Here is a 56,798-nt window from a genome sequence, read left to right on the forward strand (position 1 = left end):
AAACTCTCATTCAACGAACCCCTGTGCCGGTTCATTGCCCGAAAGCTGCGTCTGAAGTGGTCCCCACAACAGATTGCGGGATGGTTGATGCGCAGGCACCCCGACGAAGAGCGAGAGCGTGTGTCACACGAAACGATCTACCGCAGCCTTTATTTGCAGACCCGTGGTGTTTTGAAGAAGGAATTGCAGGAATGTCTACGCAGTCCCCGTGCCAATCGGCGGTCTCGCCATGCCACCCAAAAGGGTCTCAAGCTGCGCAAGATCAAGGATGCAATTCCGATCAGCGAGCGCCCTCCTGAGGTCGAGGATCGGGCTATCCCAGGCCACTGGGAAGGCGACTTGATCGTAGGGTCAAACAACAGTTACATCGCCACGCTCGTCGAGCGCCATTCCCGCTTTGTGATGCTGGCAAAAGTGGAGAACAAGGACACCCAAAGCGTCATTACAGCCCTCATCAAGCAAGCGCGCAAGCTACCGAAGGATCTGTATCGGTCGCTGACCTGGGACCGTGGATCTGAGATGGCGGGCACCGCAAGTTCACAATGGCCACAAAGATCGACGTCTACTTCTGCGATCCTCAATCCCCTTGGCAAAGAGGGAGTAACGAAAATACCAACCGGCTTCTTCGTCAATACTCCCCCAAAGGCCTTGATATATCGGGCTTTAGCCAAGCAGAGCTGAGCGCAGTCGCTCGCCAGCTCAACGAGAGACCTCAAAAGACCATGCAATACCAAACCCCAGCAGAGAAATTCGAGACCTGTGTTGAAGCGACCAGTTGAAACCGCACCGCGTAGCAGTCCTTCAAGTATCGCACAGCGAACGTCGGCTAAGCAACCTGTCACACCGCCCAGAGCCCACACAGACGCAGCGGAAATCAAGCGGGGGCAGCGAACGACAGTAATGTCCGCAAACCCGACGCCCCATACTCACACAAACTGTTCCCGGATCAGCCGTTCTTCCAGACCATGGCCGGGGTCGAACAGGATGTGGTGTTGCACGGCCATCTCGGACCGGATTTCGACGGCGCGCACGTCACGTACGGCACGGCTGTCGGCTTCGGCCATCACCGGGCGTTTTTCCGGGTTGATGATTTCGAACCTTACCGTTGCGGCCTTGGGCACCAAGGCACCACGCCAGCGACGCGGGCGAAAGGGCGCAATAGCGGTCAGTGCCAGCACGTCAGACCCGATGGGCAGGATCGGCCCGTGGGCGGAATAGTTATAGGCAGTGGACCCGGCGGGGGTGGCAATCAGCGCGCCATCGCAGACCAGCTCTTCCATGCGCAGCCGCCCGTCGATGGTGATCCGCAGCTTGGCCGCTTGCGGGCCCGCCCGTAGCACCGAGACCTCGTTAATGGCCAGCGCCTCATGCACAGAACCATCCATGCAGGTCGCCTGCATCGAAAGCGGGTTGATCACTTCTTCCTCAGCCGCCTCGAGCCGCTCTGGCAGATCGCTTTCCGAGTATTCGTTCATCAAGAAACCAACTGTGCCGCGGTTCATTCCATAGACCGGGGCGGCAAGGTTCTGGGTTCCGTGTAGCGTTTGCAACATGAACCCGTCCCCGCCCAAGGCGACGATCACATCGGCTGCCTCGGGAGCGGTGTCCCCGTAGCGCGCGATCAGGGCGGCACGAGCGGTCTGCGCCACCGGTGCGTCACTGGCCAGAAAGGCGATTCTCTTGGACATGTTCGGCCCTGATTCCTGTTTCCGATACCCGTCGAACTTCGTCAGATGGAAACACATCTGACCTCAAGGTGCCAGAGGGGACGTTCTTGCCGGACTTAGAGTCGCAATCAGGCCTTTTCCCGACCCCTCGTTTCCTTTACGAAAGCCGCCAACTGACCTCTGATCTGGAGCTGATCCCATGACCGAAGCGCGCGACGCCGGCTTTTTCACCGAGACCCTTGCCACCCGTGACCCTGAGTTGTTTGGCTCGATCACAGCTGAGCTGGGCCGTCAGCGCGACGAGATTGAGCTGATTGCCTCTGAGAACATCGTCTCGGCCGCCGTGATGGAGGCGCAAGGCTCGGTCATGACCAACAAATACGCTGAAGGCTATCCCGGGCGGCGGTATTATGGCGGCTGCCAGTATGTCGACGTGGCCGAGACCCTCGCCATCGACCGCGCCAAAGAGCTGTTTGGTTGTGAGTTTGCCAATGTGCAGCCCAATTCGGGTTCGCAAGCCAACCAGGGCGCGTTCCAGGCGCTGATCCAGCCGGGCGATACGATCCTTGGCATGAACCTCGCCTCGGGTGGTCACCTGACCCATGGTGCCGCCCCGAACCAGTCGGGCAAGTGGTTCAACGCCATCCAGTACGGCGTGCGCAAGGACGACAACCGCATCGATTACGACGAAGTTGCTGCGCTGGCCAAAGAACACCAGCCCAAGCTGATCATCGCCGGTGGTTCGGCCATCCCGCGTCAGATCGATTTTGCCAAGTTCCGCGAGATCGCGGACTCGGTGGGGGCCTATCTCATGGTCGACATGGCACACTTTGCCGGACTGGTAGCCGCAGGCGAGCATCCCTCGCCCTTCCCCTACGCCGATGTGGCCACCACCACGACGCACAAGACCCTGCGCGGTCCGCGTGGGGGCATGATCCTCACAAATGATGAATCCATCGCTAAGAAAGTGAATTCGGCGATCTTCCCCGGCATTCAGGGCGGGCCCCTGATGCATGTGATCGCGGCCAAGGCCGTGGCCTTTGGCGAAGCGCTGCGGCCTGAGTTCAAGGCCTATCAGCAGCAGGTGCGTGCCAATGCCGTGGCACTGGCGGATCAGTTGATGAAGGGCGGCCTCGACATCGTCACCGGCGGCACCGATACGCACGTCATGCTGGTCGATCTGCGCCCCAAGGGCGTTAAGGGCAACGCGACTGAAAAGGCTCTGGGCCGCGCCCACATCACCTGCAACAAGAACGGCATCCCGTTTGACCCGGAAAAGCCGATGGTGACCTCGGGCATTCGCCTCGGTACCCCCGCCGGCACCACGCGCGGCTTTGGTGATGCCGAATTCCGCCAGATCGCCGACTGGATCATCGAAGTGGTCGAAGGCCTGGCCGCCAACGGCGAAGACGGCAACGGCGCCGTCGAAGCCAAGGTCAAAACCGAAGTCGCAACCCTCTGCGCCAAGTTCCCCATGTATCCCAACCTCTGACCCTTCTGGATTTAGGTTACAGACGCCCGGCCAAATGGTCGGGCGTTTTTTTTTGTTTCTGTTCACCGACGTGCGAGCTTGGGGAATTCAATCTCCTCAAACCGATCTACGTGCGACCGGCGTGCAAACCTTTCGCGCGATCGCTGGCGCCAATGGTTCGGGAGAAGCTCTTCTGAACTACGTGGGAAATCACCGGACCCCCCAGCGATTTTCCCGTGCGGCAACACGGAATGCATTTGAAAGTATTCCAATCATTTTTCATACTCCATTTCTGTTTCTGCATAACAATTTATGGACTTTTCTGAATTCTTCCATTCAATATGATTTCCAAACTGTAAGTTGAGATTACATTATGGATTGGTCTGCACTACCGTCACTCTCGGCATTACGTGCTTTTGAAGCCGCCGCCCGGCACGGCAGCTTTAGCGCCGCAGCCCGGGAATTGAACGTCACACACGCAGCCATCGCGCAGCATGTGCGGCAGCTTGAAAAGGTGTTGGCAGAACCGCTGCTGCACAGGTCAGGGCGCGGTGTCGCCACGACCGATGCAGGACGCGCGCTGGCTCAGGACCTGAGTGAGGGGTTCGCCATCATTGCCGAAGGGGTCGCGACGCTGCAACGGCAGAAGGAAATCCACCCTCTGAACGTCAGTGTGACGCCTTCGTTTGCAACCAACTGGCTGATGCCCCGGATCGGCAGTTTCTGGCAAGCGCACCCGGACATCAGAATAAACATAAACCCAAGCACGGCTTTGGTTGATCTGCGACGCGATGGCTTTGACATGGCGGTCCGTTTTGGAGACGGGCGCTGGAAGGGGCTGGATAACCAATTGCTGAACCGTGGAGAGTTCTGGATCGTGGCAGCACCTGGGTTGTTGCAAGAACGAAACCTGTCGGGTCTTCCTGAAGCTGGCGCGCTGCCGTGGATCATGGAGCCTCATACGCTGGAATTGCGACGTGTCGTTGAGGATGCCGGCCTGGACCTTGGCCAAGTCGACATGACCGTTCTGGAAACCAACGAGCTTGTGCTGTCGGCCACTTTGGCTGGGTTGGGGGTGTCCGTACATCACAAATCACTTGTGGAGCGAGAAGTTGCCAACGGCACATTGATACGAATTTGCCGTCTGCCAGTGAAAGACCTTGGCTACTATCTGATATCCCTACCCGGCGCACAGAGCGCGCGGCAAAAGGCGTTTTCAAAATGGATCCTGTCTGCCGCCCGGTCGTGAAACGCAAAACACCCGGGCCGAAACCCAGTTGCCAAAGCGGTATTTGACCGCGTTGATCAGGCTCAGGGTCAGCAAGCCAAAAGCCAGTAACGCACCTAAGCCTTTCGGCGTCTGCCCCGAAGTTTTTTGCCAAAATGAAGGGGCGGACATGGATTGCAGGCGCGATGGGTGCTCGCTAACACTTGGGCATGACAAGAGCTCCCTCCCGCACACGACAGATTGAACGAAGCCTGGGCGATTGGATGCGCGCCCGATTGCCATTTGCAGTGGCCGAGTTTGTCATGTTCCTGTTGAAACAGGGCTGGGCCAGCCTGTTTGGCGGGTTGTTGTTGATCGCCATGATCGTGACCGCACGGATCTGGCAGGAGGATTGGATCATCGCCCGCTACGACGCATTGTTGTTGTGGGCTTTGGGTCTGCAGGGCGTGTTCCTGATGTTCAGGCTTGAGTCGTTGCGCGAAGCGCGGGTCATTTTGCTGTTCCATCTGACGGGCACTACGATGGAGATCTTCAAGGTGCATGCCGGCAGTTGGTCTTACCCCGGCGACGGGATCATGAAGCTTTGGGGCGTGCCGCTCTATTCGGGGTTCATGTATGCCTCGGTTGGTTCGTACATGGCGCGGGTGATCCGGTTGTTTGACATGCGCTTTGCACCCTACCCGCCGTTTTGGATCACCGTTTGTCAGGCAATCGGCATCTACGTGAATTTCTTTGCGCATCACTTTTTGCCGGACATCCGGTTGGGGCTATTTGCGGCCACTCTGTTGATCTTTGCCCGCACGCGAATCTGGTACCGGATCGGCCAGCACGACTATTGGATGCCGCTGCCTTTGGCGGCCTTTCTGTCGAGCATCTTTTTGTGGCTTGCGGAAAATGTCGGAACGGCCACCAAGACATGGCTCTACACCGGGCAATCCACATCGGATTGGGTGAGCCTGGCCAAGATGGGCAGTTGGTATCTCTTGCTGTACGTGAGCTTTGTGACCGTCACGCTTGTGTTCCGGGACATGCTCTTTGCCAAGCCGTGGTCACAAGAGACCGCGCCACAAAAGCACCGCCATCACGATGACAAAGACGACAATCAGATTGAAAGACACCATGCCCAGCGTTGACAGAACCATGCCCTTGCGACGGTCCGCCGGGTCGATCTGTTTTAGCGCGGCCTCTAGCGTGCCGAAGGCGCGGTCTATGGCCTGAGCATCCAGCATACGCGACAGTTTCGGATGACCTGCACGGTCTTCGGCCTCGATCAGGATGGCCGCCTGTTTATGCGCGCGCGGGGGCAAGCGGCGACCGATCTTTTTCATGGCTCGCGCAAGGCTTTTGGCCTTGAACCCGAACTTTTCCCCGGCCAGCTGGGTTAGATCGTCTATGCGACGGTGCAGTTCGTTCGGATCAATCACAAGCGGTCTCCTTGGCGCCTATTTACCGCTGATGCAAAGCCATCTCAACAGGGCTGGTGCGATCTGGCAAGGCGCGGTATCAGAATGCCATGCTGAATATGCTTGAATATGGCTCATCGACCGAGCAACCGGACCTTTTGATCGTTCACGGGCTATTTGGGTCGGGCCGCAATTGGGGCGCCGTCGCAAAACGTCTGGCACCAGAGCGGCGCGTTGTGTCCGTTGACCAGCGTAACCACGGCCAAAGCCCGTGGCATGACAGCCATGACTACATAGATATGGCGCGAGATCTCGCTGAGGTGATCGAAACCCAAGGCGCGCCGATGGACGTGCTGGGCCATTCCATGGGCGGCAAGGCGGCAATGGTTCTGGCCTTGCAGCGCCCTGACCTGGTCAACCGCCTGATCGTGGCGGACATCGCGCCAATCCCCTACAAGCACGATCAGAACCAGAACATCGACTCCATGCGCTCGGTTGACCTCAACGGCGTAGCAAAACGCGCTGACGCCGTGGATCAGCTGGCCGCCACCATCGAAGACCCGACCCTGCGCAGTTTCTTCACGCAGTCTTTGGACGTCAAAGAACGGCGCTGGCGGTTGAATCTGGATGTGCTTGAGGCAGAGATGCCTAAGATTCTGGGCTTTCCAGAGATCACAGGCCGCTATGACGGGCCAACGTTGTTCCTGTCCGGCGCCAATTCAGACTATGTCTTGCCCGAGCATCGCCCCATCATTCGCGAGCTGTTCCCCAAGGCGCGCTATGTGAAGATCGCAGGCGCCGGACACTGGCTGCATGCGGAAAAACCGCGCGAGTTCATTCAGACCGTGCAGGCTTGGCTGAGCAAAGCGGTTTAACCGTTGTCGTAGAGCTTGCGGGCAATGATGTGGGACACCGGAAAGGCGATCACATAACCAGCCAAGGCTGCGTCAAGTATCGCCCAGAGTGACGCCACACCTGCGATCAGCGCTGCAACCACGGCCACGCCGGACAAGGTGGCTCCGATAAAGAGATGCAGGATTAGGGACAGTCTTAGCATGTGGTTACATCCGTTCAGCCAAGGCAGGTACCAGCATGGCAAGGTGGCTGAGCGCCATGTCGCGTGCTTGATCCGGGCTGAGCGCACCTTGTTGCAGGTGCATTTGCAGCCATAGACCATCGGTAAACCCGTCGATTGCAGTCGCCAACATGTCCGGATCAGGGATTGCGATCTGTTGTGCCAGATCACGACAGGCTTGACGCATCGCTGCTGCGCGACGTTCTTCTTCTGCCCGGCAGATGTCGTCATACAAAGGCTGCGCGGCGCTCTCGCCCCAAAAAGCAAACCACAGCGCCAATTGTGCCGGCGCACAGATGCTGTCGTGAAAGTCCGCCCCAACCAGTCCGATCACACGTTGCGCCGGATCGGCCTCAGCCAGAATCGGCTGCCAGAGTGCGACGTAGTCTTCTGTCAGATGACGACAGGTGGCGTTTAACAACCCCGCCTTGGATTTGAAATGAAACACCAGCACGCCCTGGCTGACGCCTGCGGTGTCAGCGACCCGTGCAAGCGTCGTTGCGCTCAGTCCATGGTCTGCGACCACGTCCACGACAGCCCTTAGGATACGGGCTTTCATGCGAGCACTGGTGGGAGAATCTTCGTCTGTCACTGTCTTTGTTGGCATGCTGCTTTTTAGCACCAGAGTGGCGACCTATTCAACTTTTTTTGAGTAGTTGCTCAGAAAAATTGACTGATCGCTCAAAAAGCTGCTAAGACGCAATCTGAACCAGTGACCAGAGGATGACTCATGACCGCAAACCCTGCCCGTTCGCGCCGTTCCGGAGGCCGCGCTGCCCGTGTTGCAATGCGTGAATCTGTCCGCGACGACACCCGCCAAGCCGTACGTGCCGGACTTGAAGGTGGCACCTATAATCCGCTGAGTGATCATGACCTGCGGGCAATCCACGACGCGGCGCTGGATATTTTGGCAGACGTCGGCATTGGCGACGCCACCGACGAGGTGATCGAGATTGCCACCGCTCAGGGCTGTCACCTGAATGCGCACGGGCGCCTCAGCTTTCCACGGTCGCTGGTCGAAGACCTGCTGACCAAAGCGGCACGGGAATATGTTGTCTACAGCCGCGACCCGGCCCATGCGGACGTGCATGTGGGCGGCAACAAAGTGAATTACTGCACCAGTGGCGAGGCGGTTTCGATCCTCGACTACAAAAGCCGCAGTTATCGCCCCTCTACCTTGGTTGATCTCTATGACACCGCCCGCGTGGTGGATGCATTGCCCAATATCCACCAGTTCGGTCAGACCGTGGTGCCGACCGAAATCGCCGACCTCTACGAGCATGATATCAACGTGGTCTACGCGGTACTCGCGGGCACGACGAAGCCAGTGGAGCACACGTTCAACACAGTCGAGTCGATTCCAGCCGCGATGGAAATGTACGCGATGGTCGCCGGGTCTGAGCAAAAGTTTCGCGAGCGGCCTTTCGTGAGTTTTGGCGGTTGCCCCATCGTCTCCCCCCTGCGGTTTGCGCAAGAGAACCTTGATGTACTGGTTGCCACCAGCCGCCTTGGGTTGGTCAACGACATCGCCATCGCGCCGCAATCCGGGGCCACGGCGCCCTCGTTTCTGGCAGGTGCTTTGGTGCAGGTTGTGGCCGAAGCCCTGTCCTGTCTCTGCGTGGTGAACATGGTGCGTCCGGGCTGTCCGATGTCTTTTGCCGCGTGGCCTTTTGCAGTGGACCTGCGCACCGGAGCCTTTGCAGGCGGCTCGGCTGAGGTCGCCGTGTCAATGGCGGCGATTGCCCAGATTGGGCGGTTTTATGACCTGCCGACCACGGTTGCGGCCTCAATGTCCGACGCCAAGATGCCCGACGCACAGATGGGTTATGAAAAGGGCATCACCTCGGTCGTGGCAGGACTGGCTGGCGCCAACCGCGTGCTGGAATCGGCGGGCATGATGGCCAGCCTGATGGGCTGCTCGTTCGAGGCTCTGGTGATCGACAATGACATGCTGGGCATGGCGCAGCGCGTGGTGCGCGGCATTGAGGTCAGCGAAGAAACCCTGAGCGTTGATGTGATCAAGGCCACCGTTCTGGGCGAAGGCCATTACCTTGGCGCAGGCGACACGCTGAAGTCGATGGAGACCGAATATGTCTATCCAGAGACTGCCGACCGCACGTCGCAACAGGTCTGGATCGCGGAAGGTGCCAAGACAATCGACGAACGCGCCCATGAAGTGGCCGGAAAGCTCTTGGCAGATCACGCCGTAAACGCGATCCCGGCCGATATCGACAAGGCCATCCGCGAAAGGTTCCCGATTAAGCTGGAGCGCTCGCGAATGCGGGTGGGATAACACCTCTCTGCAATCTTGTGCCTACCCTTGCCTTTGACGTGAGACTGCTGTTCCTTTTGGGTCAAACCCTGAAGATCGCAAGAAGGGCGCGACATGACAAAACCATCCGAGACCTCGGCCTATACCAGCACCAACCGTACGGCCTGGGAAGAAGTTGCGCCCATTCATGCCAAGCACAATCAGGCGCGCCTCATCGAGGCGTTCAAGGATCCCGAGTTTTCCTTTCTTGACGCAACCGCCACCAAGGCCCTGACAAGCTTGGACGTGGCGGGCAAAGACGTCGCGCAGGTGTGTTGCAACAACGGGATCGAGTTGCTGTCGGTCCAGCGGATGGGCGCGGCGCGATGTGTCGGGTTTGATGGCGCAGAAGGGTTCGTCGAACAGGGGCGCGAATTGGCTGAGGCCGCAGGCAGCGACGCCGAGTTTGTCTGCTGTGACGCCTATGACATCCCCGCAGAGTTTCACGGTGGCTTTGATCTGGCGGTCATCACAATCGGAGTTCTGGGATGGATGCCCGACATTGATGGGTTCTTTGCATCCATCGAAAAACTGCTGAGACCCGGAGGCGCGGTGTTCATCTATGAACACCATCCCATTCTCGTGATGGTGAAACCGGGGCAAGTGGGCGACCCGTTTGAATGGGAGTTGTCCTATTTTAAAACCGACCCCTATGTGGATGCGTCAGGATTGGACTACTATGGCGGCGAGGCCTATGACGCGACACCGAACGTGTCTTTCAGCCATAAACTCTCGGACATTTTCATGGCCGCCATCAAAGGCGGGTTGGCCGTAGAACACTTTGAGGAATTGCCAAACCACATTTCCAACACGTGGTGGAATGTCGAACACTCGGATATTGGATTGCCGATGAGCTACACGCTTGTGCTGAGAAAGGCCGGCTGACGCCTTCCCCTTCCGCTATTAAGAAGAGCCGGCCATCCTGATTACTTCTAGGCCATCAGCGTTCCATGTGCTTCTGGCACAAAGGTCTGGTCGCTCATCGGTGGGCGCACATAGCCACGTTGTGGCGGGCGTTCGTCCAGCACCACAGGCTCGCGCGGGACATCTTCGTAGGGTATCAGTGACAAGAGATGGTTGATGCAGTTCAGCCGGGCATGTTTCTTGACGTCTGAATTCACCACGTACCAAGGTGCCTGTTTGATGTCGGTATGCGAGAACATATCATCCTTGGCCTTGGAATAATCGACCCAGCGCTTGCGGCTTTCCAGATCCATCGGGCTGAGCTTCCATTGCTTGGTCGGATCGGTCAGGCGTTTCTGGAAGCGGCGTTCCTGTTCTTCGTCACTGACCGAGAACCAGTATTTGACCAGCTGAATGCCCGACCGCACCAGCATGCGTTCAAACTCGGGGCAACTGCGCATGAACTCTTTGTACTCTTCGTCCGTGCAGAACCCCATGACACGTTCCACGCCTGCCCGGTTGTACCAAGACCGGTCAAAAATGATGATCTCACCGGCAGCTGGCAAATGCTCTACATAGCGTTGAAGGTACCACTGCGTTTGCTGGCGTTCCGTTGGCGCAGGCAGCGCCACCACCTGACACACACGCGGGTTCATGGCTTCGGTTATGCGCTTGATCGTCCCACCCTTGCCCGCCGCGTCGCGGCCTTCAAAGACGATGGCAACCCGGTGGCCGGTGTGTTTGACCCACTCCTGCAGCTTCACCAGTTCGATCTGTAGCCGCGTGAGTTCGGCCTCATAGGCCTTATTCGAAATCTTTCGGGTCACAACACACTCTCCTAACCAGACAATGCATGCAGGCTAACAAAGCTGAGGCATTCCGAGAATGCGGCAAAACGCTAGGTTTGATCAGACCCTATCTGAACCGCGACAGCACGTCCTTTGCCACCTGCATCACCTCATCCGCTGGTGCGGGAGGTGGTGGGGCAGCGCGGCGTTCGGCGAGATCCAGTTCGATGCGCTCAAACAGGTCCAGATCCGGCAAACCTCCATTGCTGAGGGGGGTGTTGGGTCCAAGATACCGCGAGTTCCACACCTGTGTGCGGCAATTATCGACGGTGTGCTGTTCGGCAAGGAATTGTCCTTTGGGGCCAAGGCTATCAATCAGGTCAGTGCCGATCTGATCGTCCGAAACAGTGATCCCTTCCCACATCTTGCGCAGCATCCCGGCCTGATCGTCACTGAACAACAGCGACACCTCAGAGAATGTCAGACCCTGATCGAGCGAGCCAAGGTAATCGACGGTGGCCGGGCGGTGGTAAAAGACGTTCATGGTACTGGCCGAAATTTCCCAGACCGCATCCTGATTGAAGCGCCGCGCGACCGTGCATCCCCCCGAGGCGGTGAGCGATGGAAAGCCGAGGCTCCGGCGGGCCTGAGCGGCGGCCATATCCCCCATGGTCATCTGGGAAAAGCTGCCGATGGCGCCGGTTGCAGGCTCCATAAAGAAGACGTCTGAGCCCCCCATGCAAAAACTGCCCTCTTGGACCAATTGACCCAGAACGATGGCCGCAAAATCGGTCATCAGGCAATGCACCAGACAGCCCGCAAGCGTTATCGGGGAAGACGCGCCGCCGATTGAGAGCGTGCCAACACCCACCGGGACGCCAGCGCGGACGGCTGAAATGATCTGGTCAATGTGGATGCTCGCAAAGCTGACCGGCAGCGGCGTCACAAGGTGAAAGAAATAGGGTTTGGCACGCAGGCCCTCGGCCCCACCCCGCACCGCACTGGCGATCTCGATCACGGCCTCCAGAGACTCGGGGTATTCACACAGATACTCGAGCGGTTTGGTGGTGTTCTCCATCATGCAGACGAATTCATCGATTTCGCCATGCATCGTGGAATCGGCGATATTCTTAACCGAGACACAGATCGCATCGATGTTGGGCAGACCGTCCGAAAGACGGGTGATCGCCGCCAGATCCTCGCGGGTCGAGGGGCGCGGTTCGCCTGTTTCTTCGTCAAAGACGCCGATATTCGTCATGCCGGGCATAAAGATGGTGTGATGCGGGCTGATCGTGACGGGATTGTCGCCATTGCGATCAAAAAGCACGGTTTCCCGCGCCACGGTTTGCAGCGCCTTGCGTGTGACAGCCTCGGGGATTTTCACGATGCCGTCTTCGCCCAGCTCACATCCGACAGCGGCCAATAGATCGTCCGCCTCTGTACCCGGCTCAAACACAATGCCCGAGGTTGCCATCAAAGAAACCGCCGTATCGATGACCTTGGTCACCTCGGCATTCGACATGGGCCCATAGGCAGGTGTCGGTCCAAAGTGACTGGTATTTGGGCGTTGAATTTCTGTTGGCTCAGCGACTTTACGGGCACGTCCACGGCGCATGGCGGCATCCTTTTAGACCATTTTTTAAGAATTTGTGTTCGTGACAGACTAGCCGGAAGTCCGCATTCTGGGCAATATTTTTTTGAGCGCTCAAATAAATTTGTTGCCGGATCGAGATTCTCCTGTATTAAAAATGAACAAAATCTTGCCCGGATGCGTCAAACGTGGCCCGATGCAAAGATCAAAAACAGCAAGAGGATCCCCCGACGATGGGCGTGACACTCGATAAAGAAGCCCGGCAGGGCCTGACCCTGCTCAGCCCGACAGCGCTCTATGCCCTGTTGATGCTGGCCGCACCGCTGGCGATGGTGGTGACGTTCAGCTTCTGGACACAGAACTATCTGGACATCGACACCACGCTGACGTTGGACAATTACCGCGAAGCCTGGAGCAAGCCGATCTATCAGGTTCTGATGATGCGCTCGCTGCGAATCTCGTTGATGGTGACGGTTGTCACAGTGCTCTTGGCCTTTCCGATCGCCTATTACCTGTCGTTCCATGTCAAGAAACGCAAAGCGCTCTGGCTGTTCCTGATCACCGTGCCATTCTGGACGAGCTACCTGCTGCGGGTGTTCCTATGGAAGGTTATTCTGGGGTTCAACGGCGTGTTGAACACTGCCCTGATGCAAGTCGGGCTGATTGATGAGCCGCTGACGTTTATCCTTTATAACTCTAATGCGGTGGTGCTGACGCTGGCCCATGCCTGGGCGCCCTTTGCGATCCTGCCGATCTTTGTTGCGCTGGAAAAAATCGACCGTTCGCTTCTGGAGGCTGCCGAAGATCTGGGCGATGGCCCGGTGCGCCGGTTCTTTCGGATCACCCTGCCACTGGCAATGCCGGGTGTCATCGCCTCCACGCTGATCGTGCTGATCCCGACCGTGGGTGATTTCATCACGCCCCGTCTGGTGGGTGGCACCGATGGTCTGATGATCGCCAACATGATCCAGATCCAATTCGGCAAAGCCAACAACGCCCCCCTTGGCGCGGCTTTGGCGATCTCGTCGATGGTGATCGTCGCGGCAATCAGTCTTGTGATTTACCTTGTAGGCAAGAAAATGGGGGGGCGCACGGAATGACCCGGCTTGGCAAATACCTCTCTGCCCGGTGGCTCGCGGTTTATGCCGTGGTCTACATGCTGTTTCTTTACGCACCCGTGGTCCTGTTGCCACTGTTTGCGTTCAACGATGCGACCATCATCTCGTTTCCTCTTACAGGCTTCACGACGCAGTGGTTCACAGTTCTCTGGGAGACCGAGGCGCTGCATGCCGCCGTTCGCAACAGCGCGATTGTGGCGATCTCCACCGCAGTTCTGAGTACGACGCTGGGCGCCTGCGCCGCACGCGCGGCCGCGCGCTACAAGTTTCCGGGCAAGCGCCCTGTGATGGGGTTCATCATGCTGCCGCTGGTGCTGCCCGAGATCATCGTTGCGGTCTCACTTCTGGTGTTGCTGATGCAGCTTGGGATGTCGCTGTCGCTTTGGACGGTGATTTTGGGCCACATCCTGATCTGCACGCCCTTTTCTATCGCCATCCTGTCCAGCGCGTTTCAAGGTTTGGACAACAGCCTCGAAGAGGCCTCGTTCGATCTGGGTGAAACCCGCTGGGGCACCTTCCGCCGGGTGATCTTGCCGCTGGTGATGCCCGGCGTGGTCTCAAGCCTGTTGATCTGTTTCACCATCTCGCTGGATGAATTCATCATCGCGTTTTTCCTGACCGGCACAGATGTCACCCTGCCTGTCTATATCTGGAGCCAATTGCGCTTCCCTACGAAATTGCCCTCGGTCATGGCCTTGGGAACAATCCTGCTCGCCTTGTCCGTCATTCTGCTGATCATGGCGGAATGGTTCCGCCGTCGATCGGCCAAGAAGCAAGGCATCGAAGCATCTGCCGGAGGATTCATGTAAATGACCGCGACCGACACCAACGACATCATCGTTCTGAGCGATGTGACCAAAACCTTCGGCACATTTCAGGCGCTGAAGGGCATCAATGCGACAATCCGCGAAGGCGAGTTCTTTTCGCTTTTGGGGCCTTCGGGCTGCGGCAAGACCACGCTGTTGCGCATGATCGCGGGCTTTGATGAGCCAACGACCGGAGCGATTGAGATCGACGACAAACCAATGGCAGGAATTTCTGCCAACAAGCGCCCGACGAACATGGTGTTTCAGTCCTACGCGATTTTCCCGCATCTCAGCGTTGCTGAAAACGTGGGCTACGGTCTGAAAACCCGCAAGATGCCAAAGACTGAGATCGCGGCAGAGGTGGACAAAGCGCTGGAGATGGTTGACCTGCGAGGTCTTGGGAACCGCAGCGCGCATGAACTGTCAGGTGGCCAACGCCAGCGTGTGGCCCTAGCCCGTGCTTTGGTCATGAAGCCCAAGGTGATCCTGCTGGATGAACCACTGTCTGCGCTCGACAAGAAACTGCGCGACCAGATGCAGGTTGAACTGCGCTCGTTGCAGCAATCCCTTGGCATCACGTTTATCCTCGTCACCCACGACCAGGAAGAAGCGCTGATCATGTCGGACCGCATCGCGGTGATGTTTGAGGGTGAGATTGCCCAGTTGGACTCGCCTGAAGGTCTCTACCGTCGTCCACGCACCAAGCGCGTGGCCTCGTTCATTGGGGTAATGAACTTTCTGTCGGCCAAGCTGACCCGCGAAGACGCAGAGACACTCACGATCCAAATTGATGCGCTGGGAGAGATCACAGTACCGCGCGACATCGCGCCCGAAGGGTTGACCCCTTCCGAGGTGGACGCCATTGGCATCCGACCCGAAATGCTGACGGTTCTGATGGACGACACCGACACCGCCGAGCGAACCGTTGAAGGGTCAATCACCGGCACCTCCTATTACGGCGATATGACTTACTACGAGGTGAAACTGCCCGGTGACGGTGATCCCGTGACCATTTCCATGCGCAATACTGCAGGGCGTTCTGTCCTGCCAGCCGGCAGCAAAGTTTCTGTAGGTTGGGGTGCCGAGTCTATCGTACTGTTCGAATAAGTGAACGCGGGAGAGCCTTAGATGAGTGACGAGATCCTTTATGACGACCAGCACATCAAGTTTCTCGAAGACATGTGGGGTGAAGGCTTCCTGTCCCCCGGTGGCGCTGATGAAGCTGCTTTGGTGGTCGAAGGGCTGGACCTGACGGGCAAAACGGTACTGGACATCGGCTGTGGGTCAGGCGCGATTGCGGTTCTGCTGGCCGAGACATTGGGCGCAGATCGCGTCATTGGTATCGATGTCGAGCAACCCGTGGTCGACGCAGCGCGGACGCGTGCCGAAAAGGCAGGGCTGTCCGACCGGATCGACATTCGCCTGATCGAACCGGGCCCCCTGCCCTTTGACGCCGAGACCTTTGACGTCGTCTATTCCAAGGACTCAATCATCCACATCCCCGACAAAGAGGCTCTGTGTCAGGATGCCTTTCGCGTGCTGCGCCCCGGAGGGTGGTTCGCAGCCTCGGATTGGCTGACCTCGCATGATGGCGCCCCTTCTCCCGAAATGCAGCAGTACGTCCGCGCGGAAGATCTGGATTTCGCTATGGCGTCACCAGCTCGGTATGACCGTGCGATGGCAGATGCGGGCTTTGTCGAGATCACCTTGCGCAACCGCAATCCGTGGTACCGGGAGGTCGCAAGTGATGAGCTTACGCGACTGACCGGAGCGGACCGTCCAGCGCTGGAAGCGGCGCATGGCCCAGACTTTATTGCATCCCAGATCGCCACATGGAGCCTGATGATGCCGGTTCTGCAATCGGGCGAGCATTGCCCGCATCACATTCGCGGCCAAAAACCTGTTTAAACCAAAAGCGACAGGCTCACCGCGATCAAAAGCGCGATGGCAAATGCGATGTTGATGGCGCGACTGGTCTTGGGATCGCGGAACCACGGCGTCATGGCCGCTCCGATCATCAGCCAACAGATATTCACGAACCAGATCACCGCCCAGAGCAAGCTGGCCTTGAGCAACGCATCCCCCATAGGGGGCAGGCTGGTCAGTGCGGGGGTCGCGAACATGGCCCCCATCGCGGCATAGGCCTTGGGATTGATGAGCGAGATCACCACCCCCTCGTGCCAGCGCGGCGCGTGATCGGGTCCAGTGACATTGCCGAGGGGTGGTGCCGTCGCAATGCGCCACGCCAACCAGATGAAATAGGCAACCGCCGCGATCAGGATCACGGGCCGCACCACTGGCAAGCTCAGTATGACCGCAGAAATTCCACTACCTGTGATCGCTATGACAAGCGCCATGCCGATGTTAAGGCCCACCATGAACCCCATGCCGCGACCCCGCCCAAAACCCGAACCAACGGCGGCAAGGGCAAGCGTGTTGGGGCCAGGGCTGCCCGCAAGGGCCAGCGCAGCGAGAGTGAATCCGAGTATCGCTTCCATCGCCCGACCCTAGCCCCGGCACCCCACTTCGCCAAGGTCTGAGCAGGCAACAAAAAAAGCCCCGGCCAAAAGACCGGGGCTTCATTCGAGTTTCTTCCGTGAGTGGGTTTAGAAACCAGCTTTGATCAGCTCAAACTCGGCAATCATCTTTTCGCGCAGATCCGAGTTGACCGGAGCCTGCCACAAGGTCTTGGCACGGATCTGATCGTTGCTGTCCAGACCAACTGCGGCCAGATCAGCGTCGGCCATCGCGGACATGGCGGTGGCGTTGCCGTGGCCGTAACCCCAGTAACCGACGAGATAGTTGGCGGTTTCAGGCTCGAGCCATGCGTTGATAAAGTCGTAGAACTTGTCTTCCGAGCCCGGTGCGTCGGTCAGCTTCGTGTAGCCGCATACCCATGCAGACACACCTTCGTCGGTGTTTTTGTTGATGGCAATGGGGTGACCTTCATAGGTCATGGTCGAGTATGTCTCGTTCCACGCCCACGACAGGTAAACTTCGCCCGACTGCATCAGCTGCGCCAACGACGCACCGTCAGCCCAGTAGGTGCGCACGTTCTTATGCACTTCCCGAAGGAAATCAGACGCCTTTTTAAAGTCTTCGTCGGTGGCTGTGGTCCAGTCGGTCACGCCAGTGGCCAGAAAGCCCAGCGCATAGGCATCATCCACGTTATCACCGATCGACACGCGGCCCGCGTGTTTCGGATCGGTAAAGGCCTGCAGTGATTGCACGTCCGCTTCGGTCAGATGCTCTGTGTGATAAGTGACCAGCGTGTTGCCCCAGTCAACTGGCACAAAGAAATACTCTCCGTCCTTCTGGAAGGCCTCGATGTCGCGGAACGAGGTTTCCAATTCGTCCCAGCGATCAATGCGGCTGGTGTCAAGCGGTGCCAGCAGACCCGCTTCGATCCATTTCGGCACAGACTGCGAACATGGGTGCGCGATGTCGGCCTTAAAGCCCGAGCGCAGCTTTTGGAACGCTTCTTCTTCGTCGCCAAAGAAGGCGTAGGTCGGGCTGTCACCATGTTTAGCAGTATAGGCCTTGAAGAACTCCGGGTCCTCGTAGCCGGCCCAGTCAAAAATCGTGAGGTCTGGATCCGCGGCCAACACTGTCCCCGTCGTCAGTGCCAACGCTGCGACAACGCTGGTCGCCGTCTTGGTAAAGTGAATCATTTTCTTCTCCCTGTTGTACGGCAAGGACCCGTCACACAAGGTAAACTGGTCGCCATCCCCGAAAAACTAAAAGGGATATGGGATTGACTCAAGGTTTAATTGAGCGCTCAAATAAAAATTGATGCGAATAGGAGCATATTGAGAGAAAATGCGCGATCCAAGGCACGATATTCTGTTTGAGCCTCTGAAAATTGGGCCCGTCACAACAAAAAACCGATTCTATCAGGTGCCGCATTGCACAGGCATGGGATGGAGACGCCCTCAGACTCTGGCTGCCATGCGTGGGGTCAAGGCCGAAGGCGGCTGGGGCGTGGTCAACACCGAGTTCTGTTCGGTGCACCCCACTTCGGACAACGACGCCTTTCCTTACGCAGCCCTGTGGGACGACGACGACATCCGCGCCAATGCGCTGATGACCGAGGCCGTGCATGAACATGGCGCCTTGGCAGGTGTCGAACTGTGGCTTGGTGGCGGTATGGTGGCCAATCTGGGCACCCGCATTCCGGCTTATGGGTTGCGGAACCGCCCCCAGACCGACAGTGGCGTGGTCAATCCCGGTCAGACCCGCAAGATGGACAAATCCGACATCCGCGAGGTGCGCCGTTGGCACCGTGATGCGGCCAAACGGGCTGTCGCAGCCGGGTTCGACATTGTCTATGTCTATGCGACCCACGGCTATCTTTTGTCCGAGTTCATGGACCCGGCCGTGAACACCCGCAGCGATGAATACGGCGGCTCCTTGGAAAACCGTACCCGACTGGTACGTGAATTGATCGAGGAAACCCGCGAAGCGGTGGGCGACAAGGTGGCGGTGGCCACGCGGTTCAGCGTCGATTTGAATGATACCGAGACCTATGACGCTTTTGCCTTGATGGCCGACATGCCGGACCTTTGGGACCTGACCGTGCCGGATTACGGCGTTGAGATGGGCGCCAGCCGCTTCGTGAAAGAGGCGTCGTTTGTCGACAGCATCTCTCACGCCAAATCACTGACCTCGAAACCCGTTGTGGCCGTGGGTCGGTTCACGTCACCGGACACGATGGCACAGGTGATCCGCGCCGGGCATCAGGACTTGATCGGCGCCGCCCGCCCTTCAATCGCGGACCCGTTTCTGCCGGTGAAGATTTCCGAAGGACGCTCTGAAGACATTCGCGAATGTATCGGCTGCAACATCTGTTACGCACATGACTCGATGGGCGTCCCGCTGCGCTGCACACAAAATGCAACGATGGGCGAAGAATGGCGTTTGGGCTGGCATCCAGAACGCACAGGGCGCGCAGATGCGTCGGAAAAAGTGCTTGTGGTCGGGGCTGGTCCCGCCGGGCTTGAGGCGGCACGGGTGCTCGGGGAACGCGGGCATCAGGTGATGCTGGCTGAAGCGGAACGCACCCTTGGGGGTCGCGTGACCCGCGAGGCAAAGCTCCCCGGGCTGATCGAATGGGGCCGCGTGCGCGATTGGCGCGTGGGACAGATTGAAAAGCTCGACACCGTTGAGGTGTTCCCCGAAAGCCGCCTCACCGCCGAAGACATCCCGGATCTGGGCGTCGATCATGTGCTGATTGCAACGGGATCGAAATGGGCCGCTGACACGATTGGCCGGCATTCGGCCACTGGCCTGACCGAGGCCGCTCCGGGCATGATCGCAAGCGCCGAAGCCGTGCTGAACGGTGAGGATATCAACGCCGATCACGTGGTAATCTATGACGACGACCACTACTACCTCGGCTCGGTTATGGCCCTGCAATTGCGCAAGGCGGGCAAGCGCGTGACATTGGTGACACCCGCCGGCAAGCCCTGCGAGTTTGGGGTGTTCACGACCGAGATCTACAGCTCAAACGCGGCACTGGTCGAGGCGGGTGTTGAGATTGTCACCAACCAGATGATCACCTCGGTTACAGCGGGATCGGCACAGATGGAATGCACCTTTGCCGGACGCCCGAGCGCCCTTGCTTGCGACCTGGTGATCCCGGTCTGTCGACGGCTGCCTGTTCTGGACCTGTTTGACGGGCTGCAAGCCGAGAATCCTTCTGGCCTCAAGTCCCTCGCCCGCATAGGCGATGCCGAGGCGCCGAACACGATTGCCGCAGCGGTCCATGCCGGGTACCGCGCTGGAATGGATTTGGGTCGCGAGGTCGATCTTGCCAAGGTCTATGGTCGCAGAGAACATACGGTCTGAGACGACCTAGGCAACATTAGGCCAAGCGCCAAGAAGAAAGCCCCCGACGCACCGCGCTGGGGGCTTTCTTCTTGCTTTGTCGGGCATAATGCGTCAGCCGTTGACGTCTTTTTGAACCTCTGCCAGTGCGTCTTCGATAATGTCGAACATCTCGTCTATCTGCTCAAGCGTGATGATCAGAGGCGGTGAGAACACCGCCATGTTGATCAGCGGTCGTACGATCAGGCCGCGCGCTTCGCACGCCTCATCAATCTTGGCGCCCAGTGTGCGCTCCGCCTCAAGGTCTTCGGCCTTGCCCTCGATGCAGCCCAAAAGCCCCATACCACGTGCATCGCCAACAATATCGAATTTTTCCAACGCCTTAAGGCGTTTTTGAAAATGCGGACTGACCTCGCGCACATGTTCCAGAATGCCTTCGCTTTCAAAGATTTCGATGTTCTTCAAAGCTGCAACGCAACACACGGGATGACCTGAATAAGTGTAACCGTTGGTGTAGCTTGACGGCTCTCCAAGGTTGCTGATTGCCTCCAGCACGTGATCGGCAATGATGCAGGCCCCTAGCGGCAGATAACCAGAGGTCAGGCCCTTGGCGCAGGTGATCATGTCGGGCACGATGTCGAACAGGTCTTCGGAAGCGAACCAATGGCCAAGGCGGCCAAAGCCCGTCACAACCTCATCTGAAATATACAGTATATCGTTGGCCTTGCAGACTTCCCACGTGCGCTTGTGATAGCCAGGCGCAGGCACGATCACACCACCGGAGGACAAGACCGGTTCGGCGATAAAAGCCCCGATCTTATCGGCGCCAATCGTGGCAATGGCATTCTCAAGGTCAGCGACTTTCTCGTCACAAAACGCTTCGACGCTCTGTCCTTCGGCACGGCGATAGGGGTTCACGTCGGGCAGGAAATGCACCATGTGCGAGGCGTGGTCAAAGTGGGATTTATCCCGCTCCTTACCGGTGACCGAATGCGCCAGATAGGTCGATCCGTGATAGCCCTTTTCGCGGGCAAGGATCATCTTTTTCTCAGGCATGCCGCGACGATTGAAGTAGTACATCATCGTGCGCAATGCGGTATCCACAGCCGTGGAGCCTCCGGTGGTAAAGAACACGTTGTTCAAATCACCGGGCGCCATGTCGGCGATCTTTTTGGCAAGCACTGCGGAGGGTTCGGTCGCATTGCTGAAGGGTGAGGTGTAGGGCAGTTTCATCACCTGCGCGGCGATGGCATCTGCCATGTCCTTGCGGCCATAACCGATCTGGGTGCACCACATCCCTGCCGGGCCATCAATGAACTTCTTGCCCGAGGCATCCCACATGTAAATGCCCTCGGCGGTGTCGACCATCATGTTGTCATAGCCGCGCCAGTCGTCCATCGCCGCCCAGGGGTGGAGCTGATGCACCCGGTCCCACTCGTGAAGCGTTTCGAGGCTGGGTTCATTCGATAGGTTTGTCATCTCAGTCATGTCGCATTTCCTTAGTTGGATCAGAACGACTTGGGCGGCGTGGCCCGCGATCTGGCGTTTTGGAAAAATGGTTTGTCGACCACGGTCAGCGGCACGATGCGCTTGTCCCATTGGCCTTCTTCGTTGACGTAAATCTCGACCCACAGGTCGTCCTGAATGGCCTTGCCATAGGGTGCCTTAAACTCGGCCAGCGCGATGTTCTGCTTCATCGTCGGCGACCAGACCCCCGAAGTGACATGGCCAACCTCTTTCTTTTTGCGGTGATAGATCAGCGAGCCATCAGCTGGTTTGAACCCGCCAATGTCGATCTTGACGAGGTGGTGCTTCATCCCATCTTCACGCTGCTGCAACAGCGCGCGCCGGCCGTTGAAATGGCCCTTTTCAAAATGCACGAGCTTTTCAAAGCCTAATTCCAGCGGGCTGCGGCCACGATGCAAGCGCATCGCTGTGTGCACTGGCTGGAAATCTACACCGGCGGCGATAAATCCCGCCTCGATCCGCACCATGTTCAGCGCCTCGGCACCGATGGCGCGCAAGCCCCAGTTGCCGCCCGCCGCCCAAAGACGATCCCAAAGCGCGGCGATGTCATCCCATGCGGTCCAAAGCTCATAGCCCAGATCGCCGGTAAAGCCAGTGCGAGACACCCAAAGACCGGGTTCAACCTCACGCAGGTCAAAAGGTTTCATGTCTTCGACCGCACCAAGGCCCGCCTCTTTCAGGAGCGAGAAGGTGGTAGGCCCCTGCAAGGAAACCCCTGCAATCGTGTGACTTTCATCAATGATGTCAGCCTCAAAGCCCCAGGCCGAGTCCAAAAGCCAGCTGTACATCGTCTCCTGACAGCACAGCAGAAAGTCAGTCTCGGTGTATCGGAAAATAGTGCCGTCATCGATCACCATGCCCTCTTCATCACACCAGAGCGCATAGCCCACACGACCATCGCGCAGTTTGGCCACGTCGCGGGTCACAAGACGGTTCAACACCTTCAGCGCATCAGGTCCGGAGATGCGGTATTTGTGCATGGGCGAGATATCGAACAGCGTCGATTGGTTGCGGATCGCAAAGTATTCAAACTCGACCGTGTCCAGCACCAGAGGCGAGATGTAACCGGCCCAGTTGGCCCAGCTTTTGGTGGTGCTGATGGCCTCCATACGCTCATAAAGCGGTGTTGGAATGGCCCCGACCGGAACAGCGGTTGGCGTCTTGCTCATGACAACACCCCGTCTTTCAGAAGTTGCAGGGCGCTGTTGCGTCCCGGAAGGCCGGTCACGTCACCGCCCGGATGGGCCGCCGCGCCACAGAGGTAAAGTCCGCCAATGGCAAAGCGGTAATGCGCCATCCCGTTGACCGGACGCACGGTGAGGATCTGATCGACCCCCATTTCCGCGTGGTGCCAATGGCCGCCCGGCGCACCAGTTCGCGCCTCGATATCCGCAGGCGTTAGCAAATCGGGGCTTTCGACCAAGGCCGCAAGCCCCGGCATATGTGTCTCAAGCTGGGCTACGACAGTGTTGATCACGTGCCGGCGCTTTGCATCATCCCAGCCGCCTTCAGGTGTGTGAGGGACGTGCTGGATGTTGGCCGACAAGATGTGACGCCCATCCGAAGCCACCTCTACGTCCGACAGCGTCGGGATCACGGCTTCGATAACCGGCGCCGTGGGCAGCTCATTATATTTCACCGGGTTGAACGAGCGTTCGACCGCCGCCGCCGAAGGTGCAATCAGAAAGCGGGATTTCATTTGATCCCAGCTGAGGCCTTTGATCGAAGGCGCATCCTTCAACGTCAACGTCAGCTTGGCCACTGACCCCTTGCACCGCATATGGCGCATGCGCCGCGCGGCTTCGACGTCAAAATGTTCAATTCCGGCCATCTCCATCGTGGCCTTGGGAGCCGCTGACGATAAAACGGCGCGGGTGTTGATGACTGTCCCGTCTTCAAGTTCGACCCCGTTGACGGTATCGTTCTCTATCAAAACCCGGGTCACACCCTGCCCAGCGCGCAGATCGACGCCTGCCTTACGTGCTGCGTCCTCAAACGCGCGGGCGACGGCAATCATGCCACCTTTGGGCAGGCGTACGTCACCGCCCTGCCCCAGCCGGTACATCAGGTTGAACACCGTGCCGGGCGAGCGCGGGCCAACGAAATTGCCACGCACGGCATCGGCACAAAGTGCGCCAGCCAATGGACCATCGGGCATTTCGTCCAGCACAAGATCATAGGCGTTGGTCAGGATGACGCGCAGAAACTCGTTCATGTCCTTTTTGCCAAGGCGTTTGAGATCGAGGCCCATTTTCGCCAGACCTGCCAATTCGCCCAGTGTGGCAAGGCTGGTCAGCCCTCCGTCCAACTTGGGAGGGGTCTTGGTCGACAACTGCCCCAGAACGCCCGCGAACTTTTTCAAACGCCGGATCATCTCGGCATAAGCGGCGGCGTCAGGATGGGCCGCGCCATCGGCAAATCGCACAGTGTCGCCGCTGATCTCAACATGATTGCCATCTTCGGCCAGCGAAATGGTCGAGAGCGGTTTGCCCTCGTTCAACGCGCCAAGGCCAAGCTCGCGCGCGACCTTGGGGTGCAGATTGTACAAAAGATGCGCGACCTCACGTGCCATCCCACCAAAGGCCTCCGCCTTTTCGATCACGCAGACGGATTTGCCTTTTTTGGCAAGCGTTGCGGCGGCGGTCAGGCCGTTGTGCCCTCCGCCGATCACCACGACGTCATAGGTTGCTGAAACGCTCATGATAGCCCCCTTACGCCGCGTGCTTGGGCATCAAGTCGCCCTTGCCGATATTGCGCAGAATTTCCCGCGCCGCGTTGGCACCTGGGGCGGCCATCACACCGCCACCGGGATGGGCCGATGAGCCGACCAGATACATGCCATCAATAGGCGTGCGATACTGGGCATAGCCCGGCACCGGACGGTTAAACAGCAGCTGATCAAAGGTCAGTTCACCTTGGAAGATGTTGCCCTCGGTCAGGCCCACTTCCTTCTCGATATCCCAAGGCGTGCGAATTTCGGCATGCAACACGTGTTTGCGAATGTCCGGCATCGCAACCTCGATCTTGTCAAAGACACAATCGGCAAAGGCTTTGCGGGTCTCATCGTTCCAGTTCTCGCCAGAGCGCACGCCGTTCACCTCAAGATCATAAGGCGCGTATTGCACAAAGACGGTCATCATGTGTTTGCCCGGAGGCGCCAGAGTCGGATCGATCTGACTGGGGATCAGCATGTCAAAATAGGGATCCTTGGACCAGTGGCCCTCTTTCCAGTCGTCATAGGCGCGCTCAAGCTCATTCAGCGATTGCGAACAGTGCATGTCGCCGCGCAAGAAAGGCGACCCCTTTGGCGCAGCCGGGAATTCCGGCAATGAATCCAATGCGATATTCAGCTTACCCGACGAGCCACGGATCTTGAAGCGTTTCACCGCGCGGGTGAAATCTTCGGGCAGATGCTTGGTCTCGGTATGATTGAGGAAGGTGCGTTTGACATCCATGTTCGAGGCAACGATAGGCGCCTGATAGGTGTCGCCATTCTCCAAAGCCACGCCAACCGTCTTGCCGTCTTTTACGAGAAACTGATCGACGCCAGAGCCCGTGACAATGGTGCCGCCTGCCTCTTCAAAACAAGCGCCCAGCGCGTTGGCAATCGCGCCCATCCCGCCACGCGCAAAACCCCAGGCCCCAATCGCGCCATCCACGTCACCCATATAGTGGTGCAACAGGACATAAGCCGTGCCGGGCGAATACACTCCAAGCCCTGTCCCGATGATCCCGGCGCCGGCGATGTGCGCCTTGATCAGGTCGTTCTCAAAATGCTCATCCAAAAAGTCGCCGATGGACATGGTCCAGAAACGCAGGGTTTCCCCCAGTTCCTTGGCACCCAACCCGTGGGCTTTTTTCAGAAGGAACAGCAATTCGTTCAGGTCTCGTGGGCGCAATGACGACGGATCCGGCGCGTTGCGCAACAGGAAAGGACGGATGAAACGACACTGACGGATCACCGTCTGGCTGAACCGCTCATAAGCATCCACATCGGCCGGGCTGTGGCGGAACATCTCGCGGCGCAGGGCGTCATGGTCCGAGTAATAGGCAAAATAGTCGCCATCCGGGGTAAAGCTGGCGCCGCCCTCATAGGGGATCACTTGCAGGCCAAAGCGCGGCAACTCCAGATCACGCACGATTTCACGGCGCAAAAGCGAGCAGACATAAGAGCAATTTGAGTAGGTCCAGCCATCATGAAGCGAACGGCTGACCGACGCCCCTCCAATCCAATCGTTCTTTTCAACAATCAGGACTTTCAGGCCTGCTTTGGCGAGGTAGCAGGCCGTCGTCAGACCGTTATGCCCTGCCCCGGCAATGATCGCATCATATGTGTCGTGTTGGCCCATGAGACTCCCCTTGTGTCACCTGACTGTAGAGGAGTGCGTAAATCGGGTCCATAATTTTTTTGAGCGCTTAAACAAATTTTTCAAAGGGGCTGACAGACACCCGAATTTGTGAAAGAACACCTTTGAATAGTAAGAGAGAATTTGGATGACCGCCACGGACCGTCCGGCCAAAAAGCCCCGCAAGGAACGCAAGGAAAACGCCGATAAACGCCGCAAGCAGCTGCTTGAGGCCGCGCTGGCGTCGATTGAGCACAACGGATTGGCCAAAACAACACTGGCAACCGTCGCGAACGAGGCGGGTCTGTCTCAGGGTGTGGCCGTCTTCTATTACAAGTCAAAGAACGGTCTTTTGACGGCAGCACTTGAGCACCTCTATCAGCATTACGAAGATCATTGGCAGGCCGCGCTGGCCGGCGCCGCGCCTGATCCAAAATCGCGCCTGTTGGCTTTGGTTGAGGCGGATTTTGCCGAAGAGGTCTGCAACCGTGCCATCTTGTCAGTTTGGTTTTCGTTCTGGGGCGAGCAAAACTTCACGCCGCAATATGCCAGCCTGACCCAACACTTCGACAACAACCGCGTCGAAGCAATTGAACGGATTTGCCAAGAGTTTTTCCCGGAGAATGGTGACTTGAAAGCCCGCGAACTGTCCGAGTGGATAGACACGCTGACCGATGGCTACTGGCAGAGGATGTACCTTTTCCCCGAGAGTTGCTCTCGCCAAACCGCGATCGATGGGACGCGAGCCTTCCTGTCACGCATGCTGCCAGATCACTTCTGATCCCCTGCCCCGAAAAAGAAACAGGCGACCGGAGAACCGGACGCCTGCTGATCGGCAGTATTGGGGAGTGAAATTGAGGTTAGCCGATCTCGCCCATGCAGAGGTATTTCACCTCAAGGAAGTCTTCAGTGCCGTATTTCGAGCCCTCGCGGCCAAGACCGGATTGCTTGATACCGCCAAAGGGTGCGACCTCGGTTGAGATCAGGCCGGTGTTGATGCCCACCATGCCCGACTCCAAGGCCTCGGCGACGCGCCAGACACGCGCCAGATCACGGCTGTAGAAGTATGAGGCCAGACCAAATTCGCTGTCATTCGCCATCGCGACGACATCCGCCTCGGCGTCAAACTTGAACAATGGTGCAACTGGGCCAAAGGTTTCTTCGCGCGCGACTTTCATCTCGGGCGTAACACCGGTCAGAACGGTGGGTTCATAAAAAGTGCCCCCAAGGTCCGAGCGTTTGCCACCTTCGATCACTTCGGCGCCCTTCGAGACAGCATCCGCGATATGGTCTTCGACCTTGGCAACGGCGGCGTCATTGATCAGCGGGCCGGTGGTGATGCCCTCTGCAAAGCCATCACCGATGTTCAGCGACTTGACGGCTGCAGCCAGTTTCTCGGCAAAGCTGTCATACACCACTGCCTGCACATAGATGCGGTTGGCGCAAACGCAGGTCTGGCCATTGTTGCGGTATTTGGCGATCATCGCGCCTTCGACAGCGGCATCAATATCGGCGTCGTCAAACACGATGAACGGCGCGTTGCCGCCCAGTTCAAGCGACATCTTCTTGATGGTGTCCGCACATTGGCGCATCAGGATCTGGCCAACACGGGTCGAGCCGGTGAACGTGATCTTGGCCACTTTGTCATTGGCACAGAGCTCTTTGCCAACACCCGAAGAATCCGAAGACGGGATCACGTTCAAAACACCCGCCGGGATGCCCGCACGTTCGCCTAGCACGGCCATCGCCAGTGCCGACAAGGGTGTCAGCTCAGCCGGACGCGCAACAAAGGTACAGCCGGTCGCCAGCGCCGGGGCCACCTTGCGGGCGATCATGGCGTTGGGAAAGTTCCACGGTGTGATCGAGCCGACGACGCCCACGGGCTGTTTCAGCACAACGATGCGCTTGTCGCGCTGGTGACCGGGGATCACGTCGCCGTAGATACGCTTGGCCTCTTCCGAGAACCACTCAATGAAGGATGCGCCATACATGATCTCACCGCGGGCTTCGGCCCAGGGCTTGCCCATCTCGGCGGTCAGGATGGTCGCCAGATCGTCGGCGTTTTCAACCATCAGATCGAACCACTTGCGCAGCACCGCCCCGCGCTCTTTGCCCGTCCAGGACGCCCAGTCGGCCTTGGCCGCATAGGCGGCATCAATCGCAGCCGTGGTGTCGGCCACATCCATGTCTGTCACCTGCGCGACAAGATCGCCGGTCGCCGGATTGTAGACCGGGAAAGTCTTGTCCTTGGCGATCCATTCCCCGTTCACATAGGCGCGCGTTTCCAGCAACGACGCGTCCTTGAGGTCCAGCGCCGTGATGTCCTTATTGTCCAGCATTTAGTGTCCTTTCGCAGCGTCAATGGACGCTTCCAGAATATCGAGAGCTTCGTTCATGACGTCGTCTTGCACCGTGATCGGCGCAAGAAAGCGCACCACGTTGCCATAGACGCCACAGGTCAACAGGATCAGGCCACGCTTCATCGCTTCGGCCTGAATGGCTGCGGTCAGGGCTGCATTTGGCTGGCCATCGGTGGTGTTAAATTCTGCTGCAACCATGAAACCGGGGCCACGGATGTCGACCATTTCCGGTGTGCGGGACCGGATCGATTCAAGACGCTGTTTCAGGCGCGACCCCAACTCGTTGGCGCGGTTGCAAAGGTCTTCCTCTTCGATCACGTCCAACACGGCGTTGGCTGCCGCGATGCCCAGCGGGTTGCCGCCATAGGTGCCACCCAGACCACCGGGATTGGCCGCATCCATAATGTCGGCACGACCTGTGACAGCTGCCAGCGGCAGGCCACCGGCCAGCCCCTTGGCCATGGTGGTGATGTCCGCGGCCACGTCATAGCCGTCCATTGCGAACATGTTACCGGTGCGGGCAAAGCCGGTCTGGACTTCGTCGGCGATCATCACGATGCCATGCTCGTCGCACAAGGCGCGCAGACCACGCATCAGGTCTGCAGGAGCCGGGTAGAACCCGCCCTCGCCCTGTACGGGCTCGATGATGATGGCCGCGACGCGGTCAGGATCAAGGTCGGCCTTGAACAGCTTGGTCAGTGCGCCCAGCGCATCCTCGGTTGAGGTGCCGTGCAGATCAATTGGGAACGGCACGTGGTAGACGTCCGGCATCATCGCACCAAAGCCTTTTTTGTAGGGCGCAACCTTACCGGTCAGCGACATGCCCATGAAGGTCCGGCCATGAAAGCCACCACCAAAGGCGATGACAGCCGGGCGCCCGGTCGCGGCGCGGGCGACCTTGATGGCGTTCTCGACCGCTTCGGCGCCGGTGGTGACAAAGACGGTTTTCTTGTCAAAGTCACCAGGAACCACGTCATTCAAGCGCTCAGCCAGACGCACGTAGTTTTCGTAAGGAACCACCTGATGGCAGGTGTGGGTGAAGCTGGCGGCCTGCGATTGCACGGCCTCCATCACCTTGGGGTGGCAATGGCCTGTGTTGACCACAGCGATACCGGCTGCAAAGTCGATATAACGATTGCCTTCGACGTCCCAGATTTCCGAGTTCACGGCACGTTCGGCAAAGATCTGCGTTTGTACGCCCACACCCTGTGCAACGGCGGCGGAGCGGCGAGCAGAGATTTCTGCGTTTGACATGGTCTGTCCTTTCGCTGAGGGGCAATGGCCCAAATATCCTGATACGGCAATCTACAGCGTCCCAAGACCGCCAAACAGTCTGTTTCTTGATGCTGGCAAGCTATTGAAATATATATGGTGAAATCAAAACCGTTGAGTATTGGAAACATGAACAACAGTGATCCAGACGCATTGGAAGTTGGGCTGAGACTGCGGGCCTTTCGCGAACATGCAGGGCTGTCGCAGCGCGCGCTCGCCAAAAAGGCCAGCGTCACCAATTCAACCATCTCGCTGATCGAGTCGGGCAAAATGAACCCTTCGGTGGGCGCGCTGAGAAGGATTCTGGAAGGGATTCCAGTGGGTATGTCGGAATTCTTCGCCTATGAACCCGATGGCGAAAAGACCGTGTTCTATGCCGCCGAAGAGCTGACCGAGATCAGCAAAGGCAAGGTATCGCTAAAGCAAGTCGGCACCAACCTTTATGGGCGCGCGATGATGATCTTGTCGGAAACCTACGAGATTGGTGGAGATACGGGGCGCGTGATGTATGGCCACGAGGCCGAAGAAGGGGGAATCGTTGTGTCTGGCCGCATTGAGGTCACTGTCGGAGACCAACGCAAAATCCTCGGCCCCGGTGACGCCTATTACTTTGACAGTCGCAACCCACATCGGTTCCGACAAGTTGGCCCCGAGAAATGCACCATTATCAGCGCCTGCACGCCACCGACGTTTTGAACCTTGACCGCGGACTGTTTGATCGGGACAGATAGCACTTCGGCCATGCCCTTTTGGAGAGAGCGATGCAGTTCAACAAAGACCCCGAGCGTTTCATGGTTTCTTCAGGCCAACCGACGATGAAAGCGGTTGTGACGCTGGGCAATGGCGACGTGGATATGTTGAGCTATCAGGATGTGCCAATCCCCAGCCCCACCGAAGGGCAAGTGCTGATCAAAGTGGCCGCCGCCGGTGTGAACAACACCGAGATCAACACCCGGCTAGGGTGGTATTCCTCGTCCGTGTCCTCATCGACCGAAGACACCACGGATGTGCAAGCCAGCGACGGAGGCTGGAACGAGGAAACCCCGTTTCCCTTCATTCAGGGCACCGATTGCTGCGGATATATCGCCGAGGTCGGCGCAGGGGTTGCGCCCTCGCGGATTGGCGAGCGTGTTCTGGTGCGCGCCTGCATGCGGCCTGATGGCTACAGCTCTATGAATAACATCTGGATGGCCTCTGATTTCGACGGCGCCTTTGCGCAATATGTGATCGTCCCCGCCAGCGAAGCCTTTGCGGTCACCTGCGACTGGAGTGATGCCGAACTGGCCACCATCCCTTGCGCCTATGGCACGGCCGAAAACATGGTGCATCGCGCAGGCGTCACATCTGGCGATACGGTTCTGATTGCGGGCGCGTCGGGCGGGGTCGGCTCGGCCACGATCCAATTGGTCAAGCGACGTGGTGCGACCGTGATCGCGGTTGCCGGACACCGCAAGATCGATCAGGTGCGCGAGATCGGGGCGGATGTCATCATTGAGCGCGGCCAAGACCTTGTGGACGTGCTGGGCAAGGAAAACGTTGATGTGGTGATCGACAACGTCGCGGGCGACGGGTTCCCGGCCATGCTGGAGGTCCTGAAACGTGGTGGGACATATGCCTCAAGCGGCGCGATTGGCGGCCCGATTGTACAGCTCGATATGCGGACCTTCTATCTCAAAGACATCACTTTGATTGGTTGCACCGCTTGGGACGAGCCTGTGTTTGCAAACCTGATTTCCTACATCGAGCACCAAGAGATCAAACCGATCCTGGCCAAGACCTATCCGCTGAGCGAGATCGCGACCGCCCAGACCGACTTCATGAAGAAGTCCCATGTCGGTAATTTTGTTTTGATTCCCGAGGCATAGCTTTCTTTGGTTGCACGGGAAACCGAACGCGCAGAGGGCTACTTTTTCAGAAAAACCACAAAGTGATCCCAAGAGTCTCAGAAAAGGATGGCATGCATGGGTTTTCCCTCTATCTTCACCCCCTGACAAATCACCTGTGCCCGCATGGCTCAGAGACAACAGACACTGCGCCCTGACGCGGCGTCGACACAGGAGACCCGAACACGATGCAAACTGAAACGCTCACACTGCAAGACATCGAAACCCTGGCCTTTGACGCGCTGGTCGCGGCGGGCACAAGCCCTGAAAACGCCAGACCGCTGGCCGTGGCCACTGCCGAAACCGAAGCCGAAGGTGTCGCCAGCCATGGCCTTGCCTATATCCCGATCTATTGCGAGCACGTTCAGTGCGGCAAGGTTGATGGAAAAGCCAAGCCCGTGTTGACACATCCGGCCGGTAGCGTCGTGACCGTCGACGCGGGCACAGGTTTTGCTCATGCGGCAATCGACAAAGGGTTTGACGCGCTTATTCCGCTGGCCAAAGAACAGGGTGTGGCCGCCTTGGCGATCCGCAATTCCTATAACTGCGGCGTTCTTGGCTATCATACCGGACGGCTCGCGAAATCCGGTCTGCTTGGTATCGGCTTTACAAACGCGCCTGCGTCCATCGCGCCCTCGGGTGGATCAAAACCTGTGGTCGGCACCAATCCTTTTTCTATCGCGGCGCCCAATGCGGACGGCACGCCAGCCCTTTTGATCGACCAAAGCGCCAGCGCCATTGCCAAAAGCGAAGTGATGAAACACGCCCGCGAAGGCAAAGATATTCCCCTGGGCTGGGCCTTGGATGCAGATGGCAACCCCACAACGGATCCTGAGCTGGGCCTCAAAGGATCCATGGCGCCGTCTGGTGGTTACAAGGGCGTGGGTATTGCGCTGATGGTCGAGACCATGGCCGCGGCCATGACCGGGGCCACACTAGGCGCCCATGCCAGCCCGTTTTCCGGCACTGTTGGCGGCCCGCCTAAAACCGGTCAGTTCTTTCTTGCAATTAACCCCGACACAACCTCGGGCGGTGATTTCCGTGAGCGGCTTGAGCAACTGTTGGGCGTGTTCCATGCGCAAGATGGCGCACGTATTCCGGGCGAGAACAGAACCGGCAAAGCCGCCAAGGCCCGTGACGCGGGCGTGGCCGTCAACACGGCGACCCTCGATAAGGTCAGATCCTGGCTGTAAGAGATTGCCCCGTGAATTGGGGCACCTCTAACCCGGCTCTAGTCGTAGGGTTCGATCCGATCAGCTGAAAGCGCATACCCAACTTCAGCCAACTGTGTCCAGGTGGAGGCCGTTCCAAACATTCCGGTGACATTCACTGGCTCGTAGAGGCCTTTGCTTTGATAGGGCTGTTCGGTCGTCACAAAAACCAGTTGGTTGGCTGGTGGCGGTGGCACGTGAACACATGCCCCGACAAAGGGAACCAGAATAAAGGCCGAAACACCCGCGCCGTCATGCTCAATCGGAACGATAAAACCCGGAAGACGGACGATCTTGCCGTTCCAGTCCGGTCTTACCCCGGTCGATTGAGGTTGCTGGCTGGCCAGCGCCGTTTCGTCATGCTGAAAAAGCCCCTGCACGGAATTGGGTACAAAGACTTGTCCCTCTGGAAGCAGATCGTCCCAACCAAGGTCAACAACCGCATCGGCATTCACAAGCTTTGGAACAAGAACGGCGGCGGTCAAAGCCAGCATAGCGCGACGGGACAGCGCTGGCCCTACCACACGTAGATCTCAATATGATCCGCGGTCATTGCATACCCAGTTTCTGCCACTTCTGTTGACATCAACTGCGCGCGCATCCGTCCTTCAACCCAAACCGCGTCCCAAAGATTGCTACTGGGCCAGGGATCAGCGGTGCGGACCAAGACCAATTGATTTGGCGGAGGCGGCGGTGTGTGGATACAGGCCCCGACATAAGGCACCAGCACGAACTCGGTCACCCCACCAGAGCCCAATTCGATCGGAATGATATAGCCTGGCATGCGAATGTAGGCGCCATCCAGCTCGGCGTTCAGCTTGGTGGCGTTCGTATCAAAGATCGGGTTCCATGTGTCGTTTGCCTCATCCAAGTCACCCTCGCCGACGATTTCGGAATACGGCACACCCGGTGGGATAAGGTCATCCCAAGTGATTTCCCGCGGCGTGGCCGCAAAGCCAGTCCGGGGAATTGAGAGCCCTGCAAGGCCCATCGCCAAAAGGTTTCTTCTGTTCACGTGTGTCATGTTCTGACCATCATACCATCAGCAAGGGACAAGCGGTAGGCTCGGAGTGCTGGAATCATGCTCACAATTGCGCCAGCAGCGACCACCGCCAATACTACAAGCCCTTCACGTAGTGCGGGTGGATCAATCGGCAAGTAGAGACCAAAAGCGCTGTCGATCATGGGTTGCGCGATGAACAAGCCCCCATATAGCAACCCCAAACCCAGTATTGCCCCCACGGCGGCCGTCAAAATGGCTTCCAGAACGAGAAGCCCCAGAATTGCAATTGGACTGGCCCCCATCGCCCTGAAGATCGCCATCTCACGGCGGCGTTCATTGAGGCTGGAGAAGATCGTCGCCATCATGCCAATCAGCGCCGTGACAACAACCATCGCTGAAACCGCCAACAAAGCAGTCTCGGCGATACCGACAATGCCCCATAGTTCCTGCAACGCAACGCCGGGCAGGATCGCCAACAGCGGCTCTTCCGGATACTCGTTGATCGCCCGTTGGAGCGCGAAAGTTTTGAGTGGGCTTTTGACACCAACCAACACAGCCGTCACCGCCTTGGGCGTCAGATCCATCTGGCGGATCACTTCGGCTGGTGTCGATTGGCCGGCAACCTTCGCGCCACGCTGCCAATCAACATGGATCGCTTCAATGGCCTGCATAGACACGATCACGGTTCTGTCGACCGGCGTACCGGTCTTTGCCAGAATGCCCGACACCCGAAACGGTTGATCCTTGTGTTCTGTGAACGATGCCAGTCCGTGGGCGACAACAATTGGGTCCCCGACGCTGTACCCAAGGGTTTGCGCCACATCGGAACCGATCACCGTGTCAAAGAGGTCATCCATGACGACGCCTGCTTGCGTTTCGAGGCGGCGGTCTTGGCGGTATTTGTAGTGTTCGAAGAACTCTGTGCTGGTCCCCATGACGCGGAACTGCCTGTGGCTGTCGCCAAGCGATATGGGCACGATCCACTCAACCTCGGACCGCCCCGCCAGATCCTGATAGCTTTCCCAGGTCACGTTGTTCGTCGCGTTCCCAATGCGGAACACCGAATACAGCAACAGCTGAACAGACCCCGAGCGCGCACCGACAATCAGGTCTGTCCCCGAAATCGTATCGGCGAAACTGGCCTTGGCCCCGGTCCGCACTTTTTCAACGCCGAGGAACAGCGCGACCGACAGCGCAATGGCCAAAACGGTCATGCCTACGGTCATGGCGCGTGCCATCAATGATCCAGCAGCCAGTCGAAAAATCATGCGGCCTGCCTCTCGATAGTCACGATATCCGTCATCCGAACCACCCGGTCAAACCGCTCTCCCAATTGCGGGTCATGGCTGACCATCAGGAGAGACGAGCCCTGAGCGGCAACCTGGTCAAACATCAGATCCAGAAAGTTCGATTGCGCCAATTCATCCAAAGACGACGTGGGTTCATCGGCAATCAGGATCGGCGGTTCACCAATCAGCGCCCGGGCAACGGCCACACGTTGTTGCTGGCCGACACTGAGGTTGGCAGCCTTTGAGGCCGTGATCCCATCCGGCAAGCCAAGCAACTGACACAATTCAGCGGCCCGTTGCTTTGGCGCGGCACATCTTTTCCTGCGCCCCGGAGCAAACCGCAACGGCAACAAGATGTTGTCGGCCACAGATCCAAACGGCAGAAGATTGAATTGCTGAAACACTACCCCAATCTGCTCGGCCCGGAACCGATCCCGGGACCAGCCTGACAGCGTCTTGAGGTCGACGCCGTCAACGGCCACGGTCCCCACGTCCGCCAGAATCGTTCCGCAGATCATCGAGAGAAGCGTTGATTTTCCGGAACCGCTCTCGCCCAGCAGCAGGACGGTTTCGCCGCGTTCGACGAAAAACTCCGGGACGGTCAGGGCAAAAGCGCCCCGCCCCGGCCAGCGGAAACCGGCATCCTTCAACTCAATCATACTACCGTCAGTCACGTTTAGAACATCCCGCGAAGATCAAGTTTCGGGTTGTCCCGCTCGACCTCGAAAGCCTGTGCTCCAGAGGCAGATACGATCTGGACCTCCAATTCACGGGCATTTTCGAAGGTGCCAAAGTAGGCAAACGTGATATCCGACAGTGCATTCGGATTGCCACAGGTCAGTTCGTACTCGGCATGAAACTCGGTATGACCATCTGCATCGGCATGATCGTCGTCATGATCATCCTCGTGGTCGTGCGCGTGGTCATCGGCATGTTCTTCGTGCTCGTCTTCGTGGGCATCGTGCTCTTCATGCGCGTCTTCGCTCTCCAACCCGGCGCTGGCTTGGACAACCGAGCATTCGGCAGCCGCAGGCATGACAAACAACTCAAGCGGCTTGGCAAGTGCAGCAACTGCCGCATCGATCGATGCGCGATCCTCGGCACTCTGGGCCTCGTATTCGAACCCAACGATATCCGCGCCGGGCGCATGGAACTCCATCGCGATGGTATCGCCGTCAAACGCAATATTAAGCTCGCCGACGCCATGTTCATGGCTATCCAGTTCACGGGTTCCTTCTGCCAGAACCGGGGTCGCAAGCAGTGCCATCATAATAGGAAGAGATTTTTTCATGGGAATTACTCCGGGATAAAAGAATACTAAGATTAGTTGGCGCAGTTTCCACATTGACCGTGGATTTCGACAACATGACGGATCGGATTGAACTGACTTGGGGCCACCATTGCGGTCAATTTGGGCAAAAGGGCTTCGCCGTCATGTTCATCAACCAAACCGCAGTCGCCGCAGATGGCCAGAACCGGCAGGCTGTTGCCGTGATCACAGCGGCAAGGCACAAATGCTTTGAGGGATTCAAGCTTGTGTGCGCGACCTTGGTCCGTCAGGGCCGCCAAAGCGCGGTAGACCGTCGGTGGTGCTATGTCCGGCTCGTCGCTCTGAAGGTGTTCCAGGATTTGATAGGCCGACATCGGCGCTTGGGAAGACCTCAGAACGTTCAAAATATCGGCCTGTCGAACAGCGGCTTGTTTGCGCATGGGCTTCCTCCAAGATTCGGAAGAATTGTTATTTTATAAAATAACAAATTTCAACATGCATTCCCGCTGCTGTGCAGCGCGCGCGGAAACCCGCACGCGTGCTGGCAATCACAGACCTCAAACAAGATCGGATTATTTGGTGCTCTCACGTCTCGTAGTCTTGTCTCAGGACGTTTTTTTGCACCTTACCCATCGTGTTTCTGGGCAACTCACTGACAATCTCATATTGGCGCGGGTGCTTGAACCGGGCCAACTGCGTTTCAACCGTTGTCTTCAGGTCCTCTGCCGTCAAAGCTGCGCCAGGCAGCAAGACAACCGCAGCAATGACGCTCTCGCCAAAGTCGGGATGCGGAACCCCAAAGACAGCACTTTCGTTGACGCCCTCGATGTCATTCAACACGTCCTCGATTTCCTTGGGATAGATATTGAACCCGCCCGAAATGATCAGATCTTTGGAGCGTCCCACGATCGATACGCGCCCATCTGCACTTTGGACACCCAGATCACCGGTCAGGAAGAACCCATTGTCGCGCAGCTCTTCGGCGGTTTTATCCGGCATTTTCCAATAGCCCTGAAACACATTGTCACCGCGCACCTCGATCATACCGATGTCACCAGAGGGCAAGGCCTCTCCGCTTTCAGGATTGGTAATTTTCACCTCGGTCCCCGGCAGTGCATACCCAACCGTACCCGCCAGCCGGTCACCGTGATACGGGTTTGAGGTGATCATATTGGTTTCGGTCATGCCATATCGTTCAAGAATCCGGTGACCGGTGCGGTCCTCAAATTCACGGTGGGTTTCCGCCAACAAGGGGGCCGATCCAGACACAAACAGCCGCATCGACGCCACAAGGTCTTGCGAGAACCGCGCATCCCCCAAAAGCCGCGTGTAAAACGTGGGAACGCCCATCAAAAGGGTCGAGTGGGGCAGCTCAGACAGGATGACCTCAAGATCAAAGGCCGCCATCAGGCGCACCTCGGCTCCGGCGAGAAGCGATGTGTTCAAAGCAACGAATAGCCCGTGCGTGTGGAAGACGGGCAATGCGTGGATGAGGCGGTCGCCGTCCGTGATCTCCCAGAGGTCCGTGAGTGAAATGGCATTGGACAACAGGTTTTTGTGGCTCAACATGGCGCCTTTGGAACGCCCGGTGGTGCCGGATGTGTACAGCAATGCCGCCAGATCGTCGGGGCCGCGATCAACCGTCTCATAGTTCTCGGGTTTGTCGTTGGCCGCAAGGCTCAGGCTGCCTGTCGTGCCACCCAGCGTCAAAACTCTTGCATCATGCGCTTTGGCCAGCTCGCTGATAGCGGCTTCGTCTTGGACATCACAAACGATCAGGCGCGGGCTTGCGTCGCCGATAAAGTAAACCAACTCGGCCTGTGTATAGGCAGTGTTGAGCGGCAGATAGACCGCGCCCGCCTGAACCGACGCTGCATAAAGCGCAATAGTATCGCTGAGTTTTGGTGCCTGAACGACAATCCGGTCACCGGGTTGAACCCCGGCGTCGCTCAGAACATGCGCCACCTGTGCGGCGCGTTTGAGAAACGCGTCATATGAGAGTGTTCGGCCATCATCACATTGTAGAAATGCGGCGGAGTTTCCAACATGGGGCGCGAACAGCGCTTCATAGAGGGTGTTGGTCATGCGGTTTTTTCCTTGGGCTTTCTTGTCAGGGCGGCATTGGCCAGGGACTGGACCGAACGAGCCGCCGCCACGCTGGCATGCATGGCAAATTCTTCGTGGTGGCGTTCTGTGTGTCTCAGATCATAGAGATAGTTGACCATCGCACCGCCGGACTGCGCCATGCCATTGGCAGATGTGTCGGCCTCTGCATGGAGGTCATGCACCTCGGCGCCATTTCCAAGGTGAAAGCGAGCCACCGGATCAAGGGGCAGCCCATCCTCACGTTTGGCGTTCAGAAGGTATCGCGCCGCCATCATGCGCAAGTCTTGGGGCGTGGCAGTTCCCGCCAGAATGTCCTCGACCAACGGGGCGTGATCTTCGATCTCGCGCTGGGTGGCCAGCCAGCGACTAAAGCCTGGTATCGGAGACAAGGTCACAAAGGTCTCTAGCCCCGGTAGCTCGTGCTTCAGTTCGGCGGCGACCTGCTTGATCAAAAGATTTCCGAAACTGATCCCGGCAAGGCCCTTTTGGCAATTCGAAATCGAATAAAAGGCGGCCACTCTTGCCTGATCCGCCTCAAGCGGTGCACGCTCTTCGGAGAGCAGATCATCGATAGAGCCCGGCACGTTGGCGGTCAGGGCAACCTCAACAAAAATGAGCGGTTCATCCGGCATTGAGGGGTGGAAAAACGCAAAGCACCGGCGATCCGGTGGGTAGAGTCTGCGGCGCAGATCATCAAGGTCGCTGATTTGATGAACCGCCTCATAGGCGACGACCTTGTCCAAAAGGCGGGCCGGTGTGTCCCAGCTGATCTGTTTCAAAACCAGAAAACCGCGGTTGAACCAACTGCGCAGCAAATGCACAAAATCAATATCCGTCCGCCGCAACTCAGGGTGCGTCTTCACAAAGCGCAAGAGGTCAACCCGCATTGCCACTAGGGCTTGGGTGGCGCCGGTGGGTTGGTTCAGGCGCCGGAGCAGTTCCTGACGGCGTGGCTCGGCGGCTTTGCTCAGGCGTTGAAATGCTTCGATGCTGCGATCTTCTGCATACTGGCCCGCCAATTCAGAGATACGCCCGGCATCAAACTCTAAAGCCTCATTCAGATACTGAAAAAAACCAAGTTTCTCCGCGTCATCAAAGGCGCGATAGCGATCCAAAACGGTCGAAGCCAGTTGATACCCCGAAACCTCGCCCTCGGCGGACAGCAATGCTTCGCAAAGGTCCGTGATCGAGCGTTTGTCATCCTTGCCCCAGATTTGTCCGGGACGGTCAAACAGTTGGGACAGCAAGTCCCCCAGAAACCAATTGCGCTGCATGTCAGCCGTCCATCTGGCTGCTCAGGTACTCGCCGGTCCGCCGGTAGTGCTCGATCAGATGGCTTGTGGCACTGTCTGCATCGCGATCCAAGGTGGCATCCAGAATGCTCTGATGCTCGGCTTCGATGTTACGTTTCTGATAGCTTGCACCGCCGGCGGCGAGATACCGATAGCGGATATTGAGATCGTAAAGCTGTGCGCAGTAGCGTTCGAGCATGGGCAGCTTCGCATTATCCAGCAACGCCATATGAAACGCCTTATGCGCATCCTCAAAGTCTGCGGCTTTTTGCTGGCTGGCCCGGTTCATATGATGGTGACGCAGAACCAGGCGGTCTTCCCACTCGGAATCTGCATTGTCGATCGAAGCTCGAAGCGCAATCTCTTCAAGATTGCAGCGCAGCAGCAGGATCTCTTCAAAATTGGCCTTGCCCACCGGCGCTGCGCGAAAGCCCCGTTGATCAAGGCGCTCCACCAGCATGTCCGAGGTCAGCAGGCTGAGGGCCTCGCGCACCGGGCTTGCACCAGTTTGCAACAGCTTGCGCAACTGCTCGATCTTGAGCTTTTGCCCCGCCGGCAATTCTCCGGTCAGTATCAACTCACGCAGCTTCAAATACGCTGTATGAGTGGCCGACGTTTCCTTGCCGTCGGTATCCAGCATGACGTTCATTTTGGCGTGTCCCCCAAACTGTTGTTCTTTGCCAAGACAGGTTTCAACTCAGATCGCAGCCACCCGTCGACAAACCCACGGAAAGCGTAAACGAGCCTTCGTTAATCAGCCAGCGCCGAAGTACATAACTGCGCGCACCACTTTTGTGCATCGGATCATCGTCGGCCAGTTTGCGGGCGGCCTCAAGACTGTCTGCACGATAAATGATCAGGCCGACACCCTGCATGTGCGCCCCGGTTTCGTCTGACATCGGCCCGGCAAAAGCCAGTTGTCCGGAACGCTCCAGCTCTGCCTGATAGGCCAGGTGATCCGGCAGGTTCCCCTTAACGTCCTCGGGCGCCTTTGCTGGTGTGCTGTGTGCCACGAATAGCTCTAATGCCAAAGCCCCGCGGCTCTTTGCTTCTGATTTGTAATCCGCCCAAGCGACCATGGGTGCCTCCCGTTAAAAAATATCGATATTATTTGACATATGACAAAATAATCGGCAGAAAGCAAGAGAACAGACAAGGATGACTGCAATGAAATACCTGGTGGGTGAGACGTCGGAGAGCACTTCGGTCTTTGTTGTAAACGGTGACAATGCCGTAAATATTACTGCTTTGAACCCCGACATTGGCCCGGACCTGATGGGGCTGATTGCCCACCCCGAGCTGGCCGATTCGGTTGCATCCCAGATCGCGGACGCAACAAGCGTGCCTGTGAGTTCCATCACACCGGCTCTGCCCGTCGCGGCGCCGGGCACGATTATTTGCATGGGTCTGAACTATACCGACCACATCAAAGAAGGCGGCTATGATATTCCTGAGTACCCTGCTCTCTTCATGCGCGGAAAAAACTCGATCATGGCCGCAGGTCAGCCAATGGTACGCCCAGAGTGTTCAGAGCAGTTGGATTACGAAGCGGAACTGATGCTGATCGTTGGCAAAGGTGGTCGCCACATCTCGGAAGAGGACGCCTTGGACCACGTGTTCGGCTATACCGTGTTCAACGACGGGTCTGTGCGCAATTACCAGCGAAAGACACACCAGTGGACGCCCGGAAAGAATTTTGACGACACCGGCGCGATTGGTCCTTTTACGGTGACACCGGACGAGGTGCCCGAAGGTGCAGCAGGGCTCAAGATCGAGAGCCGTGTAGGGTCAGAAATCCTGCAAAGCTCGAACACCGCCAATATGATCTGGGACGTGCGCAAAGTCATCGCAACCATCTCAGAATACACCACGCTTGAGCCCGGCGATCTTATTGCCATGGGCACGCCTCCAGGTGTGGGCCATGCCAAAAAGCCAAATCCGCGCTGGCTGAAGCCCGGTGAAACGGTTGAGATTGAAATCGAAGGCATTGGCATCTGTGCCAGCCCTGTGATCGACGAAAAAGACGCCAGCAAAAAGGTGGCCGCAGAATGAACGCCCCAACCGGAGCAGAACTGGACGCCCTGCGCGCCAAGGCACAGCAAGATCACCGCGATTTGCGCGGCCGCATCAGCCGTTTGTCGGACGATGCGATTGACCTGATCCTGCGTGACGCCCGCTCGCATTATGCCTGGACGGACAAACCGATCCCCGACGGTCTGCTTGAGGAGATTTACGACATCACCATCAACGGCGCGACCAGCATGAACACGCTGCCTGCGCGGTTTGTCTTCGTTAAAAGCCCCGAGGGTAAAGAGCGTCTGGCCAAGTCCCTGAAGCCGCAGAACGTGGCCAAGATGATGGGAGCGCCGGTCACGGCGATCATCGCGCAGGACATGGAATTCTGGAAAGAACTGCCTTTCACCTTTCCACATGAAGACCGCCGCCATCTGTTTGATGGCAAACCGGACTATGTCGAAGAGACCGCCGACCGAAATGCCACCTTGCAGGGGGCCTATTTCATGATCGCCGCCCGCGCAGTCGGGCTGGATATTGGCGCAATGTCAGGCTTTTCCAACAAAATCGTCGACGAAGAATTTTTCGCTGGCACGACCCTCAAATCCAATTTTCTGTGCAACATTGGTTACGCGGATGAAACGGCGCTGTTCCAAAAGCTGCCGAGATTCCCGTTCGACAAAGTGTGCTCATACGCCTGAGGAGGCATCGCCGTGGCCATACGGATGAAATCAGTTGTGACCTACCGGACCACTGCTCAGTGTCCGACGCATTCGCGCACGGAAGTCCCGTTGCGGGATCTGAATGTCACCATTGATGAACCTATCGAGCGCGGCGGCACTAATCTTGGCCCCTCGCCGACCGAAGCGGCGCTGACCGCGCTAATCGCCTGCACCAATGTGATCGGCCACAAGAATGCTGAACGTCTGGGTGTTGATCTGGGCGTCGTCACGATTGATGCCGATTGCCAATTCGATCGGCGCGGTGTGCTGATGCAAGAAGAAATTGATGTACCGTTCCCTGAAGTAACACTCACGGTGAACTGTGACACGCGCGCCATTGGGGATGAGCTGGCGCGCGTGGGCACAGAAACGGCAAAATACTGTGCCATTGCCAAACTTTTTGAAGCGGCCGGGACAAAACTGACAGTGAATTGGGTCAAGGCCAACTAAGACCTATCAAAAGGGCCTTTATGGCCTGTCTTTCTGGGAGGAAAAACAATGAAGAAACGCGCTAAATTCAGCCTTATTGGTGCCGCACTGGGGGCCATGATGGCCCTGCCTGCGGCTGCACAGGAAACAGTTTCGGCTGTTGTCATTGACGGCTATCCAGACCGCGCGCTTTGGGTCAAAGAGTTTTCGAACTTCTTTATCCCCGAAGTAGACCGTCGTCTGGCCGAGTCCGGCGCCTACAAGATGAACTGGCAGGAAAACTATGGCGGTTCCATCGTAAAGCCCAAGGGCGTGCTGGAAGGCGTGCAACTGGGTCTTGGCGACATCGGCATCGTCACCACGATTTTCCACTCGTCGAAACTACCCAGCCAGGGCATCTCCGGCTCAACTCCGTTTGTGGCTTCTGACGCACGTGCCGTCGCCAAGGCCGTAGACGAGATCGCCCGCGAATATCCAGCGATGCAGAACGAGTTTGCCGCGCAAAACCAAGTGTATCTGGCCACCGGCGTTGTTCTCGACACCTATCAGGTGTTCTGTTCAGCCGAAGTGTCATCAGTTGCGGATCTTGAAGGGCGCAAGATCGCCGGTGCAGGTCTGAACCTGCGGTATCTTGAAGGCATCAAAGACGCGGCAGGCGTGCGTGGCGGCCTGACAGACTTCTACAACATGGTTCAAACCGGTCTGGTGGACTGTGCGATGCTCTGGCCCGAAGCGGCCAAGACCTTCAAAATCGCAGAAGTTGCACCTTACATGTTGCGTGCAGACCTTGGCGCGGTGAACTCGAAAACCGTGACCGTGAACGCTGACTACTGGGCGAAACTGCCCGACGACGTCAAAGACGTTCTGAAGGCCGTTGCCATCGACTATCGTGATCACGTGGCAGGTATCGCCATGGACCGCGCAGCTGCGTCGCGCGACGCTTATGTTGCAGCCGGAGGCACGATCGTTGAGCTGTCAGATGAGGACCGCGCAGCCTGGGCCAACGCGATGCCCAATGTGGCACAAGAATGGGCCACAACGCTGAACGACAACGGCGAAGCAGGCACTGACATGCTGGCGGCCTATCTCGGCAAGCTTGAGGCCGCAGGCTATACTGGCGTGCGTGACTGGACGGCTGAATAAAACTCTGGCGACCCTGAAAAGGACCATACAACAATGCTGAAATCCGCTGTTGCTGGCCTGTCCTGGGTCGCCAATACCCTCGCCATCACCACGAACGCCCTGGGAACTCTGGTCGTTCTGGCGCTGGTGATTATCCTGAATGTCGACGTGATTGCCCGAGGGCTGTTTTCGTCACCGCTGAGAGGCACCTATGAGATGGTGCAGTTCTCGGTCGTGCTGATCGTCTTTTTGCAACTGGCTGATGTGGTTCGCGTTGACCGGCTGACACGCTCTGACGGCTTTCTCAGCATCATGCAGCACCGCCGCCCCACGCTGGCGGCCACCATGCGCCGCATCATCAATGCTGTATCTGCCATCTTTATGGGGCTGATCGCCTATGTGACCTTTCCCGAATTTCTACACATGTGGCACACGCAGGACTATTTCGGCGTCCCTGGCCTATTCACTCTGCCCTGGTGGCCGGTGAAGCTGGTCATTACCACCGGAACCGGGTTGGCCTGTGTGATCTTTGTTTTGAAAGTGATCACCGCTCGGGACCGACCCGAGATGATCCGCATGCCCGAACATGATGAGGCCCCGAAATGACCCCGATCGAGATAGGCCTGATCTCGGTCCTTGCTATCGTCTTCCTGATCTACGCCGGCGTGTATATTCCCGTTGCGCTGGGTGTGGTGTCTTTTGTTTCGATCTGGTTGATGCGGGACAACTTCACGCTGGCCCTGAACCTGTTGAAGGTGGCCGTTGGCGACAGCGCGATGGAATACAGCTTTGCCACGATCCCCCTGTTTACCTTTATGGGGCTCATAGTCTCCAAGGCGGGGTTAGGTAAGGACATCTACGAAGTCATGACCATGCGGTTCCGCAAGGTCAAAGGCGGGATTGGCATGGCCACAGTCGGCGCAAACGCCGTGTTTGCGGCGGTGACTGGCTCGTCGATCGCCTCCGCTTCGGTATTTACCAAAGTATCTGTGCCTCAGATGATGGCCCAGGACTACAATCCGCGCTTTGCCGTGGGTGTTGTGGCAGGATCATCGGTCTTGGGCATGATTATCCCGCCCTCGGCCATGCTCATCATCTATTCTTTTGTGGCCGAGCAATCCGTCGGGGACATGTTCCTTGCCGGTATCATTCCCGGCATCCTGTTGGCCATCGCCTATGTCGGTGCCATCTGGTTCATGGGCCGGTTCACCCCCGGTTTTGTCGGCGGGCGTGTGGTGGCTGACACCGAATGGATGTCAGCGCGCGAGGTCGCATCAAAGACCCTGCCAACCCTTGGATTGATCACCATCGTGTTGGGTGGAATTTACACGGGCTGGATGACCGCAGTTGAAGCCGGAGCAACCGGAGCATTGGTGGCCTTGATCATCGCTGTCGCTCGCAAATCAATGTCGCGACGCGCCTTTTGGGATGCCCTGCTGGAAACCGGGCACATCACGGCTGCCATCCTGTTCCTGATTACGGCTGCATCAATCTACAGCCGGATGCTGGGGCTTGCCGGGCTGCCCAACCAACTGCAAGACCTGCTGGCCGGCAACACGTCATCGTTCTGGACCATCATGCTGCTCTATGTGCTTTTGATGCTGTTCCTTGGCACCTTGCTGGACACCGCCTCGATCATCCTGATCGTTGTGCCACTGTTCCTGCCCTTGGCCGAAGCACTGGACATGTCGTTGATCTGGTTTGGCATCATCACGGTGGTTGGCGCGGAAATCGGCCTTCTTACGCCGCCCCTCGGCATCTCGTGTTTTGTCATCAAATCCACGATCAACGATGACCGGATATCGCTGAAAGACGTCTTCATGGGCGCCCTGCCCTTCGCCTTTGTCATGCTGATCATCCTGTTCATCCTGATCGAGTTCCCAATTCTAAGCCTTGCTCTCATCTAAGGAGCCACTCCATGCGTTCTGTAACCAAAGACAACATCACCGACGTTTTCATGGGCTACCTGTCCCAAGACACTGATCCGCGCATGCGCGAAGTCATGGGATCGCTTGTGCGCCACCTGCACGATTTTGCGCGCGAGACAAACCTGACGCATGACGAATGGCGCACAGGGATTGCCTTTCTCGAAGGCTGCGCGGCGGTGGAATCTGAAGACCATCATGAATTTGTGCTGGCCTCGGATGTTCTGGGCCTGTCATCGCTGGTGGACATGTTGCATTCCACCCCCTCGGCCACCAGCTCGTCAGTGCTTGGGCCCTTCCATGTCTCTGGCGCCCCACCGCTGGAAATTGGCGGTGATATGAAACGTCACTACGGTGGCCCTGTGCTGTTGGTTGAAGGGACAATCAGGGACGAGGCTGGCAATCCGATTGCCGGGGCCGAACTGGACATCTGGCAAACCGCGCCCAACGGCATGTACGCCAGTCAGGACGAAGAACAGGACACCTATTCTTTCCACGGTCTGATGACCGTTGGGGATGATGGTCGCTACTGCTTCACGACCGTTAAGCCGGTCGAGTACACCGTGCCGTCAGACGGACCTGTTGGGGACATCCTGAGTGCCTGCGGACGCCACCCCTGGCGGCCTTCGCACCTGCACTACATCATCAAAGCGCCGGGACATCGTACACTGGTCACCGAGATTTTCCCCGAAGACGACCCCTACTTGGACCAAGATACCGTGTTTGGTGTCAGGGATGACCTGGTGATGACCTATCACCAAAAACCGGCGTCCGAGTTTCCAGATGGGTTGGCCCTGTCTGGCAAAGTGACCGAACCGTTCCTTTATGTCGAATTCGACGTCACCCTCGCAAGTGCCTAGTTGCGCGGGTGATGCCCAAGTATGGGCGCTCGCAAGACTTTGAAATGTGACGGTTTTGGTAAGTTCACAATAACACCGCCCCTCAGGGGCGAAGCCTCGCCACACGCCATTGCAAAAGAATGGTGGGTGGCGGTGCGGTCAAAACCTATAGCTAGAAGACCACCCTGCCCACGTCACTCAGAGTTCCTATGACAACGCCCTTGGGCGGCTACGGATCGAGAGTACATCTTGCCCACAGACAGTTCAGCGCGTCTTACGGTGATCTCGAGGTGACATGCCTGTCCACCCACGAAATGCCCGCGTAAAGTTGGAGCTGTTTGTGTATCCTAGGCTTGCAGCGATTGAGGACACAGAATCCTTCGTGGTTGCAACGCGCTCCAATGCGAGCCTATTTCGAACTTCTCCCCTAATTTCCGAAATCATCATTCCCTCGACTTTGAGGAGAGACTGCAATTTCCAACGCGACAGCCCCAAGTCCTGAGCAATGGTGTCCACGCCCAGGTCGGGTTCCGAGATACGGAGTTCGATCAATTGGCGGACCCGCTCTGCAAATGTTGTTTCCAACTTGCTGGGTATGTCTACGTCTACAAAATCAGAGGGAGGGGAGATAGCAGGCATATTCAAGGCAAGATATGCGGATGGAAATCTGAGGATCAGACCTGCCTGGCCAGATAACTTGGAAGTTGATGGCAGCAGATCCGTCGAAACAAGTGAGCTGTCAGGGAGGACGGCAATAACTTTCGAAGGCTCCCAGTTGCGTCCCGCCGCCGACTTGAGGATCCCAACAAAAAAGCCTGTTGCTACGGCATCAGCGTAACATGCCTCGGAGCTGGCCCCTTTTGCCCGGAGCAATCGCCACAAAGCTATTGGCCCTTCGGATTCCAATTTGTAAGTCGCAGCTCGGCTTCGTTCGGACGACATCATGCTGAACTTCAGCAGGAAGTCGCCAACGGTTTTTGCAGAGGTCATAAGAGGAAGCAGAGGCGTCCAATCGCCGTTTGCCATTTTTTGCCCGATACGGTCGCAAATCAGCAGGTCATTTGTACTGGTCACGACCCAACCTAAGAATGCGTAGACAGTGTTGGCGGGCAAGGTAACAGAGGGATCAAACAGAGCATCTTCTTGCAGACTGACGCGTGCCGCCATTTCTGATCTTTTTGTGCCGCGCCGTAACAGTTCATCGAAGAACGGTTGAAGAAACGCAACGCTCATCGTTGGAATCAAAGAATTTTTCATTATGCGTTAAGTAACATCATAATCAGGTGTTTCTGTCATTTTAAATGAACAACATGGACTCATCTTACGAAATGAATGCTATTTCAGAGATAGCACGGCGTTTTCTCCCTTAACATCACTCTCGGATCGTTGGGTAAGGCACGCGAACCTCATTGTGTTTATCAGTTTACTTTTCGACGGGAGCGGCACCTGAACATTGACGACAGGGCCGCAGTGCGGTGCAAGAAAAACTGGGAGTTTCTTATGAAAAAAACATTATTGGCGTTTGCTCTGACGGCAGCTCTTGCGGGCATAGCTTTCGCAAGTGACAACTCTAAAACATGGCCTGCCTCAGATGAGGCCAAACAGTTTGTGAAAGACACAATCGTCATCGGGATGCTGGCCAGCCCCTATGGAACAGGTTGGACCGAAAACAAACAACTGTTGGATTACTTTGCTCTTGCTCGCGAAAATGGAATCACCGGTCACGAGATGACTCTGACGGCTGCCAGCATGACGTTCAACGATCTAATCACACAGCACTACCACTTCCGCTCTGCAATGGCCGAACAGCCCGAGAACTATCAGTTCGTCAACAGCATCAGCGACATCGAGTCCGCGCATTTGCACGGCAAGACAGCGGTGATCTGGAACAGCCAGACGGCAACGATTTTGGATGGTGACCTACGCAAGATGGCAATGATCGCCGACATGGGCATCAAGAGCATGATCCTTGCCTATAACGATGTGTTTCGCACCGGTTCCGGAGGATTGGCCGAATTTAATGGCACCGTGCTTGGCCTGACACCTTGGGGTGAGGATGTGATTGATGAAATGGTGCGCTATGGCATCATGCTGGATCTCAGCCATACCGGGTACAAGACGGCGACAGACGCAATGGACTACATGGAGGGGAACTATCCGGGCGTTCCGTTCAGTTATACCCATTCAATTCCGGCGGGTCTCTATAAGGACGAACCAAACGCCACTCCAAACGGATGTTATCGCAACATCACGGACGAAGAGGCAATCCGTGCCGCCAAGTCTGGCGGCTATGTGTCGCCGACGTTCACCGAATGGATGATGGATGGTATTTGGCCCGATGATATCAGCCCGAAACAGGCCGCTGATATGATCGACTATTATGCCAATCTGGTGGGCGTTGACCATGTTGCCATCGCCACGGACGATATGTTCAGCGAAGAATTGATTGTCGCTTTTGCAACGGCCAATGCAGATATTTATGCCGATGACGGCTACATGACAAACGCCTTTGACAAGGGCGCAACGGGCGCCGGTGAGCTCTCCAAGATTCTTGCCGCGATTACGGATGATCTCTGGGCACGCGGCTACACCAATGAAGATCTTGCCAAGATCTATGGTGGCAATAAGATGCGGGTCTGGTCTCAACTCTGGGAAGGTGTATCGGCTGAGCAGTTTGCCGCAGATCTGCCAAAGCGAAAAGCAATGCGCAAAAAACTGCGGGAGCACTTCTACTCTCGTTGATCCTGCTTTCGCGATGCTTTGTACCAGCCCGCAGTCGGAACACCCTTATCGGAATGGCCGCGTTTGCCCAGACAGGCAGACTTCTCCTCTCCGGCAGGGAAGCCGTCCAAGAGCTTTTCTGACAAATCCCACCGGCACAACAAGACCGGTGAGTCTTCTTGCAACCAGACAGGGAATTCCAACTGAAGGTGAGTCTCAGTTCAAAGCACGATCATGCACCCGACCGGAAAAGCGGATCATTATCAAAGCAATTCTGCAGGGGAAACTGACACAAAGGTAGGTGGCGGAGACGAAGTCCGCCTACCTACATTCTAACCCGTTCCTATACATTTCCATAAGTAACTGTCTGTCAGAAACATTAACCGAATAATCTTGCCAAGAGGTCTTGAACATTCCTACCGTTTCCCCCAAGTTATGGGGGAAGAATTGGGGGAAGCACATCGTGCAAGGCACTCGCAGACCGGAAAGAGCACTGAATGCGCAGTTTGTCCGCAACGTCAAAGAACCGGGCAAATACTTCGACGGACAAGGCCTCTTCCTAAGGGTTGAGAAAAACGGCTCTCGTTTCTGGGTCCAGCGCATAACCATTCGCGGTAAGCGCTGCGAGTTGGGCCTTGGCTCTCCCACCCTTGTCACCCTTGCTGAAGCTCGGGAGGTTGCTTTGGCAAATCGTAAGCTCGCTCGGGCCGGTGGCGACCCTCTTGCCGCCAAGAAGCAGGCGCAGGCCGTTCTCACCTTTGAACAAGCCGCCCGCAAAGTTCACGAACTGCACAAGCCAACTTGGCGCAACGCCAAACACGCGGCGCAGTTTATCAGCACAATGGAAACTTATGCCTTTCCCTACATGGGCAACCTCAAGGTCGCCGACGTGACCACCGCCGACGTTCTGAAGGTGCTTACTCCGATTTGGACTCGGAAACCTGAAACCGCACGCCGTGTTCGCCAGCGGATTGGCACCATCATGAAGTGGGCTGTTGCTCAAGGGTGGCGGCAAGACAACCCTGCCGAGGCGATTGCACAGGCTCTTCCAAAGCAGGACAAAACACAGAAACATCGCAAGGCCCTGCCCTACTCGGAGGTAGCCAATTGCTTGGAAGTAGTGAAATCCTCGCAAGCAAGTGCAACCACGAAGCTGGCACTGGAGTTCTTGGTGCTTACAGCAACCCGATCCGGCGAAACACGTCTGGCGCGCTGGGCTGAGTTTGATTTTCACGGAGCAACTTCTGTTTCCGACGCAGCCATCGCAACTTGGGTTGTTCCGCCAGAACGAATGAAGGCGAAGAAAGAGCACCGCATTCCAATCTCGGACCGCGCACTGGAACTGCTTAAGGAGGCAGAAGCCATGTCGGACGATTCAGATTGTGTTTTTCCCGGCAATCAGCGCGGCAAGCCGCTATCCGACATGACGCTTTCCAAATTAATCAAAGAATTGGGCTTTGACGCTGACGTACATGGGTTCCGCACTTCATTCCGAACATGGGCACAAGAGCGTACCAACTTCCCCAGAGAAGTGGCTGAAGCCGCGCTGGCTCACACCATCAAGGATAAGTCAGAAGCCGCATATGCACGCTCTGACCTATTCGAGAAGCGGCGACAGATGATGGATAGCTGGGCTACTTACCTAGCCTCTGAGAAACCAAAAATTGCGAGGATTGGGTGATGTTTGCGCCAGTCGGTTTCGTACCATTTTCTCACATATTTAGTGAAATTCCTGAATCTGCCTACAAAACGGCAACCGAATTGTGTGACAAGGTTATAAAAGATGTTGAGGAATTTAGCTATCCAACCCCGAAAAAAGTATTCTCCACAATTTCTCCAGCTGATTATGTTGAGGCCCGACTTTTTGAACACTTTGATCAAAAAACCTGGATTTGTTCTCCAAGTGGGCAAATGATGCATTTGGATTTAAGATCGATCAGTAGTCAGTCCAAATTTTCTGGGCTACAGCTTAGCGGACTGATGAGAACACTTGAGCCCACACAGATTCCGAAGACCTTTGTTTCGAAATATCGTCTGTTAGACTGGCCAACCGACGAATTTTGGTCCGAATTCGAAAACGAGAAGGCAAACCCCAATTTTCTACAGCCATGGAAGTTTGCCGAGACTCTGGGGATGGCCCATAGGTACCACGAAATGCCCCTCTTCTATGAACGACAAGGATACACAATCTGTTTTGAAAGCTACGATTTTGTCATGTCGTATGATTACGTGGACATAGAAGACCTCAATGGGATAGTTGAGGTGCTTCGACCGTTCGAAGGATGGTCGTTGTGCGTTAAAGCAGGAGATGCTGAAGACCAGTTTCTTGCAATTTGGAGAGATTTCGCAATCGACGACAAGTTCGCCACCACTGGTGGACGCCCAGCCAACAAACGGTTGGCAACAATTGAGGCGTACCGTTTGCTATATCCGGATGGACATGGATCTGATCCATGGCTCGTAGTACTTCGGCAAGTGAACAAATCTACAGGCCTTTCGGTTTCAGTAGACACTCTCAGGCGTGCGGTAACTGAAATTCAGCGAGGCCAAAGTTAGCAAAACCTCTTCGCAAAAGTTGCCAAGATTGATGCAAAACCCGTTGCAAAAGTTGACAGTCCATTTTGCCTATTCTGAAGGCCTATTTCTACAGTCCTTTTTAGGTTTCATTCCCAGCACACCGCAACCAATCCAAAGAGGTTCCGCGCCATGCTGGAGAAACACTACCGCCGCCCAGAAGTCGAAAGTCTGACCGGACTTAGCACTTCCTCAATTTATCGCTTGATGGACGAAGGCTGCTTCCCGCGCCCCATAAAGATAGGTCGAAGCGCCGTAGCGTGGCCTGAAAGCGTTCTCGCCAAGTGGCTCCAAGAACGCCAAGCGGCATAAAGAAACCCGCACCCAATTTAACGGGCGCAGGTTTCAGGGGACAAAATGATTCAGCTCACCCTAACCTAGATGCGCCTCTGACACAAAGGGCAATCCCAATGAGCAGTCACTGGTACAGCAATCAAACACGGGTCTACTGGACCTGCAAAGCGCTTCTGGATGGGCGCAACATCTCCCACAAAACAGAAATCCGTGAGGTGAAGGGCTGGCGTTTAGGTGCCATCATTCACAACCTCCGAAAAAAGTACGATTGGCCAATTCTGGCTGAGTATCGCGGGCCGGAAAACATCGCACACTACAAGCTGTGTAGTTCCGCCCACCACCACGTGCTTCGCTTTCCTCGCTCTGCCAAAGAACTGGCCAATGAGGTGGCCTCGAAATGAGCAATGCAGCACAAGAGTTGGTCGCGTCATTCACAGCCAACCACGACCTTGCAAGAAGGCTGGCAAGCGCTGGGCTGCCCGTGTTTCCCTGTAGGGCGGCGGACGCGGGCAAAGCCAAAGCCAAGTCGCCCCTAACTTCGAATGGCTTCAAGGCAGCATCCACTGACGCAGAGCAGATTGACCGATGGTGGCAAGCAAAACCTGAAGCGGTTGTAGGAATGCCTACTGGAGCAGTGTCCGGAATATCGGTTCTGGATGGCGACATTGACCGCCTGACGGGTGAAGCAGTGGGGGAGAGCCAACTGGAGAGTCTCGGATTGCTAACGCCCAGCGAAGTGAAAGTCAGAACCCAAAGCATGGGCATTCAACTGCTCTTTGCCCATGTCGACGGGGCCAAGACAAGCAGCCACCAAGTGGCGTCTCACGTCGACACCCGAGGAGATGGCGGCTACATCATCGCACCCGGCTCGGTAATGGCCAGCGGAGCCCGCTATACCTATGAAGGGCGCAGTCTTGCCGAAGCGCTTAGCGCGGGTGATTTACCGTCCTACCCGGTTGAAGCGGTGAACGCTGCGATTGCCGCAGCGAAAGCGCGCAAAGCAGGAACTCAATCCAGTTCTTTGCAGGTGGCCTCGTCGCAAGGTTGGTCGCTTGATGCAGGGCACACTGCCCCGACAGACGAGGAAACCCTGGAAGCCACTCGCCTGCTACTTTCCGAGGCACCGAACACTCTTGGTCGCGAGGATTGGGTGAAGCTGGCAATGTCTTTGCGGGTTGCCTTCGGGGGCGCCCTTCAAGGCGACTTCCTCTCATTCTCCTTGCGGTATTCAGGGGGCTCCCCTTGCAGCCTTCAGGACGCTCAGGTCCTTTGGAACAGTGCTGGCAGCCCGAGTGAAGTAAGCTCAATCGCTCCTGCGCTGGGCTTGCTGAAGGAAGCTTTGGGGCCTTCTAGAACTAAAAAGATTTGGGGTGAGATAATGGCGCAACGCGACGCAACCATGCCCTTGCGCAATAGCCATGCGAAAGTGGCGACTTCTCCGCCGCTGGCCGCAGAAGGCCCGCAACCCCTTTTGCGAGAACTTCCCGAAAGCGAAACCTATCCCGTGTCGGCGCTGGGCCCACTTCAGAGCGCCGTAGAGGCAGCTCACGACATCACGCAGGCACCAATCGCCATAGCAGCCCAAAGCGCCCTGAGCGTCGCCTCTCTGGCCGTGCAGGCCTTTGCCGACGTCGAGACCATGCACGGGCTTGCACCTATCTCGCTGTATTGTCTTACAGTGGCACAATCGGGCGAGCGCAAGAGCGCAACTGACAAGGTTCTGATGGCAGGTCTAAAGGACTTTGAAAGGGAACAGGCAGCGGAGTATCGCGACGACTTGAATGCCTGGAAAGGTGCTCAAGCGCTGTGGAAGGCAGACCATGATAAAATCATGGGAGAGTTCAAAAAGAAGTCGGGCAATCGCGTTGCCGCGCAGGCTGACCTGGATGCGCTGGGCGAGGAACCTCCCGCGCCACTGTCACCAAACCTGACGTCTACTGAGCCCACACTAGAGGGGCTGCATAAGCTTTATGCCTCCGGCCAACCTGCGTTGGGCGTGTTCTCGGATGAAGGCGGGCAGTTTCTAGGTGGTCATGCCATGAGTAGCGATAACCGCCTGAAGACCGTGGCAGGGCTATCTGCACTGTGGGGAGGCGACCCAATCAACAGAACCCGTGCCGGTGACGGTGCCAGCACGCTCTATTCACGCAGGCTGGCCGCGCACTTGATGGTGCAACCCATTGTGGCCCGCCCCCTGCTTTCAGACCCGGTTGCCAGTGGTCAGGGCTTTCTTGCGCGCTTTCTTATCACGGAGCCGCCCAGCGCAATCGGCCACAGATTGAAACGTGGGCACTCCGAGTTTAGCAGTTTAGCAGAATTAGCATTCGCCCAGCGCCTGAAATCCATTCTGTGCACACCGAAGCCAACAGCAGATGACAACCCTCAAGAGCTTATGCCACGTCAGTTGCCACTGTCCTCCGCGGCCAAGGAACTCCTGTGGCGATACTATCAGCAAGTAGAAAAGGCACAGGCCAGTGGAGGGGAGTTTGCGGGCATCACCGCCTTTGCTTCTAAAAGCCCCGAACAAGCCGCAAGAATAGCCGGAGCGTTGACCCTGTGGGATGACCTCAGTGCCAATGAAGTGACGCCGGAGACGATGGCTCATGCACTCACTTTGGCAGGTTACTATCTGAGTGAGGCTAAGCGCTTGGCAGAAGCGGCAGAGGTTTCCACAGAAATAGACCAGGCAGAACAGCTGCGGCTTTGGTTGCTGCATGATTGGCCTGCCATCGCTAGGTCCATGAAACGGTCTCCTGATACCATCCTGCTTGGCGACGTATCCCAAAGGGGACCGAACTCGCTGCGAGTGACCAAGACAGCCAAATCCTATCTGGCAATACTTGAAACCCATGGTTGGGTGCGGCGCCTCCCTGAGGGTGCTGAGGTTGACGGTATTGGTCGACGTTTAGCTTACCAAATCGTGAGGGCCTGACTGATGTTCTTTGATGCCTACGCCGCCTTGCAGGAAATAAATCCTGAACCGGAACCACCTGCTAAACTTGCTAAACAAGCACCCCGTTTAGCAAGTTTAGCAAGTTTAGCAGCCCATGACGGTGTGAAAACCGAGGTTATGGGCGATGGCCGTTTAGCAAGTTTAGCGACTTTAGCAACTGAGTCTGAACCGGGTGTTTTCCGTAAAGCAGGAAAAGAAACGCAGGCCGCATCACTGAAAGCAGCGAAAGATAGCGGCGATGGCGAGGAGTTTTCGAACGCGGTAAAGGAAGGCGGCCAATCAGAGTTTTCCCGCGCCGTAAAAGCAACAGACGAAAAGTACCCTTATGGCCGCGCAGTTGCAGGCAGCCCTCGCACGTGGACAGGCAAGGTTGTCAGCCTCGCAGAATGGCGGGAACTCAGCGAGTGGGACAAACACGGCAACACAGGAAAGCATTGGAGCGGCCTGACGCGACAGTGGGAGGACGCGACATGAACCGCGCCCAGCGCCGCAAGATGCGGTCACAGGCGCAGCACACGGCCACTGTGCTGGCTGGTTGCTGCTTCGACTACGATGCCACAGGAAACCTTGTGCCCGTCGAGCACCCGCGAGCCGTTGCTCTGCTTAAGAGGACCTTCACAGTCATGCTGCAAAACAACTGCGAGCCGCATGTCATTCAAATCAGCCAAGCCGACGCTCGCACCTTCCCACGTGGCAACAGTGACAAAGTTCCAGATGACTGCCCGTCATGGCGGGGTGTGGCGATAGATGTTGTGGGACGTGGTGCATACACTCTGCGACACTCAAAAGTGCTTGGGGCACCCGTATCAATTCAAAAGCAAATCGCCAACAAGGAAACCAAAGCGCATCTCACTGTGCACACTTCCAAGCCGGGCTTTCCAACAAGCCACGGTGCCTGAAAGAAGGCAGGAGTTATATGCGCCAACCTTAACAAAACTAAACATTTAGCCCGCCTTTGGGTGCTGAGATAGAAAGAGCGCAGAATGCCAGGACCTGACCCGCACGCTGTTTGGATTAATCGAGAGGAAGGCCAGCGGCCGACCGTAACTCACGAAAACTACTTTTGGACGGGGAATGCTGGCAATCGACGGAAGCGCGCCGTTGCGATGCTGTTCAGAGTTCTACGTAATGATTGGTATTGCCGTTGGTGCCTCAATGGCTTGCCAGAGTGGCGTAGGGCGGATGCCAAGTATTGCTGTGAAGGGTGCCGGAAGAGGGCAGCGAGGCTTAGACGCACCAGTTGGGAGAGCCCAACTGGACAATGAACGCGACCAATACGCGCGCGGGGTTGTGGGCCGAAAGCAACCGCATTGGGGGCCGATGTTGTGCCTATGCTGCACCAAGCTCAACTCGACACTAGGGGCGGGGAGCGGGCTTTCGCGGCACATGGCGTGAATGACTGCATAAATAGAAGTGAGCTGGCGTTAAGTTCGCTCTTGGAAGCGATGGAGAAGATACAT

The 56,798-nt window shown here is 57.0% G+C and carries 55 protein-coding genes and 1 pseudogene; 31 read left to right on the plus strand and 25 right to left on the minus strand.

Annotated elements, in window-relative coordinates; genetic code table 11:
* Positions 1 to 779, plus strand: a pseudogene (locus Q0932_RS08770) (IS30 family transposase); the annotation flags it as partial.
* Positions 780 to 926: 147 nt separating this feature from the next.
* Here Q0932_RS08770 and Q0932_RS08775 read toward each other — a convergent pair.
* The gene (locus Q0932_RS08775) at positions 927 to 1,688 is read right to left on the minus strand and encodes an NAD kinase (protein WP_299351476.1); all 762 of its coding nucleotides are present in this window, start codon (positions 1,686 to 1,688) and stop codon (positions 927 to 929) included.
* A 178-nt stretch (positions 1,689 to 1,866) separates the two neighbouring features.
* On the opposite strand from Q0932_RS08775, the gene glyA reads away from it, so the two are divergent.
* The 3 genes from glyA to Q0932_RS08790 all read left to right on the plus strand — a co-directional run bounded on the left by glyA (position 1,867) and on the right by Q0932_RS08790 (position 5,499).
* Positions 1,867 to 3,159, plus strand: coding sequence for a serine hydroxymethyltransferase (glyA, locus tag Q0932_RS08780; RefSeq protein WP_299351478.1), 1,293 nt, complete (start codon positions 1,867 to 1,869; stop codon positions 3,157 to 3,159).
* A 352-nt stretch (positions 3,160 to 3,511) separates the two neighbouring features.
* Positions 3,512 to 4,387: a LysR substrate-binding domain-containing protein gene (locus Q0932_RS08785; protein WP_299351480.1), complete on the plus strand. Its 876-nt coding sequence runs from the start codon at positions 3,512 to 3,514 to the stop codon at positions 4,385 to 4,387.
* Between the two features lie 242 nt (positions 4,388 to 4,629).
* Positions 4,630 to 5,499 carry a DUF817 domain-containing protein gene (locus tag Q0932_RS08790; protein WP_299351482.1) on the plus strand — a complete coding sequence of 290 codons (870 nt, stop codon included), beginning with the start codon at positions 4,630 to 4,632 and terminating at the stop codon, positions 5,497 to 5,499.
* Here the strand turns inward: Q0932_RS08790 and Q0932_RS08795 are convergent.
* The gene (locus Q0932_RS08795; protein WP_299351484.1) at positions 5,416 to 5,790 is read right to left on the minus strand and encodes a hypothetical protein; all 375 of its coding nucleotides are present in this window, start codon (positions 5,788 to 5,790) and stop codon (positions 5,416 to 5,418) included. The genes Q0932_RS08790 and Q0932_RS08795 overlap by 84 nt on opposite strands.
* Positions 5,791 to 5,879: 89 nt before the next feature.
* Between Q0932_RS08795 and Q0932_RS08800 the strand changes: the two genes are divergently transcribed.
* On the plus strand, positions 5,880 to 6,644 hold the full coding sequence (locus tag Q0932_RS08800; protein ID WP_299351486.1) for an alpha/beta fold hydrolase: 765 nt from the start codon (positions 5,880 to 5,882) through the stop codon (positions 6,642 to 6,644).
* Here Q0932_RS08800 and Q0932_RS08805 read toward each other — a convergent pair.
* Together Q0932_RS08805 and Q0932_RS08810 are read right to left on the minus strand one after the other, a co-directional pair.
* Positions 6,641 to 6,826: a CTP synthetase gene (locus tag Q0932_RS08805; protein WP_299351488.1), complete on the minus strand. Its 186-nt coding sequence runs from the start codon at positions 6,824 to 6,826 to the stop codon at positions 6,641 to 6,643. The genes Q0932_RS08800 and Q0932_RS08805 overlap by 4 nt on opposite strands.
* Before the next feature lie 4 nt (positions 6,827 to 6,830).
* On the minus strand, positions 6,831 to 7,451 hold the full coding sequence (locus tag Q0932_RS08810) for a TetR family transcriptional regulator C-terminal domain-containing protein (RefSeq protein ID WP_299351490.1): 621 nt from the start codon (positions 7,449 to 7,451) through the stop codon (positions 6,831 to 6,833).
* Positions 7,452 to 7,574: 123 nt separating this feature from the next.
* On the opposite strand from Q0932_RS08810, the gene Q0932_RS08815 reads away from it, so the two are divergent.
* On the plus strand, positions 7,575 to 9,137 hold the full coding sequence (locus tag Q0932_RS08815) for a trimethylamine methyltransferase family protein (protein ID WP_299351492.1): 1,563 nt from the start codon (positions 7,575 to 7,577) through the stop codon (positions 9,135 to 9,137).
* A 93-nt stretch (positions 9,138 to 9,230) separates the two neighbouring features.
* Positions 9,231 to 10,040 (plus strand): class I SAM-dependent methyltransferase, encoded by an 810-nt coding sequence (locus Q0932_RS08820; protein ID WP_299351494.1) that lies wholly within the window; start codon positions 9,231 to 9,233, stop codon positions 10,038 to 10,040.
* A gap of 47 nt (positions 10,041 to 10,087) precedes the next feature.
* On the opposite strand, the gene ppk2 is transcribed toward Q0932_RS08820, so the two are convergent.
* Positions 10,088 to 10,885, minus strand: coding sequence for a polyphosphate kinase 2 (ppk2, locus tag Q0932_RS08825; RefSeq protein ID WP_299351496.1), 798 nt, complete (start codon positions 10,883 to 10,885; stop codon positions 10,088 to 10,090).
* A gap of 88 nt (positions 10,886 to 10,973) precedes the next feature.
* A complete protein-coding gene (locus tag Q0932_RS08830; protein WP_299351498.1) occupies positions 10,974 to 12,461 on the minus strand; it encodes a trimethylamine methyltransferase family protein in 1,488 nt (495 codons plus the stop codon).
* A gap of 209 nt (positions 12,462 to 12,670) precedes the next feature.
* Between Q0932_RS08830 and Q0932_RS08835 the strand changes: the two genes are divergently transcribed.
* Genes Q0932_RS08835 through Q0932_RS08850 form a run of 4 tightly spaced genes read left to right on the plus strand, consistent with a single transcriptional unit; the run spans position 12,671 to position 16,269 of the window.
* Positions 12,671 to 13,537: an ABC transporter permease gene (locus Q0932_RS08835; protein WP_299351500.1), complete on the plus strand. Its 867-nt coding sequence runs from the start codon at positions 12,671 to 12,673 to the stop codon at positions 13,535 to 13,537.
* A complete protein-coding gene (locus Q0932_RS08840) occupies positions 13,534 to 14,364 on the plus strand; it encodes an ABC transporter permease (RefSeq protein WP_299351502.1) in 831 nt (276 codons plus the stop codon). The genes Q0932_RS08835 and Q0932_RS08840 overlap by 4 nt, the downstream gene beginning before the upstream one ends.
* Complete coding sequence (locus tag Q0932_RS08845) at positions 14,365 to 15,468, plus strand: ABC transporter ATP-binding protein (protein ID WP_299351504.1); 1,104 nt, start codon at positions 14,365 to 14,367, stop codon at positions 15,466 to 15,468. It abuts the gene before it with no gap.
* Between the two features lie 21 nt (positions 15,469 to 15,489).
* Positions 15,490 to 16,269 (plus strand): methyltransferase domain-containing protein, encoded by a 780-nt coding sequence (locus tag Q0932_RS08850; protein WP_299351505.1) that lies wholly within the window; start codon positions 15,490 to 15,492, stop codon positions 16,267 to 16,269.
* Here Q0932_RS08850 and Q0932_RS08855 read toward each other — a convergent pair.
* Positions 16,266 to 16,859 carry a LysE family transporter gene (locus tag Q0932_RS08855; protein ID WP_299351507.1) on the minus strand — a complete coding sequence of 198 codons (594 nt, stop codon included), beginning with the start codon at positions 16,857 to 16,859 and terminating at the stop codon, positions 16,266 to 16,268. The genes Q0932_RS08850 and Q0932_RS08855 overlap by 4 nt on opposite strands.
* Positions 16,860 to 16,967: 108 nt before the next feature.
* Positions 16,968 to 18,032 carry an extracellular solute-binding protein gene (locus Q0932_RS08860; RefSeq protein ID WP_299351509.1) on the minus strand — a complete coding sequence of 355 codons (1,065 nt, stop codon included), beginning with the start codon at positions 18,030 to 18,032 and terminating at the stop codon, positions 16,968 to 16,970.
* Positions 18,033 to 18,180: 148 nt separating this feature from the next.
* Between Q0932_RS08860 and Q0932_RS08865 the strand changes: the two genes are divergently transcribed.
* Entirely contained in the window at positions 18,181 to 20,208 is a 2,028-nt protein-coding gene (locus tag Q0932_RS08865) for an FAD-dependent oxidoreductase (RefSeq protein WP_299351511.1), read from the plus strand.
* Positions 20,209 to 20,301: 93 nt separating this feature from the next.
* Here Q0932_RS08865 and Q0932_RS08870 read toward each other — a convergent pair whose 3' ends face one another.
* The 4 genes from Q0932_RS08870 to Q0932_RS08885 are packed head-to-tail and all read right to left on the minus strand — an operon-like array spanning position 20,302 to position 26,063.
* Entirely contained in the window at positions 20,302 to 21,675 is a 1,374-nt protein-coding gene (locus tag Q0932_RS08870; protein WP_299351513.1) for an aminotransferase, read from the minus strand.
* Positions 21,676 to 21,695: 20 nt separating this feature from the next.
* Positions 21,696 to 22,883 (minus strand): aminomethyltransferase family protein, encoded by a 1,188-nt coding sequence (locus Q0932_RS08875; RefSeq protein WP_299351515.1) that lies wholly within the window; start codon positions 22,881 to 22,883, stop codon positions 21,696 to 21,698.
* Positions 22,880 to 24,415 (minus strand): NAD(P)/FAD-dependent oxidoreductase, encoded by a 1,536-nt coding sequence (locus Q0932_RS08880; RefSeq protein WP_299351516.1) that lies wholly within the window; start codon positions 24,413 to 24,415, stop codon positions 22,880 to 22,882. Before Q0932_RS08880 ends, Q0932_RS08875 begins: the two co-directional genes overlap by 4 nt.
* Positions 24,416 to 24,425: 10 nt before the next feature.
* Positions 24,426 to 26,063 carry an NAD(P)/FAD-dependent oxidoreductase gene (locus tag Q0932_RS08885; protein ID WP_299351518.1) on the minus strand — a complete coding sequence of 546 codons (1,638 nt, stop codon included), beginning with the start codon at positions 26,061 to 26,063 and terminating at the stop codon, positions 24,426 to 24,428.
* Positions 26,064 to 26,208: 145 nt separating this feature from the next.
* Between Q0932_RS08885 and Q0932_RS08890 the strand changes: the two genes are divergently transcribed.
* Complete coding sequence (locus tag Q0932_RS08890) at positions 26,209 to 26,841, plus strand: TetR family transcriptional regulator C-terminal domain-containing protein (RefSeq protein WP_299351520.1); 633 nt, start codon at positions 26,209 to 26,211, stop codon at positions 26,839 to 26,841.
* A 79-nt stretch (positions 26,842 to 26,920) separates the two neighbouring features.
* Here the strand turns inward: Q0932_RS08890 and Q0932_RS08895 are convergent, their stop codons facing one another.
* Both Q0932_RS08895 and Q0932_RS08900 read right to left on the minus strand, forming a co-directional pair.
* Positions 26,921 to 28,399: an NAD-dependent succinate-semialdehyde dehydrogenase gene (locus Q0932_RS08895; RefSeq protein ID WP_299351522.1), complete on the minus strand. Its 1,479-nt coding sequence runs from the start codon at positions 28,397 to 28,399 to the stop codon at positions 26,921 to 26,923.
* Complete coding sequence (locus tag Q0932_RS08900; protein WP_299351524.1) at positions 28,400 to 29,674, minus strand: 4-aminobutyrate--2-oxoglutarate transaminase; 1,275 nt, start codon at positions 29,672 to 29,674, stop codon at positions 28,400 to 28,402.
* A 171-nt stretch (positions 29,675 to 29,845) separates the two neighbouring features.
* On the opposite strand from Q0932_RS08900, the gene Q0932_RS08905 reads away from it, so the two are divergent.
* The 3 genes from Q0932_RS08905 (at position 29,846) to Q0932_RS08915 (ending at position 32,768) form a co-directional block, all read left to right on the plus strand.
* Entirely contained in the window at positions 29,846 to 30,388 is a 543-nt protein-coding gene (locus Q0932_RS08905) for a cupin domain-containing protein (protein ID WP_366141406.1), read from the plus strand.
* Positions 30,389 to 30,453: 65 nt separating this feature from the next.
* Entirely contained in the window at positions 30,454 to 31,557 is a 1,104-nt protein-coding gene (locus Q0932_RS08910; protein ID WP_299351527.1) for an alcohol dehydrogenase family protein, read from the plus strand.
* Positions 31,558 to 31,763: 206 nt separating this feature from the next.
* On the plus strand, positions 31,764 to 32,768 hold the full coding sequence (locus Q0932_RS08915) for an Ldh family oxidoreductase (protein ID WP_299351529.1): 1,005 nt from the start codon (positions 31,764 to 31,766) through the stop codon (positions 32,766 to 32,768).
* A gap of 38 nt (positions 32,769 to 32,806) precedes the next feature.
* Here the strand turns inward: Q0932_RS08915 and Q0932_RS08920 are convergent, their stop codons facing one another.
* The 10 genes from Q0932_RS08920 to Q0932_RS08965 form a co-directional block, all read right to left on the minus strand.
* Entirely contained in the window at positions 32,807 to 33,310 is a 504-nt protein-coding gene (locus Q0932_RS08920; protein ID WP_366141398.1) for a DUF3299 domain-containing protein, read from the minus strand.
* A complete protein-coding gene (locus Q0932_RS08925) occupies positions 33,304 to 33,810 on the minus strand; it encodes a DUF3299 domain-containing protein (protein WP_299351531.1) in 507 nt (168 codons plus the stop codon). The genes Q0932_RS08920 and Q0932_RS08925 overlap by 7 nt, the downstream gene beginning before the upstream one ends.
* Positions 33,807 to 35,057 carry an ABC transporter permease gene (locus Q0932_RS08930; protein ID WP_299351533.1) on the minus strand — a complete coding sequence of 417 codons (1,251 nt, stop codon included), beginning with the start codon at positions 35,055 to 35,057 and terminating at the stop codon, positions 33,807 to 33,809. Before Q0932_RS08930 ends, Q0932_RS08925 begins: the two co-directional genes overlap by 4 nt.
* Positions 35,054 to 35,752: an ABC transporter ATP-binding protein gene (locus Q0932_RS08935; RefSeq protein WP_299351535.1), complete on the minus strand. Its 699-nt coding sequence runs from the start codon at positions 35,750 to 35,752 to the stop codon at positions 35,054 to 35,056. The genes Q0932_RS08930 and Q0932_RS08935 overlap by 4 nt, the downstream gene beginning before the upstream one ends.
* A 2-nt stretch (positions 35,753 to 35,754) precedes the next feature.
* Entirely contained in the window at positions 35,755 to 36,369 is a 615-nt protein-coding gene (locus Q0932_RS08940) for a DUF2796 domain-containing protein (protein WP_299351537.1), read from the minus strand.
* A gap of 32 nt (positions 36,370 to 36,401) precedes the next feature.
* The gene (locus tag Q0932_RS08945) at positions 36,402 to 36,788 is read right to left on the minus strand and encodes a transcriptional repressor (protein WP_299351539.1); all 387 of its coding nucleotides are present in this window, start codon (positions 36,786 to 36,788) and stop codon (positions 36,402 to 36,404) included.
* 145 nt (positions 36,789 to 36,933) lie between these two features.
* Positions 36,934 to 38,433 carry a malonyl-CoA synthase gene (locus tag Q0932_RS08950; RefSeq protein WP_299351540.1) on the minus strand — a complete coding sequence of 500 codons (1,500 nt, stop codon included), beginning with the start codon at positions 38,431 to 38,433 and terminating at the stop codon, positions 36,934 to 36,936.
* Entirely contained in the window at positions 38,430 to 39,728 is a 1,299-nt protein-coding gene (locus Q0932_RS08955) for a malonyl-CoA decarboxylase (RefSeq protein ID WP_299351541.1), read from the minus strand. Before Q0932_RS08955 ends, Q0932_RS08950 begins: the two co-directional genes overlap by 4 nt.
* Before the next feature lies 1 nt (position 39,729).
* Entirely contained in the window at positions 39,730 to 40,395 is a 666-nt protein-coding gene (locus Q0932_RS08960) for a GntR family transcriptional regulator (RefSeq protein ID WP_299351543.1), read from the minus strand.
* A gap of 43 nt (positions 40,396 to 40,438) precedes the next feature.
* Positions 40,439 to 40,825, minus strand: a complete 387-nt coding sequence (locus Q0932_RS08965; RefSeq protein WP_299351545.1) for a YciI family protein — start codon at positions 40,823 to 40,825, stop codon at positions 40,439 to 40,441.
* 88 nt (positions 40,826 to 40,913) lie between these two features.
* Between Q0932_RS08965 and Q0932_RS08970 the strand changes: the two genes are divergently transcribed.
* The 7 genes from Q0932_RS08970 to Q0932_RS09000 are packed head-to-tail and all read left to right on the plus strand — an operon-like array spanning position 40,914 to position 46,817.
* Entirely contained in the window at positions 40,914 to 41,798 is an 885-nt protein-coding gene (locus Q0932_RS08970) for a fumarylacetoacetate hydrolase family protein (protein WP_299351547.1), read from the plus strand.
* The gene (locus Q0932_RS08975; protein ID WP_299351549.1) at positions 41,795 to 42,460 is read left to right on the plus strand and encodes a malonic semialdehyde reductase; all 666 of its coding nucleotides are present in this window, start codon (positions 41,795 to 41,797) and stop codon (positions 42,458 to 42,460) included. Before Q0932_RS08970 ends, Q0932_RS08975 begins: the two co-directional genes overlap by 4 nt.
* 12 nt (positions 42,461 to 42,472) lie before the next feature.
* On the plus strand, positions 42,473 to 42,931 hold the full coding sequence (locus Q0932_RS08980; protein WP_299351551.1) for an OsmC family protein: 459 nt from the start codon (positions 42,473 to 42,475) through the stop codon (positions 42,929 to 42,931).
* A 48-nt stretch (positions 42,932 to 42,979) separates the two neighbouring features.
* Positions 42,980 to 44,053, plus strand: coding sequence for a C4-dicarboxylate TRAP transporter substrate-binding protein (locus Q0932_RS08985; RefSeq protein ID WP_299351553.1), 1,074 nt, complete (start codon positions 42,980 to 42,982; stop codon positions 44,051 to 44,053).
* Between the two features lie 33 nt (positions 44,054 to 44,086).
* Positions 44,087 to 44,638 carry a TRAP transporter small permease gene (locus Q0932_RS08990; protein WP_299351555.1) on the plus strand — a complete coding sequence of 184 codons (552 nt, stop codon included), beginning with the start codon at positions 44,087 to 44,089 and terminating at the stop codon, positions 44,636 to 44,638.
* On the plus strand, positions 44,635 to 45,939 hold the full coding sequence (locus Q0932_RS08995) for a TRAP transporter large permease subunit (RefSeq protein WP_299351557.1): 1,305 nt from the start codon (positions 44,635 to 44,637) through the stop codon (positions 45,937 to 45,939). The genes Q0932_RS08990 and Q0932_RS08995 overlap by 4 nt, the downstream gene beginning before the upstream one ends.
* Before the next feature lie 11 nt (positions 45,940 to 45,950).
* Positions 45,951 to 46,817 carry a dioxygenase gene (locus tag Q0932_RS09000; protein WP_299351559.1) on the plus strand — a complete coding sequence of 289 codons (867 nt, stop codon included), beginning with the start codon at positions 45,951 to 45,953 and terminating at the stop codon, positions 46,815 to 46,817.
* Between the two features lie 243 nt (positions 46,818 to 47,060).
* On the opposite strand, the gene Q0932_RS09005 is transcribed toward Q0932_RS09000, so the two are convergent.
* Positions 47,061 to 48,029: an AraC family transcriptional regulator gene (locus Q0932_RS09005; protein WP_299351561.1), complete on the minus strand. Its 969-nt coding sequence runs from the start codon at positions 48,027 to 48,029 to the stop codon at positions 47,061 to 47,063.
* A gap of 267 nt (positions 48,030 to 48,296) precedes the next feature.
* On the opposite strand from Q0932_RS09005, the gene Q0932_RS09010 reads away from it, so the two are divergent.
* From Q0932_RS09010 to Q0932_RS09045, 8 genes are all read left to right on the plus strand, one after another.
* On the plus strand, positions 48,297 to 49,538 hold the full coding sequence (locus Q0932_RS09010) for a membrane dipeptidase (protein ID WP_299351563.1): 1,242 nt from the start codon (positions 48,297 to 48,299) through the stop codon (positions 49,536 to 49,538).
* Between the two features lie 442 nt (positions 49,539 to 49,980).
* The gene (locus tag Q0932_RS09015; RefSeq protein WP_299351565.1) at positions 49,981 to 51,198 is read left to right on the plus strand and encodes a site-specific integrase; all 1,218 of its coding nucleotides are present in this window, start codon (positions 49,981 to 49,983) and stop codon (positions 51,196 to 51,198) included.
* Complete coding sequence (locus tag Q0932_RS09020; RefSeq protein ID WP_299351567.1) at positions 51,198 to 52,073, plus strand: hypothetical protein; 876 nt, start codon at positions 51,198 to 51,200, stop codon at positions 52,071 to 52,073. The genes Q0932_RS09015 and Q0932_RS09020 overlap by 1 nt, the downstream gene beginning before the upstream one ends.
* 150 nt (positions 52,074 to 52,223) lie before the next feature.
* The gene (locus Q0932_RS09025) at positions 52,224 to 52,403 is read left to right on the plus strand and encodes an AlpA family phage regulatory protein (RefSeq protein WP_299351569.1); all 180 of its coding nucleotides are present in this window, start codon (positions 52,224 to 52,226) and stop codon (positions 52,401 to 52,403) included.
* 98 nt (positions 52,404 to 52,501) lie between these two features.
* Complete coding sequence (locus Q0932_RS09030) at positions 52,502 to 52,786, plus strand: hypothetical protein (RefSeq protein WP_299351570.1); 285 nt, start codon at positions 52,502 to 52,504, stop codon at positions 52,784 to 52,786.
* Complete coding sequence (locus Q0932_RS09035; RefSeq protein ID WP_299351572.1) at positions 52,783 to 55,317, plus strand: DUF3987 domain-containing protein; 2,535 nt, start codon at positions 52,783 to 52,785, stop codon at positions 55,315 to 55,317. Before Q0932_RS09030 ends, Q0932_RS09035 begins: the two co-directional genes overlap by 4 nt.
* A gap of 3 nt (positions 55,318 to 55,320) precedes the next feature.
* Positions 55,321 to 55,812: a hypothetical protein gene (locus Q0932_RS09040; RefSeq protein ID WP_299351574.1), complete on the plus strand. Its 492-nt coding sequence runs from the start codon at positions 55,321 to 55,323 to the stop codon at positions 55,810 to 55,812.
* Entirely contained in the window at positions 55,809 to 56,237 is a 429-nt protein-coding gene (locus Q0932_RS09045) for a hypothetical protein (RefSeq protein ID WP_299351576.1), read from the plus strand. Before Q0932_RS09040 ends, Q0932_RS09045 begins: the two co-directional genes overlap by 4 nt.
* Positions 56,238 to 56,798 lie beyond the last annotated feature (561 nt).

Source organism: uncultured Shimia sp., assembly GCF_947498095.1.
Taxonomy (GTDB): domain Bacteria; phylum Pseudomonadota; class Alphaproteobacteria; order Rhodobacterales; family Rhodobacteraceae; genus Shimia.

Coding starts and splice junctions, on each gene's coding strand:
- Q0932_RS08860 (WP_299351509.1), bottom strand. CDS start 18,032: ATGATTCACTTTACCAAGACGGCGACCAGCGTTGTCGCAGCGTTGGCA.
- Q0932_RS08930 (WP_299351533.1), bottom strand. CDS start 35,057: ATGATTTTTCGACTGGCTGCTGGATCATTGATGGCACGCGCCATGACC.
- Q0932_RS08830 (WP_299351498.1), bottom strand. CDS start 12,461: ATGCGCCGTGGACGTGCCCGTAAAGTCGCTGAGCCAACAGAAATTCAA.
- Q0932_RS08890 (WP_299351520.1), top strand. CDS start 26,209: ATGACCGCCACGGACCGTCCGGCCAAAAAGCCCCGCAAGGAACGCAAG.
- Q0932_RS09040 (WP_299351574.1), top strand. CDS start 55,321: ATGTTCTTTGATGCCTACGCCGCCTTGCAGGAAATAAATCCTGAACCG.
- Q0932_RS08915 (WP_299351529.1), top strand. CDS start 31,764: ATGCAAACTGAAACGCTCACACTGCAAGACATCGAAACCCTGGCCTTT.
- Q0932_RS08815 (WP_299351492.1), top strand. CDS start 7,575: ATGACCGCAAACCCTGCCCGTTCGCGCCGTTCCGGAGGCCGCGCTGCC.
- Q0932_RS08885 (WP_299351518.1), bottom strand. CDS start 26,063: ATGGGCCAACACGACACATATGATGCGATCATTGCCGGGGCAGGGCAT.
- Q0932_RS08865 (WP_299351511.1), top strand. CDS start 18,181: ATGCGCGATCCAAGGCACGATATTCTGTTTGAGCCTCTGAAAATTGGG.
- Q0932_RS08970 (WP_299351547.1), top strand. CDS start 40,914: ATGAAATACCTGGTGGGTGAGACGTCGGAGAGCACTTCGGTCTTTGTT.
- Q0932_RS08975 (WP_299351549.1), top strand. CDS start 41,795: ATGAACGCCCCAACCGGAGCAGAACTGGACGCCCTGCGCGCCAAGGCA.
- Q0932_RS08810 (WP_299351490.1), bottom strand. CDS start 7,451: ATGCCAACAAAGACAGTGACAGACGAAGATTCTCCCACCAGTGCTCGC.
- Q0932_RS08990 (WP_299351555.1), top strand. CDS start 44,087: ATGCTGAAATCCGCTGTTGCTGGCCTGTCCTGGGTCGCCAATACCCTC.
- Q0932_RS08940 (WP_299351537.1), bottom strand. CDS start 36,369: ATGAAAAAATCTCTTCCTATTATGATGGCACTGCTTGCGACCCCGGTT.
- Q0932_RS08900 (WP_299351524.1), bottom strand. CDS start 29,674: ATGTCAAACGCAGAAATCTCTGCTCGCCGCTCCGCCGCCGTTGCACAG.
- Q0932_RS08995 (WP_299351557.1), top strand. CDS start 44,635: ATGACCCCGATCGAGATAGGCCTGATCTCGGTCCTTGCTATCGTCTTC.
- Q0932_RS08870 (WP_299351513.1), bottom strand. CDS start 21,675: ATGACTGAGATGACAAACCTATCGAATGAACCCAGCCTCGAAACGCTT.
- Q0932_RS09035 (WP_299351572.1), top strand. CDS start 52,783: ATGAGCAATGCAGCACAAGAGTTGGTCGCGTCATTCACAGCCAACCAC.
- Q0932_RS08880 (WP_299351516.1), bottom strand. CDS start 24,415: ATGAGCGTTTCAGCAACCTATGACGTCGTGGTGATCGGCGGAGGGCAC.
- Q0932_RS09030 (WP_299351570.1), top strand. CDS start 52,502: ATGAGCAGTCACTGGTACAGCAATCAAACACGGGTCTACTGGACCTGC.
- Q0932_RS09000 (WP_299351559.1), top strand. CDS start 45,951: ATGCGTTCTGTAACCAAAGACAACATCACCGACGTTTTCATGGGCTAC.
- Q0932_RS08945 (WP_299351539.1), bottom strand. CDS start 36,788: ATGCGCAAACAAGCCGCTGTTCGACAGGCCGATATTTTGAACGTTCTG.
- Q0932_RS08895 (WP_299351522.1), bottom strand. CDS start 28,399: ATGCTGGACAATAAGGACATCACGGCGCTGGACCTCAAGGACGCGTCG.
- Q0932_RS08910 (WP_299351527.1), top strand. CDS start 30,454: ATGCAGTTCAACAAAGACCCCGAGCGTTTCATGGTTTCTTCAGGCCAA.
- Q0932_RS08875 (WP_299351515.1), bottom strand. CDS start 22,883: ATGAGCAAGACGCCAACCGCTGTTCCGGTCGGGGCCATTCCAACACCG.
- Q0932_RS09010 (WP_299351563.1), top strand. CDS start 48,297: ATGAAAAAAACATTATTGGCGTTTGCTCTGACGGCAGCTCTTGCGGGC.
- Q0932_RS08790 (WP_299351482.1), top strand. CDS start 4,630: ATGCGCGCCCGATTGCCATTTGCAGTGGCCGAGTTTGTCATGTTCCTG.
- Q0932_RS08965 (WP_299351545.1), bottom strand. CDS start 40,825: ATGGTCGCTTGGGCGGATTACAAATCAGAAGCAAAGAGCCGCGGGGCT.
- Q0932_RS08955 (WP_299351541.1), bottom strand. CDS start 39,728: ATGCAGCGCAATTGGTTTCTGGGGGACTTGCTGTCCCAACTGTTTGAC.
- Q0932_RS08820 (WP_299351494.1), top strand. CDS start 9,231: ATGACAAAACCATCCGAGACCTCGGCCTATACCAGCACCAACCGTACG.
- Q0932_RS09025 (WP_299351569.1), top strand. CDS start 52,224: ATGCTGGAGAAACACTACCGCCGCCCAGAAGTCGAAAGTCTGACCGGA.
- Q0932_RS08925 (WP_299351531.1), bottom strand. CDS start 33,810: ATGACACACGTGAACAGAAGAAACCTTTTGGCGATGGGCCTTGCAGGG.
- Q0932_RS09045 (WP_299351576.1), top strand. CDS start 55,809: ATGAACCGCGCCCAGCGCCGCAAGATGCGGTCACAGGCGCAGCACACG.
- Q0932_RS08855 (WP_299351507.1), bottom strand. CDS start 16,859: ATGGAAGCGATACTCGGATTCACTCTCGCTGCGCTGGCCCTTGCGGGC.
- Q0932_RS08850 (WP_299351505.1), top strand. CDS start 15,490: ATGAGTGACGAGATCCTTTATGACGACCAGCACATCAAGTTTCTCGAA.
- Q0932_RS08775 (WP_299351476.1), bottom strand. CDS start 1,688: ATGTCCAAGAGAATCGCCTTTCTGGCCAGTGACGCACCGGTGGCGCAG.
- Q0932_RS08950 (WP_299351540.1), bottom strand. CDS start 38,433: ATGACCAACACCCTCTATGAAGCGCTGTTCGCGCCCCATGTTGGAAAC.
- Q0932_RS08785 (WP_299351480.1), top strand. CDS start 3,512: ATGGATTGGTCTGCACTACCGTCACTCTCGGCATTACGTGCTTTTGAA.
- Q0932_RS08960 (WP_299351543.1), bottom strand. CDS start 40,395: ATGAACGTCATGCTGGATACCGACGGCAAGGAAACGTCGGCCACTCAT.
- Q0932_RS09005 (WP_299351561.1), bottom strand. CDS start 48,029: ATGAGCGTTGCGTTTCTTCAACCGTTCTTCGATGAACTGTTACGGCGC.
- Q0932_RS08835 (WP_299351500.1), top strand. CDS start 12,671: ATGGGCGTGACACTCGATAAAGAAGCCCGGCAGGGCCTGACCCTGCTC.
- glyA (WP_299351478.1), top strand. CDS start 1,867: ATGACCGAAGCGCGCGACGCCGGCTTTTTCACCGAGACCCTTGCCACC.
- Q0932_RS08840 (WP_299351502.1), top strand. CDS start 13,534: ATGACCCGGCTTGGCAAATACCTCTCTGCCCGGTGGCTCGCGGTTTAT.
- Q0932_RS08985 (WP_299351553.1), top strand. CDS start 42,980: ATGAAGAAACGCGCTAAATTCAGCCTTATTGGTGCCGCACTGGGGGCC.
- Q0932_RS08805 (WP_299351488.1), bottom strand. CDS start 6,826: ATGCTAAGACTGTCCCTAATCCTGCATCTCTTTATCGGAGCCACCTTG.
- Q0932_RS09020 (WP_299351567.1), top strand. CDS start 51,198: ATGTTTGCGCCAGTCGGTTTCGTACCATTTTCTCACATATTTAGTGAA.
- Q0932_RS08845 (WP_299351504.1), top strand. CDS start 14,365: ATGACCGCGACCGACACCAACGACATCATCGTTCTGAGCGATGTGACC.
- Q0932_RS08800 (WP_299351486.1), top strand. CDS start 5,880: ATGCTGAATATGCTTGAATATGGCTCATCGACCGAGCAACCGGACCTT.